Source organism: Nostoc sp. PA-18-2419 (genome assembly GCF_005869855.1).
GTDB lineage: Bacteria > Cyanobacteriota > Cyanobacteriia > Cyanobacteriales > Nostocaceae > Nostoc.
The window spans coordinates 1-57,671 of record NZ_SZNH01000036.1 but is presented as its reverse complement, the minus strand read 5'-3'; the positions used below and the strand labels follow the sequence as shown (position 1 = coordinate 57,671).

The following is a 57,671-nucleotide window of genomic DNA, read 5'->3' as shown; positions in this document are numbered from 1 at the left end:
TTAGCCGCCGTCCCCTTAATTGGGGATTTGCCCTTTTAGGTTTGTTGCTGCTTATTACTACTGGGTTTGCCCAGAACAAAACAGAAGCCCTCCTCGGCTTATTTAATTTTTTACCATTCTTTATAGTTTTCGCCGCCTTTAGCACCTTGATTAAAACAACTGCCCAATTGCGACAAATGGCTTGGGTTTGGGTAATAGGTTCGATGCCGGCGGTGACTCTCGGTTTGGGACAATTGTTTTTGGGTTGGAATTTTAACTTAAAAATTTTGTGGGTTGTTTTGGAATGGACGATCGCACCAGGAGGAAATCCACCAGGGCGCATAGCTTCATTCTTCTTGCACGCTAACACCTTCGCTGCTTATCTAGTAATAGTTTTCATCTTTAGTCTAGGGTTGTGGTTGGAACAATGGCGATTGGGGATTGGCTATAGGGCATGGGGCATGAGAAGAAGTAGGGGAGCAGGGAGCAGCAAGCACAGGGAAGGATCTTCTCCCCTGCCCCCTGCCTCATCTCCCCCACTCCCTACTCCCCAGTCCCTACTCCCCTTTATCTTCCTAACCGTGGCGACGATCGCGAATTTCATCACCTTGATTTTCACCAACTCGCGTAATGGATGGGCGATCGCTATTTTTGCCTGTTTAGCTTATGCACTCTACCAAGGTTGGCGTATTCTTGTGGGTGGCGTCGTCGGTATCATCGCTAGCGTCCTTTTGGCGGCTTTTGCTCCCTCACCAATTGCTCAATTTTTTCGCCGCTACGTTCCTGCTTTCTTTTGGGCAAGGTTAAATGATGATATGTATCCAAATAGACCAGTGGCTTTGATGCGAAAAACTCAGTGGGAGTTTGCTTGGTCTTTAGCTTGGCAACATCCTTGGACAGGTTGGGGTTTACGTAGTTTTACTGCACTCTACAAAGCACACATGCAAATTATGTTGGGTCATCCCCACAATTTGTTTTTAATGTTATCTGCTGAAACTGGTTTTCTTACTACTTTTTTATTTTGTGGCTTACTCGGTTGGATTTTAATTACAGCAGTCCAATTACTGCGAAAGTCAAAATATATGTATAGAGAAGATAGATTGCTGTTTTTTAGTTATCTTCTCGCCTTTGTAGCGTGGGTTCTATTGAATATGGTAGATGTAACCCTATTCGATTTTCGTTTGAATACGCTTTCATGGTTAGTTTTGGCTGCTATTTGTGGAGTAGTACATCGCTATAATCAACAAGACTTTGCCAGTTAAGGCTGGTTTTTTCAGGCAACAAAATAAAAATTCTATGGAATAGTCATGAATTGTTTTTCAGTGTATGCACTGGAGACGTTTAAAGTTTGAAGTTAATAAGATTACTATATTCACGTCTGTGACTGTGAGTGTGACTAATACCTAATTAGTCACTGTTGCTGATTGTTGGGAAGGTGTAGGGACAACCCTTTGGGGTTTTCCTGCATGACGGGCATCTCTTGTAGATGCCCTTTTGTATGTTTATTATTCTCTTCAGTTAAACACAATTTAAACAAATCTTGAATTTGACGGAATATCTAAAAAATATTATCTTTTATAAAGGAATATAAACATGGTTACTGAAATTAAACTAGGTCTTTGTAACCCACCATTACCTATTTATTTGTATGTGAAAAACGGAGAATTCAACGGTGAATCTTATCTGTGGTATCATTACGATATCAATAATGATAAAACTATTCCCGTCCACCAAACAGCATTAACTGGGTATATATCTGAACTGAAATTAAAAATAACAAAATTTAAGGCAAAGGAAAACATTAAGTTAGACATCGTTGTTAGAGCGGATGAGATTTATGTTGTTAGAAGTGGAATAGATACAAACTTTGCTAAAACTTTTCTTTTAGCTGTATCACAAGTTCAAGACTTTTCCAAGCCCCTGATTATCGCTGCGATTGCCGGAAAAGAAAATGTGGTTTTTAGTAGACTCTACGATGTGGCTACTAAAACCAAGATTCAATATGAATGGAACAAAGATGCTGATTGGCAAGCAATCATTAATAGCGTTCAAACTAAGTTGCAGACATCTAAAAATTCCTACATCGTATCTGGGGAGCCAATACTGTTTTGAAAGATTAGTGAGGTTGGGGAAGCGAGGTAGAGGGAAAATAATAAATTACCAATGACAACTTATACAGATAACTTTCTCTAAGCTAACTGTATTGCGGTAACTCTTATTGTGTAAGCTCTCGGTAAAATGGGGGTGTTTAGTAACAAAAAAAGACGCCTCAGTAACCAACCTTATGCTCACAACAGCTGATTTTCTTCAATACACCCAATGGTCTAGTATAGCCACCTTGGTATTCGCAGCCTTAGCAGTCTTGGGTTTTGTTCTCAAATGGGGCATTCGCTTTCGGCTGGTGGGTACGACTGGCTTTATGATAGTGCTAACAGCTGGTTTATTTGCACTCTCCATAGTCCCTTTGAGTCGTACTGTGATTCCGGGAGCAGTACACTATAGTCTAATTTATGACAATGGCTCAACACAAGCAGCGATCGCCGTATCACCCAAAATTTCTCCTACAGAATTAGAAGCAACTTTACGTCAAGCAGCTAGCAATCTTTATTCTTATGGTCGTTCTGGTACACTTCAAAACGACAAGTTAACAGTTCGCGCCCGTACCATTATTCACCCAGAGTCAGGGATTTCTGTACCAGTTTACTTGGGTGAGGTCAAGCGATCGCTCGTTTCTCGTGCCAACTCCCCAATAACAGTAGAAATTTATCAAGACAAATTCGCCCAATTGCCGAAATCTAAGGCTTAAGGCGACTGGGGAGTGTGGAAGATGGGGAGATGGAGAGATGGGATGAAATTCTCTCCCCATACTTCCTGTTTGCCCAATCCCCCAGGCTCCCTATCAGAATGACATAATTAATTTTGTATTTACCGATACTTTTAAGATTATTTTTAGATTAAGATATTCATACTTTAGTGGTTCCATTGTGGAAATAATTAATCAGTGCGCGGGTAGTGGGTACTGACAGTTATGATTTGTCAGTTATTTACCGATTTTGCCATTTTCAAAAATATTTGCAGCAAATGGATTAGCTGTAGGAACGTACAAATGTATGCCCGTAGCTATATATTCTCTAGCTGGGATTGCTTGAAATGGTGCAACTTCAATTCTTAATCGCTTTTTTTGAGAATCTGAGAGTGCTAATGTTATTTAGTTATACGGTTATTCAAAACTTTGATAGTTCAGAATTTTAGAGCGATGGGCATGATAGATTCAACCAACGTCGTCAAATTACTTAAGGAATCGGCAACAGACTTTGTCTATTTCATGGCTTGGCTAAAATCCAGTTGAACGAGTGTCAGCTTATAGCCATGCTCTAAATCAGCTTGGCAACAAGTATCCCTGAGTGTAAGTCAATTGATTAAGAAATATCAAAGTTTTGGCAAACTAGTTATATGGCTAATAAATTTTCTACTCATCCTTCTTTGTCTACTCAAACCTCTAGTTCGTTATTCACGCTCACAGTTGCCCCAGCAAAAGTAATCCGTGGTTCTGGCGTGTTGCAAGCAGCAGCCGCAGAAATCGCCTGTTTGGGAAATCGTCCCTTAATTGTGGCGGGAGAACGCACTCTCGCTATCAGCCAAGAAAATCTGCAACCGATTTTAGAACAGCAACAGTTACATCCTGCCCAAGCTTCTTATGGTGCAGATTGCTGTGAAGCTAGTCTGAAATCTTTACACAAGGCAGCCAAAGAACATAAAGCTGATTTAATTATCGGTGTCGGTGGCGGCAAAGCCCTGGATATAGTGAAATTAGTCGCGCACCAGTTACATCTGCCAGTGGTGACGATTCCGACTTCAGCGGCTACCTGTGCAGCTTGGAGTGCTTTGTCGAATGTTTATTCAGAAGACGGGGCATTTCTATATGATGTGGGTCTGTCTGGTTGTCCCGATTTATTGATACTCGATTATGACTTGATAAAAACAGCACCACAAAGTACCTTAATAGCTGGCATTGGTGATGCGATCGCTAAGTGGTATGAAGCCTCGGTTAGTAGCGGGCATTTGCAAGATACTTTGATTATCGCCGCAGTCCAACAAGCACGAATTTTGCGAGATATCCTCTTGCAAAAGTCAGCCGCCGCCCTCAAGCAACCAGGTAGTGAAGTTTGGCGAGAAGTTGTAGACGCAACTGTGTTACTTGCTGGCGTAGTTGGCGGATTAGGAGGAGCCCAGTGTCGTACTGTTGCCGCCCATGCTGTGCATAATGGTTTAACGCACATTTCGGGACACGGCAGCATTCACGGCGAAAAAGTTGCTTTGGGAATTCTGGTACAACTGCGTTTAGAAGAAATGCTCCAAAACAACCAACTAGCAGCATCGGCACGGCAGCAGTTGTTAAAGTTCTACGCAGAAATTGGACTACCCCAGAAATTAAGCGATTTGGGATTGGGCAATATTACATTAGGTGAGTTGCAAACAGCCGCCGAAATTGCCTTAGCTCCTAATTCTGACATCCATCGACTACCTTTTAAAGTCGCGCTGGAACAGTTGATGGCGGCAATGGTTTCTACCACTGCACCTATAGATAGTAGAGATACGATAAATCGAGTTTCGCCCAAGGGAATGAGTGACGAGGTTGAAGCATGAGTTTAAATTGGATAGTGCCAGCAGAACGCATACAAAAACTGCCACCTTACGTATTTGCCCGTTTAGATGAACTAAAAGCTAAAGCACGGGAACAAGGGTTAGATTTAATTGATTTGGGGATGGGAAACCCGGATGGTGCAACACCACAACCAGTGGTAGAGGCGGCGGTTGCAGCTTTGCAAAATCCTGCCAATCACGGTTATCCTCCCTTTGAAGGCACTGCGAGTTTCCGTCGAACGATTACTAATTGGTATCGTCGGCGTTATGATGTGATTCTTGACCCTGATAGTGAAGCCCTGCCGCTACTCGGTTCTAAAGAAGGACTAACTCATTTAGCGATCGCCTACATCAACCCTGGGGATGTAGTTCTAGTTCCTTCTCCGGCTTATCCCGCCCATTTTCGCGGTCCTGTAATTGCTGGTGGCAAAGTTCATAGTTTGATTCTCAAACCAGAAAATGATTGGCTAATCGATTTAGCTGCCATTCCCGATGAGGTTGCCCGACAAGCCAAAATCCTCTATTTCAACTATCCCAGCAATCCCACCGCCGCCACCGCCCCCCGCGAATTCTTCGAAGAAATCGTCGCCTTCGCCCGCAAATATGAAATTTTGCTGGTACACGATCTGTGTTACGCAGAGTTAGCGTTTGATGGTTATCAACCCACTAGTTTGCTAGAAATTCCTGGTGCCAAGGAAATTGGTGTGGAATTTCACACCTTATCCAAAACCTACAATATGGCTGGCTGGCGCGTCGGCTTTGTGGTGGGGAATCGCCATGTAATTCAAGGTCTACGGACGCTGAAAACGAACTTGGATTATGGCATTTTTGCTGCTTTGCAAACAGCAGCCGAAACTGCTTTACAACTCCCAGATGTGTATTTGCATGAAGTACAACAACGCTACCGCACCCGTCGTGATTTCCTGATTCAAGGATTAGGACAGTTGGGTTGGGATATTCCCAAAACCAAGGCGACGATGTATCTGTGGGTAAAATGTCCTGTGGGGATGGGTTCTACAGATTTTGCCTTGAATGTGTTGCAGCAAACTGGCGTTGTGGTTACTCCAGGTAATGCCTTTGGGGTGGCCGGTGAAGGGTATGTCAGGATTAGCTTGATTGCCGAGTGCGATCGCTTAGGTGAAGCTTTACATCGCATCAAGCAAGCTGGTATCCGCTATCAACCGGAAGCCGTAGTATCTGCTTGACAATAGTTAGGCTACTACCAAATATCCACAATAAAAGCCTCAAGTAACTAATTACTGAGGCAGTTGAAATATATCCAAATCAATTGTATCCATGAATTTATTTATGAACAGTGCCCTCATCTGGTTAGCAATGTACCCTTAGGCATTCCTGGCTTGTATAGCCAAATTGAGAAATCCTCGACTTCTTACGAGAGTCAAGGATTTTGTTGAGGAATAATTTACTTACTAAAATTATACTCACAGCCCAGGTAACACGGAGTATTTCATCTGTGCGTTATTCTGAAGTAAAGCCAAACAAACCAGACCTAGCTTGAGTTGCTCGTTTGTATTATTCCTAAATATTGAAGTCTTTTAAGGGTTCTTAGACTGATACAATATCAAAAATGAGTGCGAAAGATGGATTCACAGAACCCTTTAATAGAAATAAATTCTTGATCCAAGACCCAAACTGTTATCAGTTAACCCAATACTTGTACTAGACCTAGCATGAAGTTAACCCGTTGCTCAAATTCTAGCCCTTTAATGAGTGCTGTAAATTCATCAGTTTCACTTGGTAGTTGATAGTCAGATGGTACTGGAATGATACTTCCGTCTTCGATTCCTTGTGCCAACAACAGCCAAACATCCAATCTAGCGTTAGGACTCAGAGCATTATAGGCTTTACCGATATCACTAGCTGAACCCTTAATCAGGTCGCGTTGTGCTTGCAGTTGTTCTTGGTGAGACAAACTTTTAATTTGGTCAAACACTGCTTTTGCAGGGCTTTCTACACTTTGAGGAGGTGCTGGTGTTAGCTTCTCTTTAATATCTAAGTAACCAAACCAAAGTATCCCGAGTTGAGTATCTACATCAAAGCGGCGAAAACTTTCTAAAGCTGGTCTTGTGCTTTCGTCAACTGTGTAAGTCATAAAAACTCCAAAGAAGTTTGAATTATTCTCGATTGACTAAGTTATTAAGAAAACTTAGTCTTAATACTTCACTAAAGTTAACGAATCTATAGATATGAAGAACTCTACTTGTGGTATGAATAGCATTCAATACATAAGACAGATTGTAGATAACTCAAGTTGCTACTTACGAAAATGCTCGTTTCGATGTATAAGCTAGTAAAAAATTAAAGTAAAACTGGAAATCAGAAAATCAGCTTGGCGATCGCCCGAATTAATTTAGCTGGTTCCACTGGTTTAGTAATATGCTGTTTAAATCCAGCGGCAAGTGCCTGTTGATAGTCAATTTCAGCTGCATATGCGGTTAAAGCGATCGCTGGAATTTTTCCTCCGAGTTCAGGTGGCATGTCTCTGATTTGACGCATCAACATATAGCCATCTACTTCAGGCATTCCAATGTCACTTAAGAGTAGATTGGGTTGGAAGTTAGGCAGAACTTGTAGTGCTTCCACAGCCGAGGCTACCTGGGTTACTACTGCTCCAGACTGCTCTAAAATAAAAGCAATCAACTCTCGCGTATCACGCTCATCATCCACTAGCAGAACCTTCAGCCCATTTAAATTAGGTAAATCATCTGATTGTCTATCAATCTCATGGTTATTAAGATTATTTTTCATCAAGGGGAGCATGACTGTAAAGGTAGCTCCCTGTTCTTCACCCAAACTTTCTGCCTTAACTGTGCCGCCATGTAGCTCGACGATGTGACGAACAATCGCTAATCCTAACCCCAACCCCCCGAATTTTCTGGTGGTTGCGCCGTCAGCTTGGCGGAAGTAGTCGAAGACATAGGGTAAAAAGTCGGGGGTAATTCCCTTACCTGTATCACATACTTGCAGTTGAGCCTGAGAATCAACAGACGCTAAACTGATTTTTACTTGTCCACCTTGGAGTGTAAACTTAATGGCGTTGGAAAGCAGATTCCAAATCACTTGTTGTAAGCGGACTGAATCACCCGCTACTAAGAATTTTGGGTCACAGCTTTGGTGGGCTAATACCTCGACTTCAATTTGGGATTTGAGATTGTCAAGTTGTTGATTAAAGTCAATGGATGCGAAATTTCTGTTAGTATCTTCTAATCCCGAATCTAAAATTTCAAATTGTAAATTGATAGATTTGGCTTGGGCGGCTAAACGCACGGTTTCTAAAGCTGCGGCGATCGCAGTTAGCAAATTTACAGGAGCAATATTCAGACTGAGTTTGCCTTGCAAAATTCGAGAGACATCGAGCAAATCTTCAATTAGTTGAGTTTGCAGCTTGGCATTACGCTCAATAGTTTGTAGGGCCCGAGTGGTGGTTGGTTGGTCATACTTTTTACTTTGCAGCATCTTTGACCATCCCAAAATCGGGTTTAGCGGCGTGCGAAGTTCGTGGGAGAGAACTGCTAAAAATTCATCTTTGATCCGGTTAGCTTGAATTAATTGCTCTTTTCGTCGCTGTAACGAAGCCATTAACTCAAAACGTTCCAGAGCAACCGCCACCTGATCGGAGGTTGCTTGCAGTAAAGCGGTTTCCTCTGGGGTGAAGTGAGTACGGGTGCGACTGGCAAAGGCGAGTACACCCAACAGCTTTCCCTGAGCAATTAATGGTTGACCAGCATAGGCTGTGATTCCCAAACCACCAAGGATGTCTGCATTTGGATGGGTTGAGTGCGGCACATCATTGACAACAATTTGACGCCGTTCTTGGGCTATTAATCCGCCCATGCCTTGATTAAATTCCAGATATTCAATTGCTTGAAATACTTCTTCAGTGATGCCGTTCCAACCTACTAAGCGAAGTTTTTGCTTATTTTCGTGTGTCTCAATCAGATATTGGAAGTAAAAATCCAAATCCATCTGTGCCGAGAGTTTGCTGAACAAGGTGTTCATTAGATCCAAAGGGCGCTCGGTTGAGAGCAAATCACTGGCTGTTTCCGAAAGTAATTTGAGTCGCTCGCTGCGTTCTTGCAAAGCTTTTTCTGCTTGCTGACGTTCCCGCAGGGCGCGTTCGCGTTCGGTGATGTCAACTGCAACTCCTCCTACCAAGCGTCGTCCAGATGTATCTGCAATGGGAAACCTATACATTAAAAATTCACCAAGAATACCATCTGTGCGAGGAGCAGACTCTATAGCTTCTACGACCTGATTTGTATTTGCAACCGTTTTAATCCTATCGAGGAAAGACTGAGCAATTTCACCCGGGTATAGCTGGGAGATGTTTTTGCCGATGGGGTTGTTTGTTGCTAAATCGAATATGGCAAGATAAGTTGGACTGAGGTAAAGTACACGCCCGTCTGCATCTGTAATCCATGCTGCGGCGGGACTGTTGTCCATAAAAGCTTGGAAGCGTTCTTCGCTCTGATGCAAGGCTTTTTCTWTTTGCTGGCGTTCGCTAATATCAAGAATAAATGCCACCGACTTGTGTCGAGATTTTCCTAATAGAGAGTAGCTAATTACAATTGGTATGCGAGAACCATCTTTGCGAATGTATTCTTTCTCATAAGGAGTACAAGCACCTTTGGACTTGGCTTCGGCAATCGCCAGTTCATCTAAATAAAGATACTCTGGTGGCGTGATATCAGTCCAACTTAGTTTACCTGTCTGGAGATCCTCTTGGGTATAGCCGACAATTCGCAGAAACTCGTCGTTGGCTTCACTAATCCCACCTTTTACATCCCCAAGGACAATGCCAACTACATTCGCTTCTACAAAACTTCTCAGTTGCTCCTCACTAGCTCGAACTGCGGCTTCCGCCTGCTTACGTTCGCTGATATCTGTAGTGCTGCCAACTACGCGCACCGGGTTATCATCAGTATCCCGCTTGACGACTATTCCTTGGTCTAACACATAGACGTACTGATGAGCTTGGTTGCGAATTCGATACTCAACAGCATAGCGATCGCCATTTGCCCACGCAACCCTCGTCTCCTCCTCCATACGTTGCAAATCCTCTGGATGGACAAGCTGACGCCACCAATTACGAGTTGTTTGAGCCATATCGAAGGAATAGCCTAAAATTCGGGTTAGCCCTTCGGTTGTTTCAATCCGATCCTGTTGTATATCCCAGTCATATATCAAACAATTGACGGCAGTAGCGGCTAACTCGAAACGTTCATTGGCTAACCTTAGGCGTTCCTCTTTCTCACGCAAGGTTTGTTCTACTTGTTTGCGTTGGCTAATGTCACGAAAGAAAATGTCAAGACCATCTTCACAAGGGTAGGCATGGATTTCCATCCACAGGTCATATTTCGGTGGTAAATAATAATGATGCTCGAAGTGGACGGGAATTTGTTCTGCCATCGCCTGTCGGTATTGGCACTCTAGATTTGTACCTACCGATGCCGGCCACTCTTCCCAATACGATTTACCAATGACTTCTGAGGGGAGTTTGCCGTTAATTCGCTGTGCTGCCGCATTTTGGTGGACGATCCGCCACTCCCGGTCTAGAGTTATAAATGCATCACTCATGCTTTCTAGGGTACGCGTCACCCGTTGATTGGCTTGCTGTAATGCTGCTTGTGCTTGTTTGCGTTCGCTCAAATCAACAACAAAGCCAATAACTGTTTCTTGACCATTTTCTACGAGAACAGAACCAGCTAGAACCGGAACGCGAGAACCATCTTTGCAGATATATTCTTTTTCAAAAGGTTTACAAACTCCGGTAGTTCTCAGTTCCTCTGCTGAACGCTCACTTAATATTAGACACTCAAGTGCAGTCATCTGGCGCAAGTCCATTTGTTTGGCGGACAAATCTTCTTGCGTGTAGCCGACCATCTCAAGAAAGGTATCATTGGCTTCGATGATGCAACCGTTGAGGTCGCTAAGAACGACTCCAATAATATTAGATTGTGCGAGTCGGCTAAAGCGCATCTCGCTATTTTGCAACAACTTCAAGCTGGACTCTGCTTTCCGTTTAGCAGTTTGCAATTCTGAAAAGAGTGCAGTAATTAATAAGGATACTAGGGAGAAGGTGGTTAATCGGATTAAAACCTTGAGACTAACAATCTGCAACGAATAGACTGGTTCAATCAGAAAGTAGAGGGCAAATATAGCAGATAAAGCGATCGCTAGCATTCCCACTTCCATGCCACCATACCATGCACTAACTGCTACGGCAGCATAAAAAAAGGTGAATACACTCGGATCGAATACTGGTAGTAGCAGTCGCGCCATTATTGAAGCTGCTACGACTACTAAAATCATCACGCCATAAGTTAGTAAGCTAGAGCGCATCATCAAGAATTTTTCGAGTAATTTCACGCTCATTTCAAGAGTCCTCCCTTTTTTGTGCTTTTGAGAGATACTCGCTTAGTATCTTTTCCCTGGTTCGCCCATCTTCCTCTAACATTTCTTCAATTAGCTTCAATGCCATTTGCAAAGAAAGCACAAATGCGTTTTTCCAGCGATTGACTCTTCGCAGGCAAACTCCCAACTTAGCTACAAACTTTTTCCAAGACAGAACAATTTGCTGCCTAAGTTCACGTATTGGGTCTGCAATTTTCAGTAGCTTTCCTAGTTCCATAGTCAGCAGAGTAAGACAAATGTCATGCTATTTGTCTCCAGCTTAAGGAAGAAGTTCAACAATCATTAGTTATTCTGCATTCACAGATGATTCCATCTTTTGGTTAAAGCCGAATACTTCTTATTAGTCTTTATTATGTACTGTATAAGGTATGAATGCAGCGATTCTGTTACCAGACAGATTATTATAATTACTCAAAATAAACATGACAAAAAAGTTGCAAATACATTTAATAAATCAAATTTTAGTTTTTTAGGTATGTGATGAATAATATACTTGGTAACTATTGAATAATTATAGAATTATATTATATAACGCTAAAAGTGCCTGGATAGTACTTAAAAGTGTTCTAGTTCATTCTTGATTGAATACTTTTTCAATCAAATCGCAAGTTATCAGGCTGAGATACACGACTTATTCAAGAAACCAAAAATCTAGATTTTGTAGTTAATTTTACTTCTAGGGTAAGATGCCAATGACGAATTTGTAAAGCTAGAATATATGGCTAAGTAAATTAGTGGCTAAATTGTATTACTATTTTGATTAATCAACACTCAGAAAATCTTCTTAATACTCAATTAGAAAAAGTACCAGCCCAAGGCTATAGATTTAGCTGGTTTGATTGGTTTTGTCTTTGGTATCCTCCAGGCTGGCTGATTTTATTCAACCGCCACTGGCAACACTATCATCAAGATCCAGATGGTTGGAATTGGCTAGAATATGGATTATTTTTAATTCCTGGCGGATTTTATCTAGCAATGCTGAGTCGTTGGTTGCGTTTGGGTTGTCGTTCACCCCGTCAAGAAGTTGGTGAATTCGATCCGAATTATCAACAAGCTTTTCGCCAAGAAATTCTCAGCCCCATTGTGAAATATTATTTTCAGGGAGAATTGCAACAAATCCAAAACTTGCCGCCAACAGGGCCATTAATAGTGGCGATGAATCACGCAGGAATGTGTTTTCCTTGGGACTTTTTGACTTTAGGTTATTTATTAGGTGAAGCCAGAGGGTGGAAAGTACAACCCATAGCAAGTCCAGTATTATTCGAGCATCCTTGGATCATTTGGTGGTTACCATCTAAATGGTCACAAGTTTTAGGTGGTGTACGAGCACAATTAAATGACTTTGAGACTGCGATCGCTGAAGGTAAAATTCTCTTATATGCACCCGAAGGAATACGGGGACCTGCGAAAGGTTGGAGAAAACGCTATCAACTGCAAAAGTTTGATGTCAGTTTTATACAACTGAGCGATCGCTATCATATTCCCGTTCTTCCAGTAGTTTGCATTGGTAGTGAATTTCTCCATCCTTGGACTGTTAATTTGACTAAATTGCAACGACTAGTTAAATTACCATTTTTGCCTTTATCACCATTAATGTTTGCCTTACTTGTGTTCCCTTCAATGGGAATTTGGGCAATGAAAACTCGTTTGCGTTATTTTATTGCACCTTTAGAATCAGCAGAATTAGACGCGCACTCACACAAAAGACGTACAGCAATTTATCAACAAGCACAAAAATTGCAACAAAAACTACAACTTAAAATTAATCAGTTTTTAGGTAATTTTTAATACTGTAAATAACTTTGTATTAATAGCTGCTTAAAATCAGCCTATCTCACTATTTTTAAAATCAGACATATTTTGGCATTTTGGCACAAGATTCGAGATGATTTCAAGTATTATGTTAAATATAGTTAAATTTAATACTTTTCACAAAATTTGGTCATCGGACAATTTAGCTGTAAATGCTAGCTTCATATCTATTGCTTCTCATTTACACAAATTCTCAAGTATTGATAAATTTCTCAGCAAAAATCAAATATACACAACCGAAAAACAATCTGACTGGCTAATATTATAAAATCAGTTTAAAATTTATTTACTCCATTCTTTGTCAAACAATTATTATGACCTGAAAAGTCATTTTAATTAGTAAATAATAAAAAAAAATTAAAAATATAGTTTTCAACTCGATTATGGAACATATTTCTCAACTCACAGCCAAAATTAGAGACGAAACTGCATATCCAGATATTCTCGTTATATCCCGAATCTTCCTACCCAAAAAAGCTGTAATTGGAGAATACATGTACAATCGTTGTCTCCAAGATCCAGAACGAGTTATTGTCCTGGCGGCTGGGTGTTCAGGAGACAAAGTATTTGACGAACGTCAACAGTTTCCTATATATCGCTGGAGTTATCCTAAATACTTGTTTAGTGGCTATTTGGGAAGTGTTCTCAAACCTTTAGTGAATATTGTCTGTTCGTTTGTGCTAGCAATTAAGCTTTATTTTCGCTATCACTATCGTTACATTGAGTGGGGTCACGGGTATGACTTTCCTTCACTGTTGCTATTAAGCTATCTTTTACCGATTCGCTTTTTTATCTATGTGCATGGGAACGATCTATTGAGTCCATTACATAACCCGGTGTGGCGATCGCTATTTAAATTAACACTTCATAGAGCGGAAGGCATTGTTTGTAACAGTTCTTATACACAAAACTATCTCAGAACTGCTTTACGATTAGACACCCCAACCCATGTTATCAACCCAGTAATTAGACCAGAAAAATTTGCCAATGCAACGTCAAATAGCCTAGATGATTTACGTGTGCGCCTGCGTCAAAGCTATAACATTTCTGAAACAGCAATCGTTATTCTCTCAGTAGGAAGGCTAGTAAAACATAAGAGTTTTGACCGCGTGATTGATAACATTCCACTATTGCTAACTTTTGGGGTGGATGTCCACTACATACTTTGCGGTCAAGGGGTTTGTGAGTTGGAACTGAAATCTCTGGCGCATCGCTTGCGGGTAGATAGACGGGTACACTTTGCAGGACATGTACCAGAGAACGAATTACCAGGTTATTATGCAGCCTGTGATATATTTGCTATGCTGAGTTTGTTAGAAACTAAATCTCAGAATCTAGAAGGTTTTGGCATCGTTTATTTAGAAGCTAGTTACTTCGGGAAACCTGTAATCGCCCCTCGTTCAGGCAGTGTTTTAGATACAGTTAAACACGAGGAAAATGGTATACTCGTGAATCCAAATTCTGGTTATGAGGTTTTTCAAGCTTTTAATCGGTTGTCCAAAGATCAACAGCTACGGGAACAGCTTGGGCGTAAAGGTAAAGAATTAGCCAACCGGAGAACCCTTCATCGTTCGCTGTACAAATCAGAAGCATAAAAACACAATTTTTTCAGATGAACATTCAGTAGGGGCGTACAGTTAGTTGTACGCCCCTACAAACATTCAAATATTGGCAAAATTTTAGTTGACAGAGAAAAGTTGAAATAAAGTCTGAAGGCTAAAGTCTAATTTAATAGATTAGATGATAAGGAAACTATTGGCAACAACCCTTGATATCTATAAAACAGAAGATGCACCCACCCGCATTGAGATTACATGACGCAGCCTTAAGGATCTAGGCTTACTGGCTGAAATTAATTAACCACCACCAACAATGGTGACCACTTCTAAGCGATCGCCTGGTTGCACTGTTGTTTGTTCCCAAAACTGGCGATGTAAAATTTCGCCGTTGTACTCCACGGCTACTAAACGGGGATTGAAACCCAACTTTTGGAGTAAATCGGGTAAAGGAGTTTGAGATGAACAGCTACGGGTTTCACCATTTATCTGAAGCGTAATCTCATTAGACATAAATCTGGGGGCTAGGGATTAGGGACTGGGGACTGGGAGACAAGCAGAATGACAGATGACAAATGATTTTTTAAAGTTCTGGTTTAATGCGATTAAGTTGAGAAAGTAAATATTGTGTTACTAAGGTGGGTTGTTCAGCTTGCATGAGCGATCGCACTACTGCTACACGTTTAGCTCCTGCATCGATTACATCATTAATATTATTTGCATCTATTCCCCCAATGGCAAACCAGGGAATTGAGCAATTTTTGGCAGCATAACTGACATATTCTAAGCCTGCTGCTGCCTTACCTACTTTCGTAGGAGTTTCATAAACCGGTCCCACGCCGATGTAATCTACTCCTTCAGCAATTGCTCGTTGCATTTCTTCTTGGTTTGTGGTGGAAAGACCTACTAAACGCTGGGAACCGAGTAATTGCCGAGCAACGGTGATGGACATATCTTGTTGTCCTAGATGCACTCCATCTGCATCCACTGCTAAAGCTAAATCTACGCGATCATTAACAATAAACAAAGCGCCGTAAATATGGCATAATTGCCGCAGTTTTCTCGCTTGTTCTAGACGCAAAGAATCATCAGCGGTTTTCTCGCGGTACTGTACGAGGGTTAATCCGCCTTTGAGTGCAGCTTCCACAGTATTTAATATACTTTCACTAGGGGAAGTAACAAGATACAAACCCGATCGCCATAACAATTGATGACGCTGATGACCCATTAAATTACTTTCTAGGGTATACACCTGATAGCGCATCTGCTTACAAGCTTTAGCCATAGTTGGGTGATAAAGTTTGCCGTATTCTTCTAGCACTCGCAATGCTTCTTCTATCCGACAAAAATTAGCCTGCAATACTGATTTTATACTAGCTCGTTCTTCCTCCTGAGGATGGCTTAACTCAGTCCCCGGATCGCTTAGTGTATCTCGCGCCGCCCGTAATTCGGGGATATGCCACTTGGCTACCTCTTGTCGCAAGCGCTTACATTCAAGAGCCAACTGGGCATTATTCAGCCCAAATCGACACCATTCTTCAATAATTCGCAAGCCTTCACGAGCGCGGTCTAAATTGGCGTCTAAAATGCGGTAAACAACTTGCTGTATTTGCTCTTTTTGGCTGTATGGCTCGACCATTACAACAACCCCATTAGTGCTTTCATCGGAATGTGAATTATCATATGTCCTAATAACCATAAGTTAATTAATTTGCTTTTTTTGAGTAAATTTTGATTATATCTACGCAAAACAACGTAGAAATAAAGCTTATGTCAAATTATCCCACGTTCGTATAAGCAGCGATCGCTGATGAGGCCACAATTTAGCACTCTGGTTAGTCAAGTATTTTACGGTCAGCGATCGCAAAAAAGACTGATAAAAGCGGATACAACACAAAATCCGCAGTTGGCAAAAGCAATAGCATCAGCAAACAAAACAAAAGTTACACTATTTTTTATTTTGCAATAGTTTAGTAAATAAGCTTTTTGGCAATACATCTATGGGTTTTAAATTAGTCTGAGTTAGATGACATTTTAATTATTTAAATCGAATCAGGATTGCAATTCATTAGCCATAGCAAAAAATACATAAAAAAATTCCAATATTGCATAATTTTAGCTTGATTTACTAACTTTCAAAATTCCTCACTGCTTATCCCTATTCATTGGCTGGTTCTGCAACTCCAATTATCTTGGACTTTATAGTCATTTAATCCATCAAAAAAGCCAGAGAACAGACGAACACCAAAAGCAACAAAGTAGGAGGAAATCAAAAAATCAAACATGCTTAGTTCTCAGTTTTTTTTATTGATAGTTCTGTATTAAATATCGCCAATTGGTACAATATGTGAGTAATATTATCGGCATAATACTGTTTAAAAGTATAAAAATTTATTGATACGTCTGAGGAGTTGTGTTAAATATGATTCTAACTCGTGTGTTCTCTAAGTACCGTACAGTAGATGATATGCCCAAAAAATCAAGATTTATCAAATTAATAAAATTTTTAGTATTAAAAAATACAGTATTATCTTTTACTGTGTTTTTGGGGATCATAAGTATGGTGTTCTTAGCTACAAGCTTGGGTAGGGCGATCGCTCAGATGCCATCAACACTAAATTCTATATCTGTGAGTGAAAAAACGAATTCTCAGGTGAATGTGCTGTTTGTTAATCCGAATGTTGGAAATGACAGTGCAGGTAATGGGGGCGAATCTGCTCCTGTGAAAACGATTACCCAAGCGTTGCGATTAGCTAATGCCAATACTGTAATTATGCTTTCTCCAGGCACTTATAGCACCCAGACCGGAGAAGTATTCCCCTTAATACTCAAACCAGGTGTTTCCATTCAAGGTAACCCTAGCAATCAAGGCAAGGATATTATCATTCAGGGAGGCGATGATTATCTAAGTCGCAGTTTCGGCGGTCAAAATGTGACAATTGTTGGGGCAAACCAAGCAGTACTGACTGGGGTGACAGTGACAAACTCAAACCGCCGTGGTTATGGTTTGTGGATTGAATCTAGTAATCCGGTAGTTGGGGAAAATACTTTTATTGGTAATACCCAAGACGGAATTTCCGTCAGTGGAAACGCTGCACCCACCATTAGCAAAAATTACTTCTCCAGCAATGGCGCTAATGGGATTACAATTGCTGGTAACTCCCGTCCTCAAGTCAAGGAAAATGTCTTTCACGAAACAGGCTTTGGGATTAATATTGCCCAAAATGCCGCCCCTGTAATTATAAGCAATCAAATTCAGAACAATAGAGCCGGAATTGTCGTGCAAGCAAATGCTCACCCAATTTTACGGAATAATATTATTCAAGATAGTAAAGAAGATGGTTTAGTAGCGATCGCTCAAGCAATGCCAGATTTAGGTAACGCATCCGAGCCTGGGGGTAATCAATTTCAAAATAATGCTCGCTACGACATTAACGCCAAGGCTGCTAAGCAAGTGATTTCTGCTGTTGGTAATAACCTGGTGAGCGCTCGCATCGCTGGTAATGTAGATCTTAATGGCACAACAGCACTAACAGCCGAAAATTCTCAACCCGCCCCTGTCCCGAATAAAGTGTTACAGCAGATACCAGCATCAGGAGAAATTTCTTTCTCGGCTCCTGGAGTTCCAGAAACTAGCAACACCCAAACCAGCAACAATATCTCAGCAAATAATCTTGTTCCTGCACAATTAAATAGTCAACTGCTGCCATTGCTACCAGCGAGTGTACCGCTTTCGCCACCAATATCTAATCAACCAGCTACCTCTACCACCGGATTTCCTACTCCTAGCAGTTTGTCAGGCACACAAATATCAACTAATACTCAAGTAGCAACTTCCACCCCAGCACAGCCGCCTCAGACAGCGCAGTTAAATTACGTGCAAATCGATCCCAACACAATTGAGTTTACTGCGCCTCAAGATTCATCTACTTCTGTAGCAAAGCCAGCAGTTTCCAGTACGAATAATCAAATACAGCAGTCATCACCAATACTAGAATCTGCTGTCCCAGGTAATGAAGCACTATTGCCAGTTCCGGATCGCAGTATCCCGATTGAGGATACTCCCAATCTGCCAAAAGTAGCAGTGGAGAATTCTTCAACTATGTCCTACAGAGGAAATTCTAGGACACAGTATGGTATACGTTATCGCGTAGTAGTCACATTAGTAACAGATAAAGATCAAGATTTAGTGCGAACCCTTGCTCCTGGTGCGTTTGCCACAGTCTGGCAAGGTCAAAAAGTGATGCAAGCAGGAGTATTTAGCAGTGAGTATAACGCTAAAGAAATGCTCAAAACACTTTCTAATAAAGGCTTAAGAGTGATTATGGAGCCGTTGAACTAATTCGTAATTCGTAAGGGATTACCAAGAAATAAAATATCCACTCTGGGGTAGGGCGGACGAGACGCTCATCCAACAAGAAAATTTGTATATTTTTTATTTGTCAGTCCCTAATTCAATTACGAATTACGAATTAGTAATTACGAATTATTTTAACTTCCCAGTCCCTATCCGGATTTATGATCTAAACGAGTCGCTTGCTCTAGAGCGGCTTTTTCTTTAGCTCGGCGCGCATACGGTTGTAGTTGGGCGCGATCGCAACCTGTGAAAATACTCAGGTTTTCTAAGCTAATTCCCCTGATTAACATTTCGACTCGCCAAGTTTGTTGTGCTTGGGCGATGGCTGGCGGTTGTCCTTGGGGAGTTAATAATCCCTGACTCCATACTAGCCAACGTGTCTCAAGCTCTGATTCCGAAATTGGTTTGCCTGTTTCATTGAGAAACATGGCTGTTTGACTATCTTTACGGCTTTTGAGCCATTTAATTAGAGGATTATTAGTATAAGAACCGTAGCGTTTACCCAAAATCCACTGATTTACAGGTACTTGCCGCACAGATCCGGGAATTGTGATTTGCAGGAAGTGCCCTTGAGGATCGTAGATTTGGTGCGATCGCTCTAAGCTAATTATTTCTGTGGTGGATAATCCAGCACCAAATAATACATAAGCTAAGGCATAATCTCGGACTCCGGATTTCTTGGCTTGCTGCAAAATTGCATGAACTAAATTAGCAGGCAAATCAGCTATTTCTGCGACCATCGCGCTTCCTTGTAAGGAGTTGCTTGCTGATTCCGCTGAGGATGACATAGCTCCGTGTAAGAATAACTCTACTAAATTTTCGAGAAAATCATCCCGATCTTCCCAAAGTTCATGAAATTCACTCGTAAATTCGATTACGGCATATCCTAAAATCATTCCATTGAGCAAACTGGCTAATTTCTCTGCGGGTAGATAGGTATTTAAGTGTCCTTGTTGGATTATAGTAGCTAAATACTGAGCCACATAACGGTTGGCCTCTGTTACTCCCCTACCTAAGGCGCGGCGATTTTCCGCTGGGAATTGGTCGGCTTCCCCAACTACAGAACGAACAAATTCTGGCACTCGTTCTAAAGCATGTAAGCTATCACTTGCATAATCTTTGCTTGACTCTATCCTACGGGTTCGCCAGTTGCTAATGGGGGAAACCCCCAAGATCCTACTGGTTCACTCTAACGAACTGGTCTACAGATTGGGTAAATCCCTTGGGAGAAAAGGCAAATCGCTGGATTGTCCATCAACAGGAATTTTTATGACCACAAATTTTGGAGCGCTCGGCAAAGGCATCATCCCTGAGAAGGAAAATTCACCGCAACTCAGTTGGACTAATGTAGTTTTTTTTACTACGTTTCATGTCTTAGCACTTCTGGCTCCTTGGTTTTTTTCTTGGTCAGCATTAGGTTTGCTTGTGTTTCTCCACTGGCTATTCGGTAGTATTGGGATTTGCCTGGGATATCATCGACTACTGAGCCATCGAAGTTTCCAAGTTCCTAAGTGGTTAGAGTATGCGATCGCCTTAATCGGAGCGCTGGCTTTGCAGGGGGGACCAATTTTTTGGGTGGGTGGACACCGCCAGCATCACGCCCATACCGAAGATATCGATCTAGACCCCTACTCTGCTCAGCGAGGATTTTGGTGGAGTCATATGCTATGGATTTTCTACCCGCGTCCAAAGTTTTTTGACTACGAAACCTATCAAAAGTATGCCCCAGATTTAGCAAGACAACCGTTCTATCGCTGGTTAGATCGTTACTTCTTACTGTTGCAAATTCCCTTCGGGCTACTGCTGTATGCCTTAGGAGGATGGTCTTTTGTCATCTATGGAATGTTTGTCAGATGCGTCTTGCTTTGGCACTCAACTTGGTTTGTGAACTCTGCATCACACTTGTGGGGTTATCGCACCTTTGATGCCAATGATGGCGCTCGTAATTTATGGTGGGTATCCCTGGTCACCTATGGAGAGGGATGGCACAACAACCATCATACTTATCCCCATATGGCCAAATCTGGCTTATCTTGGTGGGAAATTGATATTACTTGGTGGAGTATCCAAGTTTTGCAGACTTTAGGTTTAGCTAAAAAAGTTGTCTCCCATCCTCCTCAAAGTGCAACTCGTGGCTAAATTGCGATCGCCGTTTGTCATTGGTCATGAGTCATTTGTATTTGCAAAGGACAAATGACTCATGACATATTTCACAATAAAATTGCAACGAGGCAAATCTCAGCATTAGATCAAGCGTGAAAACTGATAGCATTTTTTATCGCCTTTTTCAAGAATTTCCTAGCATCTTTTTTGAATTAATTGGCAACTCGCCCCAAACCGCAGAAGGTTATAAATTTTCTTCAATTGAAATCAAACAAACTGCATTTCGCATAGATGGTGTTTTTCTGCCAACACAAGATGAAGAAAATCCAATCTACTTTGTAGAAGTCCAATTTCAAACGGATACAGAAATTTATTCACGGCTAATTTCAGAAATTTGTTTATACTTACGTCAAAATCAACCTAAAAATTCTTGGCGAGGAGTAGTTATCTATCCCAATCGCAGTTTAGATACAGCAGACATCAAGAATTACAGTGAATTTTTCACTAGCCAGCGCATAAGCCGTATTTATCTTAATGAATTAGGTGAAATTGCATCATTGCCAGTTGGGATTGCTACCATGAAATTAGTTGTCGATGATGAGGATACAGCAATTATATCCGCCAGACAGTTAATAGACAGAACCCAGCAAGAAATCAATATTGAACAACAGCGGCGGCAGTTATTAGAATTAATAGAGACAATTTTGGTTTACAAATTTCCAATCATGAGTCGAGAGGAGATTGAAGGGATGTTTGGGTTAAGTGATTTGAAACAAACCCGAGTCTATCAAGAAGGCAAGCAAGAAGGTAAGCAAGAAGGCAAGCAAGAAGGAGCGCGTGAAGAAAAGTTGAGAATGATTCCTTTGTTATTGAGATTGGGATTGAGTTTTGAAGAAACAGCCAAAGAGTTAGGTTTGAGTTTAGAAGAGGTGCTGCAAGAAAAGCAAAAACAGCCTCCAAGCCAAGATGCCTAAGCAAAATTAATGAGTAAACAAGAAATTGAGAGTATGTAATTAACAGTTTAAGTAAATAGTGTGAAATATCCTGACAATCTTTGGTTCAGACAATTTTTAATTTTTAATTTATTATTATGATTTTCCTATCTCCTACTCTTCAAGCTAGACTTTCCCAACCTTTAAAAATTGGCTCCTTAGAGATAAAAAGCCGGGTTCTGCAATCGCCTTTGTCTGGGGTAACAGATTTGGTATTTCGCCGCTTGGTGCGTCGCTATGCACCCGATTCGATGATGTATACCGAAATGGTGAATGCTACTGGGTTGCATTATGTTAAACAGTTGCCCAAAATTATGGAGGTAGACCCCAACGAACGCCCAATTAGCATTCAACTATTTGATTGTCGTCCAGATTTCCTGGCAGAAGCAGCAGTTAAGGCAGTTGCAGAAGGTGCTGATACTGTTGATATTAATATGGGTTGTCCGGTAAATAAAATTACTAAAAATGGTGGCGGTTCATCTCTGTTGCGGCAACCGGAAGTCGCACAAGCAATTGTGCGAGAAGTGGTGAAAGCTGTTGATGTACCTGTGACAGTGAAAACCCGTATTGGTTGGAATGACAAAGAAATTACGATTCTCGACTTTGCTAAGCGGATGGAAGACGCTGGAGCAAAAATGATTACAGTACACGGGCGCACCCGCGCTCAAGGATACAATGGCAATGCGCGTTGGGAATGGATTGCGCGTGTTAAGGAAATACTTTCTATTCCAGTAATTGCCAATGGAGATATTTTTTCGATTGAGGCAGCAGTGAAATGTTTAGAAGAAACTGGTGCTGATGGTGTGATGTGTTCCCGTGGGACTTTGGGTTATCCGTTTTTAGTCGGAGAAATTGATCGCTTCTTAAAAACTGGGGAAATATTACCGCCACCAACTCCAATTGAGCGCTTGGAATGTGCAAGAGATCATTTACAAGCCTTGTGGGAATATAAAGGCGATCGCGGTGTTCGTCAAGCCCGTAAGCACATGACTTGGTATGCTAAAGGTTTTGTCGGTGCTGCCGATTTGCGAGGACACTTAAGTGTAATTGAAACTGTAGATCGGGGTTTGGCAATGATTGACCAGGCAATTGCCAAATTGGCTAATGGTTATGAATTAGAAGAAGCCGAAGATAATTTGGTCATGATTTAACTTAATTCTTGATAGGAAGGTTTCAATCCCTTATAGGGAGTTTTGTTAATTGCAATCACTGGCACTTGAAAGGCTTGCTGTATTTGGTTTTCGAGGTGCAGTTGCGGGGATGACAGAATCATAATACAGAAAATAATATTGACACCAGATGCAAATCCCGGAAACTCACTCCCCATAAGGTGCGCGGATGGTTTAAAAGTTCTATAGTCCTCAAAACTTTGTACACATTGAGATGCAGCGATTTTTTACTTGTTTTGATTTTCTACAGCTACCCATCCGCGCATTTGGCAACAAATTAACCTAATTGCTGACAAATACCACCATTAAGATAAGCGATCACCTAGTACTTGCACACCTGAATACAAATTATTTATAGTAGATTACCCCGTATAACATTTAACTTACCAAATCAGAAAACACCTCTTGTACGGCAGGATGCACTAATTTATGATTGTATACATTCACTCCTTTTGCTAAGGCTGGGTTAACTTCTAAAGCCTTAATTCCTAAATTCGCTAACTGCACAACATAAGGTAATGTACTATTGTTGAGTGCTTGAGTTGCTGTCCAAGGTACTGCTCCTGGCATATTGGGAACGCCGTAATGTACCACGCCCTCTTCAATGTATACCGGATTTGTGTGCGATGTCGTATGTAAAGTTTCCACACAACCGCCTTGGTCAACAGCAACATCAACTATTACCGAGCCAGGGTGCATTAGTTTGACTAATTCGCGGGATACTAGTATTGGTGCCCTACGTCCCAGTACTAAAACTGCACCGATGAGCAAATCGGCTTGTTTGACCGCAGCTTCAATATGAGCGGAGTTGCTGTAAAGCAATTCAACTCTAGAGCCAAATAAGGTTTCTAAGTAAGATAACCGCTCGACACTCACATCTAAAATCTGGACGTTAGCACCTATCCCCACGGCAATTTTAGCTGCTTCGGTGCCGACAACGCCGCCACCGAGAATTACTACTTTACCTGGTTTGACTCCAGGTACACCACCCAAAAGCACACCTCTACCACCTTGCTGACGTTCTAGAAATCTCGCCCCAAATTGTACTGCAAGCCGACCGGCAATAACGCTCATGGGGGTGAGCAGAGGTAGTCTGTTAACGCCTGGTTGTTCTACAGTTTCGTAGGCGATCGCACAAGTGCCACAATCAATTAAATGCTCTGTTAATTTGCGATCGGCTGCTAAATGCAAATAAGTAAATAATATCTGTTCTTTCTGCAAAAAATTATACTCAGATACCAGCGGCTCTTTGACTTTTACAACCAATTGTTGATTCCAAGCTGCTTCTGCTGTATGGACAATCTCTGCTCCAGCGCTCTTGTAATCGTCATCTGTAAATCCAGCGCCATTACCTGCTTGCGTCTGGACAAAGATGCTGTGACCATTTTCCCGCAGCACCCGCACACTCGAAGGACTTAAACCTACGCGAAATTCTTGATCCTTATTTTCCTTGGGAACGCCGATTTCCATGTACCGCCTCTGATAATTTTTTGTTTAATAACTTTAGCCTGCCAATCTCAAGCTTGCTACTGAACCATTGGGATAGCTGTATTAAAAATAGCTATTCTCTGTCTTGAGCTTGTCAATTTAATCTGAGTAGCTGCAAACTCTTGCCCTTGACTATTGCCCCAGTATTTATACAATATATAAAGAATAATAACAATTTATTAAAAGAGTGGTTGCATAGCTCCCTTTTAGGAAGCTTTGGCTGAAGTTCAAGAAGTCATCTTGGCATTCAAGTACTGTAATCAGCTCTTTAGCTATCAAAAGAGGCTAATAGGTTAAGGAAAGAAACTAATCCCTTTAACTTTTGAGATCGAGTCTGGCTAATCGCTTATCATTAACATCTTTGGGCGTTTAAGCATCGCCCTTAATGGTAAGTCTTCAACTAAATCACGACATTACCCCTTGCCCAACCAATACCACAAAGTCTAATATCAAGTTCCGTCTGCCAAAAAGAGGTTTCTTAAAAATGACACAACCACAACCAACAGTCACACCTAAACTAGGCGAGCCTAAGTTTGGCTTTAACGAATATGCTGAACGGTTGAATGGTCGAGCTGCAATGATTGGCTTCGCTTTGATGCTGGTGATTGAGTACCTCACCAATCAAGGAGTGCTATCATGGCTGGGTCTGAAGTAGTGCCACGAACAAGCACATAAATTGTAAGCTAGTATTTAGAAGAGTTTCAACCAGCTGGAACAACCAGTTGGTTTTGACTTTAATAATTGATAGCCAAGTACCTTGCCCTCAAAACTTTAACTTAAATTTATTTGTAAATTGTTGCCGTAGAATGTAACCAACAGAGGAATAAAAATACCTATAAGCGCTCAAAATATCCGAAACTTGTAAATAGCAGATGTCAGAAGGTTAATAACTACACTTCCTCCCCTATTAAAGAAAGTCATAATTAAATTACTTTAGGCCTTAGATAAGAAAGGCAAAATATGGGTGAGGTATTCTTGGTCAATAATATCCACAAAAGGTGAACTGGAACCAATCAAGCTGTGATGAATGCTGTATTACCTCGTTTTTTGAAGTCAACCTACCGAAAAGAACCACTGATCGCTATATTGATTACGATGGGTCTGGTAGATGCCCTGATAGGCGGATTAGATGATAGCTGGTCGTTGTTCGCTTTTGGTTTGGGAACAGCAGGGATAGCGCTAGGCTTGAAGTTATGGCGTATCCAACAGCGTCGTCCCGTACTAGAGGAACCTATAGTACAACATTACTTACCCTCTCGTTCTTCTAGTCCGTCTTTACCAATGCTAAGCGTCTCCAAGAAAAAACCACCTGTTTAGGGAGTGCTGAGTTAAAGGTTAGGAGAGACGCGATTAACCCTTGTCCATACAAGATTTATGAGTGATAATTCATAACTCTGAAAAACTTGTTTGTATGTGTTTGTTTTTATAACTATTCAAAAGGTGAGGAAAAATAGTGAGGAGTGAGGGAAGAGGTGGGGGGAATTTTGGGCGTCCGTATATTATCCTGGCATTTATGGCAGCTGTTGCCCTTCCAGTAACTACTTGGGAAGGGTTTTATATTCATCAGGCTAATGCTGCAATTGAATTTACACCAAACTCAGATACCAATAACTTTAGGAATTTTCAACTACTTTACACCCTCATAGGACATACCGGAACGGTTAAATCTCTAGCCTTCACTCCAGATAGTAGAATTCTTGTCAGCGGAGGTGCGGAAAATGAGGGTGTAATTCGCCTTTGGAATGCAGCAAATGGCAAAAAGCTGGGAAATATTACCAAAGCACATCAAACCGCTATAGAATCTTTAGTAATTTCGCCAGATGGTCAAACCCTGGTTAGTTGTAGTGATGACGACACAATTAACCTCTGGAACTTGAAAAATTTTAAATTTAGCCGCTCTTTTGTAGGACATACCAGTAACGTACTATCTTTAGCGGTATCTCCTGATAGTAAAGTTTTAATTAGTGGAGCTTTAGATGGAATTCGCTTGTGGGATTTGCTACAGCAGCGCCCACTTGGTACTTTAGTACGCTTTAACAATCTGATTTATACGGTGGCTATTAGTCCTGATGGACAAACCTTAGCTAGTGGCGACAATAAAGGTGTGATTAAGCTGTGGAATTTAAGTACTGGTAAATTAATCAGTGAATCAGTAGCTCATACTAATACTGTTACTGCTGTCACTTTTACACCAGATGGACAAAAATTAGTTAGTGCTAGCCGCGATCGCACCATTAAAGTGTGGAATGTTAATAGTGGAGAATTATTCCGCACCCTTACAGGACATAATAACTGGGTAAATGCGATCGCCATTAACCCAGATGGACAAACTCTTGCTAGTGCTGGCAGAGATGGCATTAAATTGTGGAATATAACTACAGGTGAATTAATAACTACATTAACTGGACATACAGATTGGGTAAGTGCGATCGCTTTTAGTCCAAATGGGCGAATATTAGCTAGTGGTGGATTCGACCGACAAATCAAGATTTGGGGAATTCCAGTCAAACGTAAGTGATAATTATATAAGTTTTACTAAATCATCAATTAAAGCTGGAATTCCAGTGATCCCTTTACTTGGCAATAGTAAAATATTACCAAAAAAAACAATAAACTTGTTTAAAAAATCGACGGATTTCTGAAATGATTGAATATTATCAATAGCTTTTTTTAATTTGTTTTTCACAACGTCAATATTACTTTGAAATGCTGCCATTGATAAAACAATTCCGTCAAATATTTTAAGCGTTAAATCTTTAGCTTGTCTGCGAAGTGGTATTTCATATTGTTGGCCAATATTAAGATATTCATTTTTACTTATTACTCCATCTGCTAAGAGTTGGTTACGTCTTGCTAAAGACAAATTGACAATTTGATAAATTATTGTCCGACAACATTCAAAATCAGTAACATCAGGCTGAGATGTCATATTTTACTCCTTTGTAATAAATAGATAACAATCAGCAACTCAAAAAATCAATTGTTTAATTTATCTATTAGTTCACTTGTTAATAGTGATTGCAAATAGATGCAATATTATCAAGTATCTTGGAAGTATCTAGATATGTATCTTCAGTACTGATAAAATCATCAAAAAAATTCAATAATCTTCTAGATATTGCACTAAGTGTAGAAAAATCTTCACAATTGTCAATAACACTTTGAATTTTTTGAGTGACTATTCTAATTTCTTCTTGATAACTTGTTATTGAACTTAAAATCTCTTTATCAATTACAATCGCTATTTTGTCAGCAATTATGAATAGGGGTATTTCAATATCGTCAAACATTTGATTGAATTCTTCTTTGCTGACATTTGTTTTAAATAAAAGCTTTGCACTTGTTTGTTGTACAAAAAGAATAGTTTGTAAAACTAAGTTACGACTGATTATTAAGTTAGTACAATCTTGAATTGTCATTATTTCACTCCCTGAAAGAACTAGTATTTGGTATTTTGATGTTTGATTACTCAATTTTTTTAAGCAATGGTTTTATAACCTTCATATGTTTGGCGATAATTGCTTGAACTTTTTGCATTGTTTCTGGTTTAATTTCCTGATGTCCCTTGTCTACAGTTTTGGTTTGAGATGGCTGGAATAATTCTTGACAGTAGTTGTCAAATTTTTCACCTGTTAGGGGAATATCATCATCTTTAGCCAATTCTTGTTTGAGGGATGCGTGTAACGATGCTAAATTCCTCAAAATTGCACTATACATTTGAGCTTTTTGCTTGCGATCGCGTACTAAGTCCATCGCATTGTTGTACTTTTCCTCCAAGGCGATGAAATCTAAAGGATTTTTCTTCAAATCGTCTCCAAATAGAGCAATATATTCGCTAAAGTAAGTACGAATACTGATTTCTTCTTCAGCTAGCAGTCCATTAACGTAAACTTTGTTGGCGATCGCGATTAGTCCCCCTGGTTCGGGTTGTCCCGCAACTGCACCTTTACCCTTGATATAAGCTTGAATATCGCTATCTGTGCATAAAATCGCTTGCTTTAACTTGTTGCGGCGCATTTCCTTTGTAAATAAGTTAGTCAAAAATTTAGCGATCGCCACTCCAGCCTGTACCTCTTCTGGTTTAAACACAGCTTGTGGTGCTGCTGTCCGAGATGAGGAGAACTTAAGATTAGTCAGCGAATCACCAAGATTTTTGTAACTTTCATCAAAGGAAATAGGTTTTCCTTTCTCGCTTTCTCCTTTAGCAACAAGAACAAGAGCATTCATGTAATCAATCAAAATCTGATTTGCATCCCCCATTACCAAAGATATTTGCTGATAATTCTCATTACAGAATTTTTCTTCTGGTTGTCGCTCACTTAATATAGTAGGCGAACCTGGCGTTCCAAAGAATTTAGTTGCTCTAATGCATGAACCATACATATCTGTTGAGATATCTTTAGCCGCAACATCTAGGTTTTCAACTGCCTGATTAACATTCTCCAATGAAGGAATATCGCGTCCACAACTAGACATTAAAAGCCCAAGTGCTAACAATGTTAGAGTTTTATGAGATTTAGAATAATTCTGTTTCAATTAACAAGTTCCTTCGCCTGCGAATATAACTAACTTATCTGGATTAAGCTAAATAACTAAGTTAATCCAGATGCTTTGGTGTATTAAACGATTCTAATGAATCCGGCTACATCTACTATTTCTCTTGTAAAGTTGCCACTACGGTTTACCCTATTATCTTCAGATGTTTGAATAGTAGAACTTCCGAGAGTGTATCCTCTGACAATACCTATGTGATCGAGTTGTGAATTATTTCTTTGCCAATCAAAAACAGCTATATCTCCACGCTGAGGAACTATACTTCCTTTAAGATTCCAGTAAGCATTCTTTTTAGCCCAAAACATAACTCTACTTTTGCCATCAAATACTTTGAGATATACTCGTTTGACTTTGCACTCAATTAATCTGTTTAAATAATTACCACTTAATGCTGGAAGATTCCAAATCCAGACTCCATGAGGATATTCAGCCATATTTACCTTTTTTATGTAATTACGTTATAAATCTTGGATTATGCTTGATTTGCTAGCGATCGCCTGACTGCACTCGTTTAATTATTGTGCAGACTTCTTGCTAGAACTACTTATATAAATACTCTAGTGCCTAATATCAAGTTTGACGGTCGGAAAAGGTCGGAAAAAAGTCGGATATTGTTAGTGTATTTATAGACATTAAGCTTTTGTAGATGATAAAAACATATACAAATCTCTTTTCTTGAATCACTTAATGCCCGTTAATAACATCATTAGTCACTACAGTTGCGATTGACCCAAAAAATAAAACTGCGTAGGTTGGGAAGACCTTTTGTCCTTGCAGTGACTTCCCAACTTACATCAGTTTTAGTTTTTATTCTTAGGGATTTCCAGAGAATAAATTATCCCTCTTGTGGGGTGGGCAGGAAAGCCCGCCCTGAATATAGGACGGGTGAGGACACACATCCCACAAGAAAATTTGGGATATTTTTTATTTGTCAGTCCCTCAACTGAAGTGTATTGTTATCTGTGTGTAAATTTACAAGTTAAAAATAATATCATGTTCGGATAAATACTTGCGATTGCGCTAGCAATAACGTTTTATAAGTCCTCAACCGAACATAATATTATTCAACCAGCTAGTTATCTTAATCTACTTGCTAACACCACCGAAACCAGCCCGCTCAATTGCTTTTTGCCCCTCGCTAGTTAATAAAAGCTTGGCGTAAGCATCCCCAATTTGCTGTTCTTTACCTTTATTCTGCTTAATAATCACAAACAAGTCAGTTGTAATTGGATACCTACGATTTCTAATAGCCTCAGTATTTACTTGGTTGCGCTGATTTAGACAGTTCTCAGGTGAGACCGCAGATCCGCGGTAGGGGGAAATTAGCTCACCAGAATTGAGACGTAATGGCAAAGCCTTTACAGTACACTGAGGTACTACTGAACGGGCAGAAGCATAATAAACGCCACCAGGGGTTTTGCTGAGTTGGCGCACCGCTTCTGTAGTGGAGTAGACATACTGTACATCTGAGCTAAGCGCTTGCCCCTTTAAGTTATTACTGTTAGAGAATATTACTGTATCTGCGTTTTCTGCTCGTTGGGAGAAAGGTATGATGGGTAGGTTCGGCCCGCGTACTTGCTTCCAGTTAGTAATTTGCCCAGTATAAATCTGCTGCAATTGGTTAACAGTTAAACTCGGCACATTCAGTGATGGGTTAACCACCACTGCTATTCCATCAACACCTACCTGACGTTGCTCAAGGGTGAAGCCTCGTTCTTTTGCCATCGCTTGTTCTTCATTTGTGAACGGACGAGAAGATTGAGCAAAGTCGAGTTGTCCATCAAGCAACATCCGAATACCCGAGCTAGAACTAGGGCTATCCTTAATGCGGTCTACGTAGCGTAATTTTAATTCAGGGCGATCGCTCTGGATCTGAGAATCTACTAATTGTCGGATAGATGCCCATGCTGTACTACCACCGTAGTTAAATGAGCCGGTGGGCACATCTGGAATTGTTTCAAAAGTTGATGTTCCACTAAAAGGAGTCTTTAAACTTTGCTCAGTGTAAGAGTCAGCACCGTTGCCAGCTCTTAAGTTTGGCTTCAGTAACCACCAAAGCAATCCGCCAATAACTATAATTGTCAATACTTTACCAATAATCAAACCTTTAAGAAAGAGGCCAATTTCGCCGTTAATTAAAGCTCTTCTTTGATTTGTATTGTCCATATCTTTAACTTTTGTTTAGTAATAGTACTTATACTACAGTAATTTCTCGGTATTTCCTCTAGAAAAATCTCTTGATATTTGAGTTTTAAGTAAAGATTTTATCAATTAAGTGGAACGACGTGAAAAAATCAAACTATATCAAAGCAAACAAAATAGGTCAAAACCCTGTTCCATTCTGCCTTATGCCTTATTTTAAGAAGAAATATTCACACCAACCTACTTAGTTAACAACCAGTTTTCAAATTGCTAAGAAGAGGTTTGTAAAGTATACGGTTATAGCGGTATCCCCCCTGTCCCCCTACACTCACCAGGAAATGGGGCTTCAAAGCTTATCTCCGTTACTGTGAGACGTTTGGAGAGGGGTTTTTAGTATACTTAATGACTTTCTAAACAGCCTGTTAGAAGTTCCCCCTAATTTATCAGGGGGATCTAGGTTTCAGGCTTCAGTTAGTTACAAGTAATAACCTGCTCAAATTACTCCTTAATTTCCGGAGTAATTAGGAGGAGCTAAACTTTTTAAAACATCTTCTAATAGCTGATTAACTGTTTGTTATACGGGAAAATTTAATTTACTATTTGGTAATCTTCTCAATGGCGCAATTCTTTTATCAAATCGCTTTTCGCTACTAAAGCATTGACATTAGTTAGGCTTGACCGATGGAAAAATTTTTCTATAATATTTTTAAATTCAATAGGTTGATTTGGAAATGATATACTGGTATTGAGAAATGTATAAATTAAAATTAATACTATCAAACTAGTGCTAGCTCCAAGTCCGATACCTAGCAATAAAAGAAAGTTTCTATAAGTTCCTAAATAGTTATTAACAGTTTTTTGGTTTATGCCAACATTTGATGATTGTGACCACACTAAATCGGAACTAAGTGCTTGGAGAACTTCTGTTGCTGACTGATAACGCTGGCTATGGCGATCGCAAATCATTTTATCTAAGATATCTGCAAAACCATCACTAACCTGTGCTTGATGACGCCAGATAACTTCTCCAGTATTGGGATCTTCTTGTAGTTGGTCGGGTCTTAAGCCTGTGAGAGCTTGAATGCCAATCATACCCACTGCATAAATATCGCTGCAAAGTTTTGGCTTTCCCTTAGCCTGTTCGCTTGGCATATAACCAGGAGTTCCAACCACAACTGTTAAACCGGGCCCTAAGCCAGTAATTTTTTTAATACTGCCAAAGTCTATTAACACAATTTTGCCATCAGAGTGCCGCCGCATCAAATTTTGGGGCTTAATATCTCGGTGAATAATATTATTTTCATGCACGAAAACTAACACTTTCAAGATATTTGTTAATAAATTCAAGACTGCATTTTCACTCTGACATTGACCGAGAATAATTTCTTGAGTCAAGGGATGACCATCAATGTATTCTTGGACTAAATAGAAATCTCGATTTTCATGAAAATGGGCAAATAGTCTTGGAATTTGCTCGTGGTCGTTGCCTAGCTGATATAAGACTTCTGCTTCCCGGTCAAATAATTTTTTTGCAATCTTACTAACATTAGGATTAGTATCTTTTGGGTGAAAATGTTTGACAACACAATGCGGTCGCCCTGGTAAATCTAGGTCTCTGGCTAAGTAGGTATCCCCAGATCCTCCACTTCCCAACTGTTTGATTATCTCAAAGCGATTCCGAAGTATTTTTCTAATAATAGATTTTTGATATTTATTACCTATTGCACTTGCTAACAAGTAGTTTTTACCATCTGCTGAGCTTTCCAACACTTTAACGGTCTCAAAGCTACTTCTGAATGTTTTTTTGATCAGAGGGTTTTGGCTCATTTACCATATACTACGTGTAAAATTAATGCCCATTCAGAGCTTGGGTCAGAGGATGAATGCTTGCGGCTTGATTCGTTTATTTAACATTATTAGTCACTTCTTCAGTAATTTTAGCAAAAAATAGCCATAGGATATTTTTTTTATCACTTCTTAAGAAAGAATATAACAACACAGATTAAGTGTTTGACTCAGTAGTAAAAATAAAAAAGCCCCCATTAGGGGGTTTATCAAGTTGTTCGCGTGGAGTGAACAACTAAATAATTAATACTTACAGTAAATACAGCAATCCGAACAAAATAATCCAAATTACATCAACAAAGTGCCAGTAAATTTCAGCAGCTTCAATACCGAAGTGTTTTTCGCTACTATAGTGTCCTTTAACGCGCGATCGCCACAGTACAGCAACAATCGCTAAAACACCGATGGTTACGTGCAGTCCGTGGAAACCAGTCAAAACGTAAAATGCACTAGCAAATAAATTGGTAGTTAAACCAAATTCTAGATGAGTATATTCATATACTTGTCCTACTAAGAAAACAGCACCCATTGCAGCGGTAATTCCTAACCAAATCCGCGCACCTCGTGTATCGTTCTTTTTGATAGCAGTGTCAGCATTGTGCATAACAAAACTACTAGCAATCAGATTGACAGTGTTAACTCCAGGTAGCAATAGTTCTAACTCTGGGGTACCTGCTGGCGGCCAAACACTTAAGGTAGCACGGAAAGCCAGATAGGCTCCGAACAGCCCGATAAAAATCATCCCTTCAGCAATCAGGAAGACAATTAGCCCAAATAACCGATGATCTGGATGTTCTTCATGATGGCTGATGGCTGCTTCTGCTGCATGGTGATGATTTAGTTCAGTTTTAGCTGGGTCAATTGTTTGACTTTGCATGAATCTTGATAAATGTAGAGTGGGGAATTGGGATTTGGGATTGGGGATTGGGAATTGGGGATTGGAAAATAGCATTTTTAATCTGATTCCCCAGTCCCCAGTCCCTTTATTTCCGGTCTTCAGGATTAGCAGCAACCGCTGGATCGGGTTCTGCTCTTAATACCGAGTTGGGGCCAGCAGACAAGATTGGATTAGGGTCAGATAAAGGTACACCTTCTTTAGCCTTTTCCAAGCCGTAGTCGTAGGGGCCTGTAACCAATACTGGGGTTCCTTCAAAATTTTCGATCGCTGGCGGTGAGGTAGTCATCCACTCTAAGGTTAGTGCCCTCCAGGGATTATTACCAGCTTTCTCTCCGTACAACCAACTCCAAATTGCATTGATGATGAAGGGAAATGTCGAGACTGCCAGGATATAAGCACCATAGGTACAGATTTCATTGATAAATGCGAATTTGGGGTCATATTGGGCAACACGGCGGTTCATGCCCATCATTCCTAGCTTGTGCATGGGTAAGAAGGTCATGTTTAGACCGACGATTGTCAACACAAAGTGAACCTTACCCCAAAATTCATTTAGCATCCGTCCGGTCATTTTCGGAAACCAGTGGTAAATCGCTCCATAAATGCCGAGAACGCTACCACCAAATAGAACGTAGTGTAAGTGTGCGACTACAAAATAAGTATCGTGGACGTGAATATCAAAGGGAACTGCTGCCAACATCACGCCACTGATCCCACCAATCACAAAGGTGCCAACAAAGCCCATTGCGAATAGCATGGCGGAGTTGAGTTGAATTTTTCCGCCCCACATGGTTGCCAACCAGCTAAATATTTTAATTCCAGTAGGTACAGCAATGATCATGGTGGTGATCATGAAGAACATCCGCAGCCAACCGGGGATACCACTGGTAAACATGTGGTGTGCCCAAACGATTAGCCCTAAAAAGCTGATGGCTAAGGAGGAGTAAGCGATCGCTTTATAGCCAAAAATCGGCTTGCGGGAATGCACAGGGATAATTTCTGAAATTGCCCCAAAAAAGGGCAAAATCATAATGTAAACTGCTGGGTGCGAGTAAAACCAGAACATATGCTGGTACACAACCGGATCGCCGCCCCCAGTGGGATTAAAAAATGTTGTCCCGGCAATTAAGTCAAAAGCCAGTAGAATCAGACCTGCTGCTAACACTGGCGTAGATACCAAAGTCAGTGCTGAAGTAGCCAGCATCGCCCAACAGAACAAAGGCAATTGATTGAAACCCAAACCTGGGATACGCATCCTCAGCATTGTGACCAGGAAATTAATTGCCCCCAAAATCGATGATGTACCGAGTAGGAGGACACTCATGATCCAAATTCCCTCACCGACTTGACCTGTTACTAAGCTCAGGGGAGGGTAAGAAGTCCAACCGGCATCGGGTGCATCACCGACTAGTAAACTAGCTATCAGCAACAAACCAGAAGGCGGAATCATCCAAAAGGCAACAGCATTCAAGCGTGGGAATGCCATATCCTTTGCCCCAATCATCAAGGGGATTAAGAAGTTAGCAAAACCGGCACCGGCTGGCACAATCCACAAAAAAATCATGATTGTGGCGTGCAGCGTAAATAAGCTGTTGTATACTTCCGGAGTCACAAAATCTACTTCTGGCGTTCGCAGTTCTGTACGAACTAAGTCAGCCAACACGCCGCCTATACAGTAGAAAATGAATGTTGTGACTAGATATTGAATTGCAATTACCTTATGGTCGGTGTTGAACGTAAAGTAATCTTGCCATTTTCTCACTGGTGGTTCTTCACCATGAGCTGGGATATTCGCAGTTTCTTGCAGCTGGGCTTGTGTCATAGGAGTTAGTTATCAGTTATCAGTTATCAGTTATCAGCCTGTTCACTGATCACTGTTTGCTATTGACTGACTAATGGTGAACTTGATGGAGAATTTCTGGTTGAATTCCCATATCCTTGGTGTAAGGAGCGAGAAATTCATTTGGGGATAAATCCCCAGGGTTAACGGCAATCGCTTTATTTAGAGTTTCTTTACTGGCAACTAACTGCTCTTGTTGCCATTTTTCAAATCCTTCTTGGGATTCAACTACCACTGTTGTTCTCATTGCGCCGTGGTATGGGCCACAAAGTTCAGCACAGATTAGCGGATAATCACCTACTTTGTTGGGTGTGAAGCGAATCTCACTTTGCCTACCGGGGATTGCATCCTGTTTCAGGCGGAACTCTGGCACCCAGAAAGCGTGGATGACATCGTTGGCTGTCATATTGATTTGCACTTCTTTGCCGATGGGAACGTGCAACTCACCTGTGGTTATTCCAGTTTCCGGATAAGTGAAAATCCAGGCATACTGTAGACCAGTGACGTTGACTTGCAATCCTGGTGATTTACCTGCTTTATCAGGACTTCCCCCAATGGTGGGAGCAACGCTACCGACTCCTGGAGCATTCCGCAGTTGAGGAATTTGGTCAGCATTACGAACTTCTGCCGTAGCTGGATCTTGCATCGCCTCATCAGATTTTTCTTGATTGAGGTTGGGTTCGGTGCTAGGAGGAGTATCGCTCAAAGTCGCAGCTATGGCACTTCCATGCCCAGGCATTGTCATTGACTCTTGAGTAATCGGGGCTTCATGGATAGCATGGGGGTCGAAGCCACCAATTTCATTGTATACATCAAAACTGTAAACAGAAATACCGATAACGATAATTGCTGGGATCGCCGTCCAGAGTATTTCTAAAGGTACATTGCCCTCAACTGGTGGGCCGTCTTCATTGTCACCTGCACGCCGACGGTATTTAAATGCACAGTAAATCAAAACACCTTCGACTATCAGAAATATACCTGTAGAAACAATCATCATCGCATTGAACAAACCATCGACTAAGACGGCTTCATCAGTAGCTGCTGCTGGCAACAGACCATGATTTTCACCGTACCAAATACTGGCTAGAGTTAGCACGATGCCAATGAGTAATGTCCAGATTGAACTTGGAATTTTCACGGCTTACTTAATTGAATTTACTACGTTATCTCAAAGCTGCTCACTTACTAAGGTAGTCTAGGCTATAAGAGATAGTATCTAAATGTCTGAAATTTTTATTAATTTTGCTAACTATTTTACTAATTCTCAGTAAAAGGTGACTAACAGATATTGCCAAAAATAGATGGAAATTAGGAGAAAAATTTAAGGAAAAATTTAGGATAGTTAAATTAACTGCCACTAATGGATTTTTCACATCTTGAAAAATACCTAAAGCTTCAGACAAAACGTAGCGAGAGTGATTCAAAGTATAAGTGAGTGCCAATCTATAAATCCCTAGCCTGTACGCTAGGGTGGAGATGGGGAGGACACTTGCTGGCAAGCAGAAGTCTGAGCGGAGTTCTCCTTCGGTCGAAACTTCGGGGGATTCCCCCGCCCTTGCAAAGTGTCCGTTCAGTATTCAAAATTCAGAATCTATTTAGAGATCCACTAAGAGCGGGCAGAAGGTACTGTTCATGAACGAAATTGTCCTACAACAACAAAATCAAGCGGCACTTCAACAGCAAAAGCCCAAGGAAATGATTCGTCGCTTGGTATGGAGAATGTGCATAGCCACTTTGATTTTGATGGCAATAGGCTCTGCCACCCGCGTGATGAATGCTGGGCTTGCTTGCCCAGACTGGCCTTTGTGCTATGGCGAACTAGTGCCTGCTAAGCAAATGAATTTCCAGGTATTCTTAGAGTGGTTTCACAGATTAGATGCAGCTTTAATTGGTGTCAGCGCGATCGCACTTTTTGGTTTATCCTGGTGGCATCGTCACGCCTTACCCAAATGGCTGCCTTGGGCATCGACATTCGCCTTGTTTTTAATTGTCTTTCAAGGTGTCTTGGGAGGACTCACCGTCACCGAATTATTGCGGTTTGATATCGTTACCGCCCATTTGGGAACGGCACTATTGTTTTTCACCACCCTCCTAATCATTGGTACAACCCTCACACCCTATCAGGGAACTGGAACCGTTGGTAAGTTGCCTTGGGTCGGTTTAACTGCTGCTGTTTTGGTTTACCTGCAAAGCCTGTTGGGTGCTTTAGTAGGATCTCGTTGGGCGCTACACCAATGCTTTGGCGACTCTCAACTTTGTAGTGTAATGTACAGTCATATTGCTGGTTTGGTGCCGCCAACCTTGGCAACCTTGGTAATGGTATTCTTCAGTTGGCGTACACCAGCACTACATCCAGCCTTGCGGCGACTGGCAAATATGGCTGGCGCATTGTTGAGCTTACAAATCTTGTTGGGAGTCGCTACTTTCAAATTACATCTCCAAGTCGAGCCTCTCACCGTCTCTCACCAAGCTGTAGGAGCTGCTTTGCTCGGTACTTTAGTGGCTTTTACAGTTTTATCATTACGTGACTCAGTTAGTGCTGAGCAACGAGTCCTGACTACTGAGTAGGGAGTGGAGGAGATGATGAGATGGAGATAGGGAGGTGAACACAGAATAACTCTCAACTCCTAACTCCTTACCGGAGGCGGAGCGTTTCCGGCTTTGCTCAGCACTCAGCACTGATAATGTAAACCACGCAGGTGTGGAAAATTATTTTCGTTCGACCCAAAGGCCAGCTTGAGCGGGGGCTGCATACTAAGTTGTTGAAAAATAAGGAACCAGAGCCAACATGATTGAGACTAATGTCTCTCGCCACCACGAAACTTTTCTCCAAGTAATTCAAAGTTACTACCAGCTAACTAAGCCTCGGATTATTCCCTTGCTTTTGATTACCACAGCTGGCAGTATGTGGATTGCTGCTCAGGGACAAGTAGACCCATTGCTGTTACTAGTAACTCTGACTGGTGGCACTTTGGCTGCTGCAAGCGCCCAGACGATTAACTGTATCTACGACCGAGATATTGATTATGACATGGAGCGGACGCGCCATCGTCCCATGCCTTCCGGTAAGGTACAACCACGCGATGCTCTAATTTTTGCGATCGCTCTGGCAACAATTTCGTTTACACTCCTAGCAGTTTTTGCCAACCTGTTAGCCGCCCTGCTAGCTTTCTCTGGCATCGTTTTCTATATTTTGGTCTACACCCACTGGTTAAAACGCCACAGCACCCAAAATATTGTCATCGGTGGGGCAGCTGGGGCAATTCCGGCTTTAGTGGGTTGGGCTGCTGTCACGGGCAGTTTAAGCTGGTCAGCATGGTTAATTTTTGCCATCGTCTTTTTATGGACACCGCCCCATTTCTGGGCGCTAGCTCTAATGATTCGGGATGATTACGCAAAAGTCGGCATACCTATGCTACCAGTAGTTGAAGGGGATACGGCAACGGTACGGCAAATTTGGTATTATACGCTGATTACTGTAGTTGCAACCCTGTTGTTAGTATATCCTTTGGGTGCAAGTGGAATTCTTTATGCTGCGATCGCTATAATTTTGGGGGGATTATTTATCCACAAATCTTGGCGGTTGTTGCAAAATCCAGAGGATCGCACTGTAGCTAAAGAGTTATTTCTCTATTCCATTTCCTACATGATGCTGTTGTGTTTGGGGATGGTAATTGATAGTCTCCCCATTACTCATCATCTGATTAGTACAGTAATTAATCAGCTGCATTTTATTGGTTAAGGAGACAAATGTTAATGCGATCGCGTTTGGTAAAGAGGCGCGATCGCATTTTAATAAATCAAAAACTATACATAATAATTTAGAGGTTTACGAATTTGCAACCGCAGGTAAAATTTCATTCCTAACTGAATTTATTAAATATTTATTCCACTTATTTATCCATTGTTAATAGCTATAAAAAAAGCAACCCAAGTAATTCTTCACGAGTCAAACCGAGCAGCAACATCTCTCAGTATGGCGTTAAGTGCGGCAATTTTAATCGGATCATGGGCTGGGACTGTGATATGATGCTCACCATTATCTACATCTCTGGCTTCATAGGTTCTGCTAAATCCACCCTCACCCAAAAGTCGTATTACCCGGAAGCGATTTCTGAATAATACTGTGAGTGTTTGCCCACACTTAATGCAAAACTTATTATTATCAAGATTAAAGGGATTTGAACAAGTGGGATTTAAACAATAAAGCATGTTTGGGAATTTATTAGTAGATAGTGTTATCTTAAGTTTTTCCATTTTCTGCTGACTGAATTTCACGATTATCTGTTTTTGAGGGAATTTACTTCTAATAGTGCCCACAGTCTCAAGTCACTTTTGCTAGCGTAGTGATGTAGGGTTTATTACTCCCCAGCAGGGGGTTTATAATATGGCTCATTTAAATCAGCGTCGCGCCCAAAATGCTAACGGCGATTTTTATGTAGATACTACCTGTATTGATTGCGATACGTGTCGCTGGATGACTCCGGAAGTTTTTTATCGTGTTGATGAACAGTCAGCAGTTCATCATCAACCAACAAATGAAGCGGAAAGATTAGCAGCGCTGGAAGCACTTTTAGCTTGTCCTACTAGTTCTATTGGCACAGTTGAAAAACCAAAAGATATCAAAGTTGCTCAAGAAAATTTTCCTAAATTAATAGAGGAAAATGTTTATCATTGTGGCTATCATTCTGAGAAATCCTACGCGGCAGCTAGCTATTTTATTCAGCTTCCAGAGGGTAATATTTTAGTCGATTCTCCCCGATTTACGCCGCCTTTAGTCAAGCGTTTAGAAGAGATGGGGGGAATTAGTTATATGTACCTAACTCACATCGATGATGTTGCAGATCATCAAAAGTTTGCTGAGCATTTTCAGTGTCAGCGTATCCTTCATGCTGACGATGTTTCTGCGGGTACTCGCAATGTAGAAATACAGTTAACTGGTTTTGAACCATTTGCCTTGAATGAGGATTTATTAATTATCCCAGTTCCAGGTCACACCAAAGGACACACAGTTTTACTTTATAAAAACAAGTTTCTGTTTACTGGCGACCATCTCGCTTGGTCAGAAAACTTGCACCAATTGGCTGCATTCCACGGTTTTTGCTGGTATTCTTGGTCAGAACAAACTAAATCAATGCGTAACCTGGCTAATTACTCTTTTGAGTGGGTGCTACCAGGTCATGGAAGGAGGTTTGATGCTGATAGGGAGACTATGCGCCAGCAGATGCATAAGTGTATTGAGTTGATGGAATCTTTGAAGTAGATTTGCTGCTGCTGAGAGTTGTTGATTTCGGTGTGAGGTTAAAGTTAGCGATCGCCTGCACCCTTGCTTGTTCCCTAATGTCAACATTATTTATACAATTATCTGAAGATTATTACTCTTGAACATACTCAAACAGAATTTTGAGATATTTGTCTAAAGATTTGCATGGTGTTTCTTTCCTCCACATGGCAGCTGAGCGGGCATAGCAGATGGGATGGTGAATGGGTATAAACACAACTTGGGGATGAGGCAGTGCTTGTGCCTCGTTCGGCATGATGGCTACCCCTTGCCCTGCGGCAACCAGAGCAATCATTGAGGCATGGGTATCTGCAAACAGGTGCAGGTTTGGCGTGAATCCCGCTTGGTGGCAATTACCACAGATACGCTCGTTCCGCCCAGGAAATGTTTCTTCAGACATCCCAATAAATTTTTCAGATGCAAGTTCAGCTAGATTAATCGAGGATTGATGTGCAAGCGGATGTGTATCCGCTAATAGAGCAGCAATGGGCACTTTCTTAATACATTTGACTGTAAACTCTTGTTCTAATTCATCCGGTGGATTGCCCATAAAGCTAATATCTATTATGCGATTTCGCAATGCTCTAACTTGCTCGCTAGGTAACATCTCCTGCAAACGCACAACAACTTCAGGATAGGCATGTCCAAAGCGATGTAGGGTTTTACCAAGAAAAGTTTCGAGGATGGTTGGGATGTAGCCAATAACCAAAGGCTCATCTGTATTTGCGTAATGAGTCTTGAGGGTTTGCACTGCGATATGACTACGATTCAAAATATCTTTTGCTTGTTCAAGAAAAAATTTACCTGCTTGTGTGAGTATCAATCCATCAGATTGTCTAAGAAACAGCACAATATCCAGCTCATCTTCAAGGTTTTTGATTTGACGGCTTAAGGCAGGTTGTGAAATATACAGCCGAATGGCAGCACGGCTAAAATTCAGTTCTTCTGCAACGGTTACAAAATATTTTAGATGCCGCAATTCCATAAGTTTTATTGGGTATGCCTAAAAGTTATAGCTAGGATAATTATAAAGTATTGGACTTTACACGTATATTCTATTACGCTCAAATCTTATAGGCCTGGATTTTTAGTAATTAAATTACGTTAGCTATTTTTCTGTTTTTATCTTTTAATTAGGGGAATATTATACGAACAGTTCGGTCAATTTTTTGCCGATCGCCACTCATCCAGTTCTTTTGAAAATATTATTTCACCTTGACCTATTTTTAACTTTCTTAGTTGAGAGACAATGTGTTTACATTGAATATCCCAGGATTGACAATTTTTAACGCTAAAAGATAGATGCAATAGTCAAATGTAGAGTACAAAAGAAAATACTCAAATCCTCGATTTGATTTGAGAATATACTTTTACCAGTTAAACAACACTCAACAATGCTCTGTTAACTTATCAGTAAAAGTTTAATAAAGTTGGCGGATTCATCGTTATTAATCAGTTAGCGCAACCACTAATTTATTTTAACTGCCACATCTACATTACTATAAAAGCCGAAATATTTACCAAAAATACATATTTTATAGTGTAATAAAATTTTCACTTTTTTAGTAGATTGATTTAGTAAAAGAAGTCCTGAAGAGGTATGAAAATAAAGATATTTAGCAGCAAAAGGATAATAAATATAAGAAAAATATTTTAATATTAGATTACTATTATTAAAATGCAGCAATCTAATATAATTTTGGCAAATATAAATAGATATAGGCAAGCCAAAATGGGGAAATCGATAAAAAGAGCAACCAGGTTGAAATTAGCAATTGATTTAAGAAGTTCTATTCTTCGTACCATTTGGTGGCGTGTAATAGCTACTATGATATTTGCCTTGATAATTGCAATCGCCTATCACAAAGGATTTATTGTAAACCTACCTCCTGAAGCTAGTTTAATTCCTGGAGTTATCCTTGGGTTTTTACTAGTTTTCAGAACTAATACAGCTTATAAAAGATTTTGGGAAGCTTGTAAAATTTGGCATGACTTACTCAATGCTAGTCGCATTTTATGCCGAAATATTTGGACAATTATTCTGGTAAACGATCCAGAAGATTTGAGTATAAAAATATTTAGTCTGAAATTGGTAGGAATATTAATAATAGCAATTAAATTACATTTGAGAAATGAAAATCTAGATTATACAATTGAACAAGCACTTACTAAAGAGCAGTATTTAGAATTAAAGCAAGCTCATAACAGACCGATAAAAATTATTAATTGGTTTGCCGAGTATTTTGGACATCTTTATCACGTCCAAAAATTAATGCCCTATTTATTATTTGTAGAATTAAATCGTTCTTTAGACAAAATAACAATGTTACTTAGTGGCTGTGAACTAATTTTACAAATACCCCTACCTAGACTTTATTCAATTTATTTAAAATATTTATTATTGTTATATTGTTTTGCTTTACCTTTTGAAGTTGTACAACAGTTAGACTGGTTCACTATCCCAACTGTAGGAATTATTAGCTTTGCATTATTAGGAATAGAAGATATTGGGATGAAACTTGAAAATCCTTTTATTTACGAACTCAAGGAATTACCTTTAGATAATTTTTGCCAAAAGCTACAAGATGAAATTGAAATAGAGTGGATTAGTTGTGAGTAAAATCAATTTTATTCAAAAATAAACCTTAAAGAGGAATAGCGATCGCTCCAACCAATCTAGGTTATTTATAGCAGATTTAAAGTTGCTCGAGTAGCCAAGCTAAACTTAAAAACCAGGTACCAACCGTGTTTTACAAAAAATAGGGTGTGGAGTGTAGGTTTAAAATAAAAAACTTTACCTGATGTCCATTAAATCTTAATTTTGKCAAACAAAGATTCGTATTGTTTGGTTGCTGATGGAGATAAGGGAAGCAAAAATTCGCTTCTATTTAAAACTGAGGGATCGCTTTGTAATAAACTCAGTAATGGCTTTTGGATATCGGAAGCGGTAATATTTGTAGAAATTGGAGAATTACTTTTAGTTAATAGAGAAATTTGCTTAGCAGTGTTTGGTTCCCAACAAAAATCAATCCATCTATCTGATAAAGTATTTATACTAACCCCTGCCGGACGTACCCACAAATCTGCCCAAATTGCGGTTCCTGACTGGGGAATAACCGCTACCAGTTGCGGATAACGTCCCAGAATTGGTAATACATCGCTTGACCAACCGACTGCTAGCCAAGTATCTCCGATAATTAGAGGTTCTAAGTAGTCAATGGAACTATAGAACTTTACTTGTTGGTTTAATGTTTGTAATTCCTTTTCCAAGTTTGGCACTTGGTCAAGATTTTCAGTATTGTAAGATTTTCCTAGCTTCTTTAAAACCAAACCAATAACTTCTCGTGGTTGATTGAGTAAGGAAATCCGCTGCTGCAACCCATCTCGCCACAAATCACTCCAATCTGTGGGCGTCCATCCCAATTGTCGCAACTTGTCACGGTTATAAACAATCACCGTACTACCCCAGCGATAAGGCGCACCCCAAATTTTTGCTTGAGCATCCAGGTCACCTTGGTCGTTGCGCGTTACCAATTTTTTCCACTTTTCATCTAAAGCAGACCATTGCTTTAATTGGTTTGCTTGTAACTCTTGCAGTGGTTGAATCAATTTCTGCTCAATAGCTGCTTTTAGCCAATAATCTCCCAATGTTACTAGGTCAGGGGGAGGAGTTTTTTGATCTTGGCTAAAAGGTATAAAACGACGCCATCCTTGCTGCTCATTGGCTTTTGGTTTCTGCTGCCAATTTTGCAATTGCCCAAATAAATCCTCTATCTGCTTCACAGGAGCAAACTTCAACTCCACCTGCTGCTGCAAGCCTTTGTGGAATTGAGTAACCACCTGACCTGGTATCGAACCTTTTAATAACTGTACTTTTAATTGAGTCTGCTTGTTTCCACTACAGCCAAAAAGCAGTTGTGAAGTTGTTAGCGTACTTATACCTAGTAAAAAAGACCGTCGATCCATTGATTTTGGATTTGAGATTTCTAATTATACCTATATTAAGCAGATATTCACACAGAGTGACTGTCTCGAAAGTAGAGTTGTAAAATTTTCAGCATTTTTTATTGATAATAACGATAAATTTGAACATTCGACTCAAATTAGCGAGTTTTTATGTAAGTGACTACCTCTAGACTGATTTTTCTCAACAAATTTGCTTAGTCGTACTTATGTTAAATCTTGACTTAATATTTAGAAGTAATGATTTAAATGTCACATTGCCACAAAAAATATGAATACTTAAATAATCCATAAGTATAGTTAAGATTCTCAGTAAATTGAATAACATAGAAGACAATGTGCCAATGAGGGTATTGAATGGAGCCATTACAAAAGCAAATCCTGGTTTTGAGCCAAAAACTGGATGCCCTCTGCCAAGTAATTGAGCAGCTTGACATTAAAGTAGCTCAAACTTATTCAGAGTGTTCGTTAGCGAATACGCAAGCAAAGGAAAATTATCAAGAAAATAGCGCTATTGGAGGCAATCAGCTAAAAGGACGTATAAGTTCAAATTCAGAAATGGAACATAAGGATGTATTAACAGATGGCATTTATATAGACATGCATCGTCAAGGTGGAGATAATAACTTAACACCAGAAATTCAAATACAACGACTCACAGCGCAATTAACAGCAGCATATAATCGTATTGCTGCCTTGGAAGAACAACTACTTAGAGAAAGAATTCATTAATTTAGTCAATATTCATGAGTTCAAATATTAACCGGAGCTTTATAAGTTTCCGGTTTTGTTATTAGTAATTAACCAAGCTCAGCCGTTCAAGTTGGGCTTCAATCGCTGCTAAAAGTTGGTTTTGTTGCCAATCTTGGCTAAGATGCGCTGCTATGCAAGCTGCTCCAGCACCCATACCTTCTTTGACAAAGCCCTGCTCATAAGCTCTGAGTTGGGGATAACGAGAATCACTAAAATTGAGAGCAGTTGCTAAAAGGGGAGGAGTTGCTGCAATCTGTGTTGAACTGCCTTTATTAAAGGTTAGAGCTAAGTCAACAGTAGCACCAGTAGGATCTTCCGCCACCCACCGGGTTGTACCCACAACTACTTGTTCTGGTTGCCATGAAAAAGCGTAAGCTTGAGCGATCGCACTCATTAGGGCATAAACCGCTAGCATTTGCGTCCCTCCAGCTAGCAGGACACCACAACTCCGACTAGCAGCGATCGCCATTCCAGCCACTACCACTTGCATCGGATCGCCCACAGCAGCGACGAGTTTCAGAGGATCAGGTGGGGCAGATGGGCCCAGAGTTCCCCATCTTCCCATTGCCCCATCTCCCCTCATCCTCTCCAATCCAGCTTGTACTAATGCCCACTTTTGGGCGTGGTTACAAACAGGGTGGCTACTGTTAACTTTTCCGGCAGCTTCTATACCTAAACCAGTTAAAATTGCCAAAGCAGTTGTAGTGCCTCCAACGACGCACTCACCAATAATCAGATATCCCTGTTGAATATTGGCAGCAAGGCGTTCTCCCCAAAGTAGCCCTTGTTTGAGCAAGTGATGCACCGTTGTGATTTCCATAGCATTACCTCCACTTAAGCACTTAGCCCAAGTGCCACCCAAATCAATTAGTGGCACAGCAGGAGCCTGAGGTAAGCCAGCATTAAACAAATGCACTGGTATTTTTAGTGACTCAAATACAGCACGAGAAATCAACACAGGGGAAGCCCCAGCTGCCAATGGTGGTAATGGATATTGGGGCTTATGTTCTGCCCCATAATACAAAAACTCTGCATCAGCACAAGCAGTATATTTTCGATCCTCTGGAGTGCGACCGGCTGCTGAAATTCCTGGAATTAAACCAGTTTCAGTAAATCCTAAAACACAGGCAAATACGGGCAAACAACTACGATACCGTCGCAGCCATTCTTCAGCCTGTTTTTTTTGAGTATAAATACGAATTTGGGAGGGCATGGGGCGTGGGGAGATGCAAAGATGGGGAGCAGGGGAAGAGATAATACCAATTCAAAATTCAAAATTCAAAATTAAGAAAGCCAGACATAACAAAGGTTTGGGAGTATGCATCTGTCGCATTCTTTTTTCAAATTGGTATAACTAATGACCAACGACTAATGACTAATGACTATCCTTCATAATCCATGAGGACTTGCACCCAGTGTGGTGGGCGGGAAATGGGGTTACCCAGGCGGTCAAAAAGTAGCCATGCTGCTATGTGTACTACAAAAAGGTAGATAAAGTTATTGAGTACTATTAAAGCGATCGCCCCTATTTGAATTAAAAACACACTGGGACTCGCCAATAAACTCAGCTTCAGAAATACCCACTCGATAAAGTCACTCACTTGGGTAATCACATAAATCCAGAGGTCTTCACCCGACAATACAGACAATAACCACAACCGAAAAAATACTCCTAAAGTACCCAACAGCGTACCTAAAGTGATGGAAACAATCCAGGGAACACGACGACGATACCATGCTGCCCCCAAAAGTACGCCCATAAATCCGTAGGGCATGACAAACAGCAAACTGCGGGCTGGCCCCATCAGTACCGTCAGCAGTAATCCAGAAGTGAGTGCTGCCATCCATGCTGCTCGTTTGTCCCAACGCAGATAAACTAAAGCGATCGGCACTGGAAAAAATATCCGTAAAACTGGCCCCAAGGGAAAATAAAAGTTAATAAACCAAATTAGACTAGCAGTACTGGCTAAAAAGGCCGTCTCCACCAACCTCAAGGGTGTATCAGCCTTGAGTTGAGGACGGGTAAGCTGTTGTTTGTCCAACCAATGATTAGTGGAAGTTTCAGATTCCGGCGCTGGTTCGTCCTCTGGCTCATCTGGCAGAGAATTTAAAATGCTCATATTTTGACAAGTCGTTAAACTATCATCCTTTCCAAGGCTGACATATCAGGAATACAGATAATGTCTTGATCCCGTTTAATCAAGCCTTTTTTTTCTAGCCTTGTCAATACTCGTGTCACCGTTTCCCTTGCCAGTCCGCTCAAACTGCTCAATTCCCGATGAGGTAAATTCGGGATTTCGGTTCCTGTTTGCCCTTTTTTTCCCTGTCCTTCCGCTAAAAACAGTAATGTATCTGCTACCCGTGACTGACTATGAGATTCCCGCAAGCGTAATCGCCGATTCACTTGCTGTAAACGCTCTGCCATCAGTTTTGCTAATCGCAGTCCTGCCAAGGGTTCTATTTTAAGTAAATTACTAAAATCTGTAGCCGGCATACTACCAATTACTGTTGGGGTGAGGGTAATCACATCAGTGGTTCGGCGCTTTTCACTCAAAACTGCCATTTCACCAAACAATTCCTCTTTGCCAAGAATATTCAGTGTTACCTCTTTCCCTTCCAAATTATAAGTACGAATTTTTACCCATCCTTGTTTAAGAAAATACACAGCACCACCCCAGTCATTTTCTAATACAATTACTTGATTAGCTGGGTGAGTGCGGGTTACAAGATGGGTTAGGGCTGCTTCCACAACTGCTTCTGGCAAACCCTGAAAAAAGGAGGGCACATATCGGTCTTCCATTAGGACATTTTTTATCAAGCTGCTATATACACACGACAGACAAGAGCATTTTTTTGAGCCGAAGCGATCAAAGTACAGCCCTCTTTGAACAATAAAAATAACCTATGCTTCACAACAAAGCGATCAGAGGATTTTTCTCAACAATCTTTACCTATGGGTTTAAATAAAGTATAAGTTTTGCAAAAACTAGTTTATAGCCTGCCGAAATATCGTTTAGGGGGTAGCTGCACTGCAAACTTAATTACTCTAGATTACTTAAAAATATAGGCAAACAACATTCATCATACTCAAGCTAGTAAATTATTGCTCACATATATTCAACGGTTTTGACCAATCAAGCTAAGCTTGGTGAACAAACACTCACTGAAGATTGCCACTCTTGCCAGTAATCCATAACATAATGACAGTCACAAGTGCAAGTAGCGGCTTTTGCCACTCAAAACTTCTCCGATCAAAGACGCTGCGCGAACGGTGATTGTAAATTAATTGTCACACTAGTTGACATATAGTTCTAGTTAAGGTAAATAAAAGTGACTTCCAGTGCAGATGAAATTCAAAAACTGATCGCAGATATTGACAACTTATTTGCCAGTGGTGGCAAGCGCCTATCTAGATTTTTGTCTGGTCAGGGACAAGAACCTAAAGAGTTATTAGAACGAATTCGTGACTTTCTAATTAGGCTACAACAAAAAGCAGCATTAGAAGACGGTATTGAAAATCAGTCATTGAGAGAAACGCGTTCGCCTTTGTTAACAAAATTTGTCGATCAAAGTCATAACCAGCTTTTACTACCACCATCCGAATCTACTCAAGAATGCAGTACCGTTGAGGCAGGAGAATTAAAAACTGAATTTTCGAGACTGATACAGCCGTTACGTACAGAATTAGAAGGACTATTACAAGAACGAGCCACTCTTGTACAAGAAATCCGGCAGCTAGAGCAAAAGCGATTGCAAAACTACTCTCTAGCGCAGCAGTTGACAAACCAAGAGCAGATGATTACCGAGTTTTTACAGGTACTCATGAGTCGCCTTGTGCCAACTTTCACGCCATTAGTAACACCAACTCCAGCAAATTCCCCAAGTTCTTCTGGAGAAATTAATCGCAGCAACCCAGAATCAGTAACTTTTGCAACTCAACCTTTTTTAGAATCTCCAGATCGTGTAGAGCAATTAACCCAGCTGGCTCAGGATTTAGATCAACGCCTGTTATCACTAGATGGAACTGTGAATGTTGTCTTTGAGGCATTACAACGCAACATTAATACTTATTACGAGTCATTATCGCAAGCACTGGCAAGAATGCATAGCAAGGGAATACAGGGTGAACAGTTGATGGCTAGCTTTCTTAACAATTTGACCCAGTATTTGCAGCAACAATCCCCTACTGAATCATCTTTATTGAGGGTAGAAGCTGAAACATTACCTGAATTACTGGCTCAGCCAACTGATATCAATGCCGAAGCTCCCCTCCAACTCTTAGAACTGATCCAGCCAGAAAATTCAACAATTAATCTTGAGCAACAGAATACTATCCTCACAGAAGATTTAGATGCAGTACTATTACAACTTGGTTTAGACTCGTCTCAACCTTCTGAAAGTCCAGCTGAATTACCAGAAGATATTTTTACCTTAATTGCTGATGAAGTAGACCAACTTTATGCGAGTTTGTTTGGTAGTAGTAATGCACCAACTTCTGTTACAACTTCTCCATCAACCTTGAATATTCCTGAGGAAACGCCTGTTGTATCTGCAACTGAGGCTGAGGAGATTCTGACACTTGATACATCCCTTGCCAAGGAAGAGACAGATGTTGTTGATGTGAGCAATGGCCAGGCTGCCGTAGAAACAACAAATTCAAAAGAAGGACTATTTTTTGCAGAGGATACTAATTTAGCCCCAGCACCAGAAACGGCAACAAACAGTTTGCCTGTGCAAGACACTCAGCCAGAAGTTGCTGATACTATTAATATCTTGACTGATTTACTGCCTGATGTCGGTACCCAAGAAGAAGTTTTGGAAGTACCTTCGTCTGTGAATAATGCCACAAATACGGCAGCAGTCACTCCAGAAATACCAGAAATTGCGATCGCCACAAATCCCACACACGATCGCCAAGAATCTGCTTTAGATAACTATATTCCAGCTTCACCACAAGAAAACCTACTTAGTTTAGAGTCAAATAAGGTTCCAGTTATCCCCGATATTTCCTTAAATGAAGAACAGTTGCAGCAATTAGACCAGGATTTGACTAATTTCGCTCGACAGCTAAATTCTGAGTTGCAACCAGCTAGTAAGTTAGATATTTCCTTAGATGTTGGTAAAACTCAAGACACAATCCCTACAGTTTACCCTGAGCAACAATCAGAAAATCTCCAAATAGCAACAACCAGTTTAGCAGTTCCCCAGGTAGAAACTAACTTAGATTTAGACCGAAAAACTGAAGAAAAGCAACAGACAACTTCTGTTGCAGAAAGTTCTTTAACTGCAAATTCTAACTTCATAAACAATACAGAAGTTTCAGCCGACGTTCTCCGATCAGTCTGGTATTTAGGAATAGATTTGGGTACAACAGGAATTTCCGCCACATTATTAGATAGTTCTTCTTTAGTTGTACATCCTATCTACTGGTCAGCAGAAAACCCACCGGGAACAACTTCTTTTCAGCAATCATTTCGTTTACCAACAGAGGTTTACCTACCCACAGCTTCCGTACCTCACGGTGAAAATGAAAGTATCGAAGCACATGAGCAGACAGCGCCTGCGGCTGTTGCCCAAGATAAGAATCCTGCACCATCCACAACCGCAGCAGATTCGATAAACAATCTTTACTCGGCACAGTTGAAGCCTTATTTACAAGTAGCCATTCCTTACAAGAGCGAACGGCAAAAATGGGAGCCTGTTTTACAATTAAATGAATTTTCGGCAGGGCCATTAATTTGGGTTGTGCGATCGCTCTCGAAGCTACTGTTAACTCTCAAGTGCAATCGAGCTAGTACTACTCCTAGTTTAATTGCTGCTGCTATTGGAATTAGTGAACAAAATTTTTCTGAGATTATTAATAATATTGCTGGTGTAATTTGCACTTGTCCATCTAGTTGGTCAGAACAATATCGCTTCAACGTCAGAGAAGCTCTACTCACCAGCAAACTGATTCAACATCCCCAGCAAGTCTTTTTTGTCGAAGAAGCGATCGCTAGTTTACTCCCGGAACTTGATGCTGCTAGCGGTGAACCAATAAAATTAAAATTAAGCCAAGGTGAAGATTCTCATCCGGCAAAAACCAGCGAATATTCCCTTGTGGGCAATACTCTGGTGATTAATATTGGCGCAACTGCTACAGAAATGTTGTTAGTCGATGTACCAGAAACCCTGGTACAGTTGACATACAATGATTTTATGCTCCACAGTTTTGCTTATGCTGGCAAGGGAATTGAACAAGACATTATCTGTCAGCTGCTTTTACCACCCAAATCTCGGCAATCACGTTTAGAAACCCAAAGCGAAAGCAAAACTACCGCAACTAATCCCTGGCAATGGCAACCTTCAATTCCCGGTTTAGACCAAATGCATTGGCAGAGTTTAGAATTAGAAGAATTAGAACTACCCAGAGTCGGCGAACCAGATATTACTGCTCGGATTCGCCTCCAACAGCGTCTAGAAAGTTCTTTGCTAGGACAGGCGGTGTTAGATGCAGCACTAGCTCTGAAGCTGATTTTACAACACCAAGATTCTTTTACTATGGAATTGGCTGACCAGCGGTGGATTTTACGACGACGAGATTTAGAAAGCCAAGTATTTATTCCGTTTGTCCGCCGCTTGAACCGCGAACTCAACAAGTTATTGGTTGCTCGTGGTATTCCTACAGAAGCAATTAATCAAGCTATCCTGACTGGTGGTGTAGCTTGTGTAGGAACAGTAAACCGTTGGCTACGCCAAAAGCTCCCCAGCGCTAAAATTATTCAAGATTTATATCTCGGCGAAAACGGCGCTCCTAATTGCAGTCGAGTTGCCTATGGTTTAGCAATGCTACCTTTGCATCCCCAGGTGTTAGATATACCCAGACAACAATACACTGATTATTTTCTATTTACAGAATTACTGCACCTGCTACCAGACCGACCCTTATCTTTCAGCGAGGTTATGCAGTTATTTGAAGCTCGTGGGATCAATACCCGCACTTGTCAGCAACGCCTGTTGGCTTTTCTAGAAGGTGAATTGCCTTCCGGTTTGATACCTTCAGTCACAGACTCAACCTGGCTTACCCAMAGTTCTCAAGAAAATCCTGATTATCTAGCGATCGCCACTGCACCACTTTTTGAAAAACAAGGCAGTCTCACCTATCGTCCTAATTCTCAGCAACTTTTGTCTTTACGTCGCTATCTCGATGCGATCGAAGCTACTAATCAGCAATCACTAGAGGAACCATATACAGTAAATTTCACTCTAGAGATTCATAATTAAAGTTAGTGTTGTTACGCAAAATTCAAAAGCAGCTAGATTGTAAGTAAACAATAACTTTACTCGCAAAATTTTTGGCTGTGTATTATAGCAAAATTTTTGGTATTTTTTATAAAAATATACTAAAAATTTACAATTTGACCGATTAATTAAAAGATTCTGTAAAATTTGGGTTTTCGTTTTTTTCTAATTTTAATTTTGTGTATATTAACACTCAGTAGCTATGAGAAAAATATTAAAAATCGTCTAAAAATTATGTCTAGACTACCGATGCATAAATTATTGTTATATATAAATTAACTCTTGTGAATCATCTTTATTTTTATTCCCTTGATTGCTCGCAACAGCCCTCACATCCCTCAACTGTAAGCTTGGTAAAACGATTAATTGACATTGTTGGAGCCATTGTTGGGCTAATTATTACATTAATAGTACTAATTCCTGTAGCAATTGTTACCTGGATTCACGAACCAAGTCCAATATTTTATTCTCAAATTCGTTGCGGTTTGAATGGAAAACCTTTTCGGATAAGGAAATTCCGTTCTATGGTTATGAATGCTGAGAAACTCAAGCATTTAGTTGAAAACCAAGCCCAAGGTCACATCTTTAAATCTATTAACGATCCTCGAATTACTCCTGTAGGTAAATTTTTGCGGCGTACTAGTTTAGACGAACTTCCGCAATTCTGGAATGTTTTAGTAGGGGATATGAGTTTAGTTGGCACTCGTCCACCGACTCTTGATGAAGTCAAGCATTACGATCCACATCACTGGGATAGATTGCTAGTCAAACCAGGCATTACAGGAGAATGGCAGGCTAATGGTCGTTCAAGCATTACAGATTTTGAAACTATTGTCAAGATGGATATGGATTATCAACGTAAATGGTCTGTAACTTACGACTTGAGTCTAATTATGAAAACAATTTGGGTGGTTTTGAAAAAAACTGGTGCTTATTGAGTTAGTAATTAGTTATTCTCCTCATCTCCTCATCTCCCTCACCCCTTAACCCCACTACCAGTTTCCGTAGGTACAATATAACGTTGTAAAAACACAAATAATAATAATACTGGCGTGATCGCAATTACTGAGCCAGCTGCTACCAATCGCCAATCAAGGGAAAATGTACCTACTAGTTTTGCAACTCCCAGAGGAAGAGTATATAAATTTTCGTCTTGGATGACAATTAAAGGCCATAAAAAGTCACTCCAAGCACCAATAAATATAAAAATAGCTAAAGTTACTAATGCTGGGCGAATTGCTGGTAACATTACGTACCACCACAAACCTAACTCAGAACTGCCATCCATGCGAGCAGCTTCTTCTATTTCTTTGGGAACACTTATGAAAGCCTGGCGCAGCAGAAAAATGCCAAAAGCAGAAGCTAAGCTCGGAAAAATCATTCCTAGATAAGTATTTCTCAAACCCAACTGGACTGTCAAAATATAAAGAGGAATCATCACAATCTGGAAGGGAATCATAATCGTTGAGACAATCGCTAAAAAAATCCAGTCTCGCCCCACAAATGATAATCTTGCCAAGGGATAGGCAGCTAAAGCGCAAAACAGGAGATTAAAGCCAACAGTCAGCACTGCGACTAAGGTGCTGTTATATAAATATTGTCCAAAAGGTAAAGAGTGCCAAACACTAAAAAAGTTATCTAATGTAGGCGATGCAGGTAATAACTGTGGCGGCGACTGCAAAATATTTTCTGTAGGTGATTTTAAGGCTGTACTGATTAACCACAGCAAAGGAAAGAGCATCACCAGTGCGATCGCTCCTAATAGCGCATACATTAACAGAATTTGCGATCGTGATTTTTTGGAGTTCAACATTTGATTAATAACTATAAATAATATTTGATGATGTTTGTTTCTCATCCTCAACCCTTTAGTCTTTAGCAGTCAACCCACTTTCAGTCAAAACGGCTTCTAACGGTTTATCCCAAGGTTCGATAGGTAGCTGGGATAAATAGGCAAAATCAAATACAATTCCCATAGTGGGCTTTGTCAACCACTCTGGTGAACTGAGGAGGCGATCGTAATATCCTCCGCCATAACCGAGGCGATATCCTTGATAATCGCAAGCAACACTGGGAATGAGAATTAAATCTACTTCCGTAGGATCTAAAGTAGGAGCGTTGGGATGGGGTTCGCTAATCCCATAAGCGCTACTGGCAACAGAATCGTGAGGCTGCCAAACATGCCAAGATAGGGATTGATTAACGCAGCGAGGAAATCCCCAACGGTACTTGGTGTCTGTGAATAGTGGACTCAGATCTGGTTCTTGGCGAAAGCTAAAATAAGCAAGTATTGTTTTTGCTTGGGCAAACAAAGCAGAGTTTTGTAAGTGAAAGCAAATGCGATCGCTTTTTTCTCTCCACTCTCGGATGGCCATTGCTTGACGTGTTTTGAGTAAAGTACGACGTAGTTGTGTTTTATTTAGTTGACAATTAACTGTGTCCACATTCAAAATTTGCTCAATAAAAGCTAGGGTGGGCACTGCCCACCCTCAAATTATGTCGCGTGTTGACGATACCACTCAATGGTATTGTTTAAGCCTTGCTCAAAGCTAACTTGGGCAGTAAAATTAAAAGCAAGCAAGGCGCGTTGAGTATCCAAACAGCGCCTCGGTTGACCATTGGGCTGGTCAGTTTGCCAAACAATCTCACCCTTAAACTCCATCAAATCACAAATCAAACTCACTAAATCACGGATAGAAATTTCATCACCCGTCCCTAAATTCACAGCTTCAGATTCGTTGTAGAATTGCGTACCCATGACAATTCCTCGCGCCGCATCCACAGAATACAAAAACTCCCTCGTCGGACTACCATCACCCCAGACAAACAGTTGCTTTTGTTGTTGAATTTGAGCTTCGTGAACCTTGCGAATTAACGCCGGAATCACATGAGAACTTTCCGGATTAAAATTATCTTCCGGGCCGTATAGATTTACCGGCAACAGATAAATACCATTAAAACCATACTGCTGGCGGTAAGCCTGCAACTGTACCAAAAGCGCTTTTTTGGCAATTCCGTAAGGGGCGTTGGTTTCCTCTGGGTAGCCATTCCACAAATCATCTTCTTTGAACGGCACCGGAGTAAATTTCGGGTAAGCGCAGATAGTACCAATACAGACGAATTTTTCGACTCCAGCTTCTAAGGCAGCATGAATCAGCTGACTTCCCATGATTAAGTTATCGTAAAATAACTCTGCGGGTTTTTCCCGATTCAGACCAATACCGCCAACATGAGCTGCTAAATGGATAACGATGTCTTGCTGGTCAACTGCACCCTGACAATTTTGCCAAACTCGTAAATCGCAATCGCGCGAGCGCACGACAGTAATTTTCTCAACTGATGCCCCTGCTTGAGAAAGTTGGTTTACTACTTGACGACCGAGAAACCCTGACCCACCAGTCACCAGAATGCGTTTATTTTGTAGTTTTAAGGCGGTCATATTTTTATCCTCTGTGGTGGGAATCAGAAGTGCATTGCCCCAAGTTCTTGACGAAGGGTAGCAATTTCATGTGGAAATTGCGAACCGTTGCCATTGGGGGAAGTGTAACCCAAGGCTTGCAAGTCTGCTTCTACCATTAAGCCAACTAATTGTTCAAAGCTGACCGATGGCGTCCAGCCTAAGTTTTGGCGTGCTTTGCTCGAATCGCCAATCAGTAACTCTACTTCTGCTGGACGCAGATAACGTTGGTCAAACTCGACATAATCTTGCCAATTGAGATTGACATAACTAAATGCCAACTCTAAAAACTGCCGCACTGAGTGGGTTTGCCCTGTGGCAATCACGTAATCATCCGCTTGGTCTTGCTGCAACATCAACCACATTGCTTTGACGTAATCTTTGGCGTAGCCCCAATCTCGCTTGGCGTCGAGATTTCCCATGTAAATCTTTTTCTGCTTTTTGGCGACGATGTTGGCGACTGCCATTGTAATTTTACGCGTCACGAAGGTTTCACCCCGCCTGGGTGATTCGTGGTTGAAAAGTATGCCGTTACAAGCAAACAAATTGTAGGATTCACGATAGTTGACTGTTTGCCAATGAGCGTATACTTTGGCGCAGGCATAGGGACTACGCGGATAAAAGGGTGTTGTTTCAGTTTGTGGGATTGCTTGGACTAGTCCATACATTTCTGATGAACCTGCTTGGTAAAACCGCACTTCGATTCCGGTACGTCTTTGGTAGTCTCGAATTGCTTCTAATAGACGTAGGGTTCCCATTCCCACTGCATCTACTGTGTATTCTGGCGAGTCAAAGCTGACTCGGACATGGGATTGAGCGCCCAGGTTATAGATTTCTACTGGTTGGACTTCTTCTAAGATGCGTCGCAGTGTTGTTCCATCTGTCAAATCCCCGTAGTGCAGGAATAATTGCACGCCTTGTTGGTGCGGGTCTTGGTAGATGTGGTCGATGCGGTCTGTGTTGAAGGTGGAAGTGCGTCTGATTATTCCATGAACTTCATAACCAAGTTCTAGTAAATACTCGCTTAGATATGAACCATCTTGACCTGTTATACCTGTGATTAACGCTCGCTTTTTCTGCGTCATTACCTGTGATTAACGCTCGCTTTTTCTGCGTCAT

47 protein-coding genes and 1 pseudogene (1 of these 48 running past the window's edge) are annotated in these 57,671 nt (G+C 40.8%); 22 read left to right on the top strand and 26 right to left on the bottom strand.

Annotated features, from left to right (window positions below):
• From FCR06_RS26410 to FCR06_RS26390, 5 genes are all read left to right on the top strand, one after another.
• On the top strand, nucleotides 1-1,241 hold the 3' portion of the coding sequence (locus FCR06_RS26410) for an O-antigen ligase family protein (RefSeq protein WP_138505050.1). The gene continues 157 nt to the left of window position 1, outside the view; 1,241 of the gene's 1,398 nt are visible here — the last part of the coding sequence; its start codon lies beyond the left edge, outside the window; it ends in the stop codon at nucleotides 1,239-1,241.
• Nucleotides 1,242-1,572: 331 nt separating this feature from the next.
• A complete protein-coding gene (locus tag FCR06_RS26405) occupies nucleotides 1,573-2,091 on the top strand; it encodes a hypothetical protein (protein WP_223280303.1) in 519 nt (172 codons plus the stop codon).
• 172 nt (nucleotides 2,092-2,263) lie between these two features.
• Nucleotides 2,264-2,785, top strand: a complete 522-nt coding sequence (locus tag FCR06_RS26400) for a Ycf51 family protein (protein WP_138505049.1) — start codon at nucleotides 2,264-2,266, stop codon at nucleotides 2,783-2,785.
• A gap of 647 nt (nucleotides 2,786-3,432) precedes the next feature.
• The gene (locus FCR06_RS26395) at nucleotides 3,433-4,626 is read left to right on the top strand and encodes an iron-containing alcohol dehydrogenase family protein (RefSeq protein ID WP_138505047.1); all 1,194 of its coding nucleotides are present in this window, start codon (nucleotides 3,433-3,435) and stop codon (nucleotides 4,624-4,626) included.
• Nucleotides 4,623-5,828, top strand: a complete 1,206-nt coding sequence (locus FCR06_RS26390) for an aspartate aminotransferase (protein ID WP_138505045.1) — start codon at nucleotides 4,623-4,625, stop codon at nucleotides 5,826-5,828. Before FCR06_RS26395 ends, FCR06_RS26390 begins: the two co-directional genes overlap by 4 nt.
• A 458-nt stretch (nucleotides 5,829-6,286) precedes the next feature.
• Here FCR06_RS26390 and FCR06_RS26385 read toward each other — a convergent pair whose 3' ends face one another.
• Together FCR06_RS26385 and FCR06_RS26380 are read right to left on the bottom strand one after the other, a co-directional pair.
• Nucleotides 6,287-6,736 (bottom strand): orange carotenoid protein N-terminal domain-containing protein, encoded by a 450-nt coding sequence (locus FCR06_RS26385; protein ID WP_138505044.1) that lies wholly within the window; start codon nucleotides 6,734-6,736, stop codon nucleotides 6,287-6,289.
• Between the two features lie 224 nt (nucleotides 6,737-6,960).
• Complete coding sequence (locus FCR06_RS26380) at nucleotides 6,961-11,019, bottom strand: PAS domain S-box protein (RefSeq protein WP_138505042.1); 4,059 nt, start codon at nucleotides 11,017-11,019, stop codon at nucleotides 6,961-6,963.
• A 795-nt stretch (nucleotides 11,020-11,814) separates the two neighbouring features.
• Here FCR06_RS26380 and FCR06_RS26370 point away from each other — a divergent pair.
• Together FCR06_RS26370 and FCR06_RS26365 are read left to right on the top strand one after the other, a co-directional pair.
• Nucleotides 11,815-12,846: a 1-acyl-sn-glycerol-3-phosphate acyltransferase gene (locus FCR06_RS26370; protein ID WP_138505038.1), complete on the top strand. Its 1,032-nt coding sequence runs from the start codon at nucleotides 11,815-11,817 to the stop codon at nucleotides 12,844-12,846.
• 407 nt (nucleotides 12,847-13,253) lie between these two features.
• Nucleotides 13,254-14,465, top strand: coding sequence for a glycosyltransferase family 4 protein (locus FCR06_RS26365; RefSeq protein ID WP_138505036.1), 1,212 nt, complete (start codon nucleotides 13,254-13,256; stop codon nucleotides 14,463-14,465).
• Between the two features lie 261 nt (nucleotides 14,466-14,726).
• Here the strand turns inward: FCR06_RS26365 and thiS are convergent, their stop codons facing one another.
• On the bottom strand, nucleotides 14,727-14,939 hold the full coding sequence (gene thiS, locus FCR06_RS26360; RefSeq protein WP_138505034.1) for a sulfur carrier protein ThiS: 213 nt from the start codon (nucleotides 14,937-14,939) through the stop codon (nucleotides 14,727-14,729).
• Nucleotides 14,940-15,009: 70 nt separating this feature from the next.
• Nucleotides 15,010-16,125, bottom strand: coding sequence for a thiamine phosphate synthase (locus FCR06_RS26355; protein WP_138505032.1), 1,116 nt, complete (start codon nucleotides 16,123-16,125; stop codon nucleotides 15,010-15,012).
• Between the two features lie 111 nt (nucleotides 16,126-16,236).
• Here FCR06_RS26355 and FCR06_RS33030 point away from each other — a divergent pair, with 111 nt between their 5' ends.
• Together FCR06_RS33030 and FCR06_RS26350 are read left to right on the top strand one after the other, a co-directional pair.
• Entirely contained in the window at nucleotides 16,237-16,395 is a 159-nt protein-coding gene (locus FCR06_RS33030) for a hypothetical protein (RefSeq protein WP_189523588.1), read from the top strand.
• 453 nt (nucleotides 16,396-16,848) lie between these two features.
• The gene (locus tag FCR06_RS26350) at nucleotides 16,849-18,768 is read left to right on the top strand and encodes a DUF1565 domain-containing protein (protein ID WP_138505030.1); all 1,920 of its coding nucleotides are present in this window, start codon (nucleotides 16,849-16,851) and stop codon (nucleotides 18,766-18,768) included.
• 164 nt (nucleotides 18,769-18,932) lie between these two features.
• On the opposite strand, the gene FCR06_RS26345 is transcribed toward FCR06_RS26350, so the two are convergent.
• A complete protein-coding gene (locus FCR06_RS26345; RefSeq protein ID WP_223280301.1) occupies nucleotides 18,933-19,955 on the bottom strand; it encodes a TetR/AcrR family transcriptional regulator C-terminal domain-containing protein in 1,023 nt (340 codons plus the stop codon).
• Between the two features lie 97 nt (nucleotides 19,956-20,052).
• Between FCR06_RS26345 and FCR06_RS26340 the strand changes: the two genes are divergently transcribed.
• From FCR06_RS26340 to dusB, 3 genes are all read left to right on the top strand, one after another.
• A complete protein-coding gene (locus FCR06_RS26340; protein WP_138505028.1) occupies nucleotides 20,053-20,922 on the top strand; it encodes an acyl-CoA desaturase in 870 nt (289 codons plus the stop codon).
• Between the two features lie 116 nt (nucleotides 20,923-21,038).
• Nucleotides 21,039-21,860 carry an Rpn family recombination-promoting nuclease/putative transposase gene (locus FCR06_RS26335; protein WP_138505026.1) on the top strand — a complete coding sequence of 274 codons (822 nt, stop codon included), beginning with the start codon at nucleotides 21,039-21,041 and terminating at the stop codon, nucleotides 21,858-21,860.
• 116 nt (nucleotides 21,861-21,976) lie between these two features.
• On the top strand, nucleotides 21,977-23,029 hold the full coding sequence (gene dusB, locus FCR06_RS26330) for a tRNA dihydrouridine synthase DusB (protein ID WP_138505024.1): 1,053 nt from the start codon (nucleotides 21,977-21,979) through the stop codon (nucleotides 23,027-23,029).
• Here the strand turns inward: dusB and FCR06_RS26325 are convergent.
• Together FCR06_RS26325 and ald are read right to left on the bottom strand one after the other, a co-directional pair.
• On the bottom strand, nucleotides 23,026-23,205 hold the full coding sequence (locus FCR06_RS26325) for a hypothetical protein (protein ID WP_138505022.1): 180 nt from the start codon (nucleotides 23,203-23,205) through the stop codon (nucleotides 23,026-23,028). The genes dusB and FCR06_RS26325 overlap by 4 nt on opposite strands.
• 220 nt (nucleotides 23,206-23,425) lie before the next feature.
• Nucleotides 23,426-24,517: an alanine dehydrogenase gene (gene ald / locus FCR06_RS26320; protein ID WP_138505020.1), complete on the bottom strand. Its 1,092-nt coding sequence runs from the start codon at nucleotides 24,515-24,517 to the stop codon at nucleotides 23,426-23,428.
• Between the two features lie 502 nt (nucleotides 24,518-25,019).
• Here ald and FCR06_RS26315 point away from each other — a divergent pair.
• The 3 genes from FCR06_RS26315 (at nucleotide 25,020) to FCR06_RS26305 (ending at nucleotide 27,053) form a co-directional block, all read left to right on the top strand.
• Nucleotides 25,020-25,190, top strand: a complete 171-nt coding sequence (locus FCR06_RS26315) for a chlorophyll a/b-binding protein (RefSeq protein ID WP_138505018.1) — start codon at nucleotides 25,020-25,022, stop codon at nucleotides 25,188-25,190.
• A 368-nt stretch (nucleotides 25,191-25,558) separates the two neighbouring features.
• On the top strand, nucleotides 25,559-25,852 hold the full coding sequence (locus FCR06_RS26310; RefSeq protein ID WP_138505016.1) for a hypothetical protein: 294 nt from the start codon (nucleotides 25,559-25,561) through the stop codon (nucleotides 25,850-25,852).
• Nucleotides 25,853-25,988: 136 nt separating this feature from the next.
• Nucleotides 25,989-27,053 (top strand): WD40 repeat domain-containing protein, encoded by a 1,065-nt coding sequence (locus FCR06_RS26305; protein ID WP_223280300.1) that lies wholly within the window; start codon nucleotides 25,989-25,991, stop codon nucleotides 27,051-27,053.
• Between the two features lie 3 nt (nucleotides 27,054-27,056).
• Here the strand turns inward: FCR06_RS26305 and FCR06_RS26300 are convergent, their stop codons facing one another.
• The 9 genes from FCR06_RS26300 to FCR06_RS26260 form a co-directional block, all read right to left on the bottom strand.
• Nucleotides 27,057-27,464 (bottom strand): hypothetical protein, encoded by a 408-nt coding sequence (locus FCR06_RS26300; protein WP_138505014.1) that lies wholly within the window; start codon nucleotides 27,462-27,464, stop codon nucleotides 27,057-27,059.
• Nucleotides 27,465-27,543: 79 nt separating this feature from the next.
• Nucleotides 27,544-27,954 (bottom strand): hypothetical protein, encoded by a 411-nt coding sequence (locus FCR06_RS26295; RefSeq protein ID WP_138505012.1) that lies wholly within the window; start codon nucleotides 27,952-27,954, stop codon nucleotides 27,544-27,546.
• A gap of 46 nt (nucleotides 27,955-28,000) precedes the next feature.
• Complete coding sequence (locus tag FCR06_RS26290) at nucleotides 28,001-29,071, bottom strand: hypothetical protein (protein ID WP_138505010.1); 1,071 nt, start codon at nucleotides 29,069-29,071, stop codon at nucleotides 28,001-28,003.
• Between the two features lie 83 nt (nucleotides 29,072-29,154).
• Nucleotides 29,155-29,523, bottom strand: a complete 369-nt coding sequence (locus tag FCR06_RS26285) for a CHAP domain-containing protein (RefSeq protein ID WP_138505008.1) — start codon at nucleotides 29,521-29,523, stop codon at nucleotides 29,155-29,157.
• Nucleotides 29,524-30,175: 652 nt separating this feature from the next.
• Entirely contained in the window at nucleotides 30,176-31,255 is a 1,080-nt protein-coding gene (locus FCR06_RS26280; protein WP_138505006.1) for a PstS family phosphate ABC transporter substrate-binding protein, read from the bottom strand.
• Nucleotides 31,256-31,843: 588 nt separating this feature from the next.
• Nucleotides 31,844-33,001 (bottom strand): serine/threonine-protein kinase, encoded by a 1,158-nt coding sequence (locus FCR06_RS26275; RefSeq protein ID WP_223280299.1) that lies wholly within the window; start codon nucleotides 32,999-33,001, stop codon nucleotides 31,844-31,846.
• A 325-nt stretch (nucleotides 33,002-33,326) separates the two neighbouring features.
• Complete coding sequence (locus tag FCR06_RS26270) at nucleotides 33,327-33,953, bottom strand: heme-copper oxidase subunit III (RefSeq protein ID WP_138505002.1); 627 nt, start codon at nucleotides 33,951-33,953, stop codon at nucleotides 33,327-33,329.
• 106 nt (nucleotides 33,954-34,059) lie between these two features.
• Complete coding sequence (gene ctaD, locus FCR06_RS26265) at nucleotides 34,060-35,796, bottom strand: cytochrome c oxidase subunit I (protein WP_138505000.1); 1,737 nt, start codon at nucleotides 35,794-35,796, stop codon at nucleotides 34,060-34,062.
• 70 nt (nucleotides 35,797-35,866) lie between these two features.
• Nucleotides 35,867-36,955, bottom strand: a complete 1,089-nt coding sequence (locus FCR06_RS26260) for a cytochrome c oxidase subunit II (RefSeq protein ID WP_138504998.1) — start codon at nucleotides 36,953-36,955, stop codon at nucleotides 35,867-35,869.
• A gap of 494 nt (nucleotides 36,956-37,449) precedes the next feature.
• On the opposite strand from FCR06_RS26260, the gene FCR06_RS26255 reads away from it, so the two are divergent.
• Nucleotides 37,450-38,385, top strand: coding sequence for a COX15/CtaA family protein (locus FCR06_RS26255; protein WP_138504996.1), 936 nt, complete (start codon nucleotides 37,450-37,452; stop codon nucleotides 38,383-38,385).
• Between the two features lie 220 nt (nucleotides 38,386-38,605).
• Nucleotides 38,606-39,559, top strand: coding sequence for a heme o synthase (locus FCR06_RS26250; RefSeq protein WP_138504994.1), 954 nt, complete (start codon nucleotides 38,606-38,608; stop codon nucleotides 39,557-39,559).
• A 299-nt stretch (nucleotides 39,560-39,858) separates the two neighbouring features.
• Here the strand turns inward: FCR06_RS26250 and FCR06_RS34900 are convergent.
• A pseudogene (locus FCR06_RS34900) lies at nucleotides 39,859-40,029 on the bottom strand (4-Cys prefix domain-containing protein); the annotation flags it as partial.
• 175 nt (nucleotides 40,030-40,204) lie between these two features.
• On the opposite strand from FCR06_RS34900, the gene FCR06_RS26240 reads away from it, so the two are divergent.
• Nucleotides 40,205-41,080 (top strand): MBL fold metallo-hydrolase, encoded by an 876-nt coding sequence (locus tag FCR06_RS26240; RefSeq protein ID WP_138504992.1) that lies wholly within the window; start codon nucleotides 40,205-40,207, stop codon nucleotides 41,078-41,080.
• Nucleotides 41,081-41,192: 112 nt separating this feature from the next.
• Here FCR06_RS26240 and FCR06_RS26235 read toward each other — a convergent pair whose 3' ends face one another.
• The gene (locus tag FCR06_RS26235) at nucleotides 41,193-42,083 is read right to left on the bottom strand and encodes a LysR family transcriptional regulator (protein WP_138504990.1); all 891 of its coding nucleotides are present in this window, start codon (nucleotides 42,081-42,083) and stop codon (nucleotides 41,193-41,195) included.
• Between the two features lie 693 nt (nucleotides 42,084-42,776).
• Here FCR06_RS26235 and FCR06_RS26230 point away from each other — a divergent pair.
• Nucleotides 42,777-43,718 (top strand): bestrophin family ion channel, encoded by a 942-nt coding sequence (locus FCR06_RS26230; RefSeq protein ID WP_138504988.1) that lies wholly within the window; start codon nucleotides 42,777-42,779, stop codon nucleotides 43,716-43,718.
• A 188-nt stretch (nucleotides 43,719-43,906) separates the two neighbouring features.
• Here FCR06_RS26230 and FCR06_RS26225 read toward each other — a convergent pair whose 3' ends face one another.
• Nucleotides 43,907-45,064 carry an extracellular solute-binding protein gene (locus FCR06_RS26225; RefSeq protein WP_189523587.1) on the bottom strand — a complete coding sequence of 386 codons (1,158 nt, stop codon included), beginning with the start codon at nucleotides 45,062-45,064 and terminating at the stop codon, nucleotides 43,907-43,909.
• Between the two features lie 354 nt (nucleotides 45,065-45,418).
• Here FCR06_RS26225 and FCR06_RS26220 point away from each other — a divergent pair, with 354 nt between their 5' ends.
• Nucleotides 45,419-45,793, top strand: a complete 375-nt coding sequence (locus FCR06_RS26220; RefSeq protein WP_138504984.1) for a hypothetical protein — start codon at nucleotides 45,419-45,421, stop codon at nucleotides 45,791-45,793.
• A gap of 61 nt (nucleotides 45,794-45,854) precedes the next feature.
• On the opposite strand, the gene cobT is transcribed toward FCR06_RS26220, so the two are convergent.
• From cobT to FCR06_RS26205, 3 genes are all read right to left on the bottom strand, one after another.
• A complete protein-coding gene (cobT, locus tag FCR06_RS26215; RefSeq protein WP_138504982.1) occupies nucleotides 45,855-47,027 on the bottom strand; it encodes a nicotinate mononucleotide-dependent phosphoribosyltransferase CobT in 1,173 nt (390 codons plus the stop codon).
• Nucleotides 47,028-47,196: 169 nt separating this feature from the next.
• Entirely contained in the window at nucleotides 47,197-47,934 is a 738-nt protein-coding gene (locus FCR06_RS26210; RefSeq protein WP_138504980.1) for a DUF2232 domain-containing protein, read from the bottom strand.
• 14 nt (nucleotides 47,935-47,948) lie between these two features.
• Nucleotides 47,949-48,614 carry a Crp/Fnr family transcriptional regulator gene (locus tag FCR06_RS26205; protein WP_138504978.1) on the bottom strand — a complete coding sequence of 222 codons (666 nt, stop codon included), beginning with the start codon at nucleotides 48,612-48,614 and terminating at the stop codon, nucleotides 47,949-47,951.
• 530 nt (nucleotides 48,615-49,144) lie between these two features.
• On the opposite strand from FCR06_RS26205, the gene FCR06_RS26200 reads away from it, so the two are divergent.
• Together FCR06_RS26200 and FCR06_RS26195 are read left to right on the top strand one after the other, a co-directional pair.
• Complete coding sequence (locus tag FCR06_RS26200; RefSeq protein ID WP_138504976.1) at nucleotides 49,145-53,077, top strand: hypothetical protein; 3,933 nt, start codon at nucleotides 49,145-49,147, stop codon at nucleotides 53,075-53,077.
• A gap of 302 nt (nucleotides 53,078-53,379) precedes the next feature.
• Nucleotides 53,380-54,033 carry a sugar transferase gene (locus FCR06_RS26195; RefSeq protein WP_189523586.1) on the top strand — a complete coding sequence of 218 codons (654 nt, stop codon included), beginning with the start codon at nucleotides 53,380-53,382 and terminating at the stop codon, nucleotides 54,031-54,033.
• A 38-nt stretch (nucleotides 54,034-54,071) separates the two neighbouring features.
• Here FCR06_RS26195 and FCR06_RS26190 read toward each other — a convergent pair whose 3' ends face one another.
• The 4 genes from FCR06_RS26190 to gmd are packed head-to-tail and all read right to left on the bottom strand — an operon-like array spanning nucleotide 54,072 to nucleotide 57,637.
• On the bottom strand, nucleotides 54,072-54,908 hold the full coding sequence (locus FCR06_RS26190) for a carbohydrate ABC transporter permease (RefSeq protein WP_138504972.1): 837 nt from the start codon (nucleotides 54,906-54,908) through the stop codon (nucleotides 54,072-54,074).
• A gap of 55 nt (nucleotides 54,909-54,963) precedes the next feature.
• Nucleotides 54,964-55,539 carry a 5-formyltetrahydrofolate cyclo-ligase gene (locus FCR06_RS26185; RefSeq protein ID WP_138505068.1) on the bottom strand — a complete coding sequence of 192 codons (576 nt, stop codon included), beginning with the start codon at nucleotides 55,537-55,539 and terminating at the stop codon, nucleotides 54,964-54,966.
• Between the two features lie 50 nt (nucleotides 55,540-55,589).
• Nucleotides 55,590-56,534 carry a GDP-L-fucose synthase family protein gene (locus FCR06_RS26180; protein WP_138504970.1) on the bottom strand — a complete coding sequence of 315 codons (945 nt, stop codon included), beginning with the start codon at nucleotides 56,532-56,534 and terminating at the stop codon, nucleotides 55,590-55,592.
• A 23-nt stretch (nucleotides 56,535-56,557) separates the two neighbouring features.
• Entirely contained in the window at nucleotides 56,558-57,637 is a 1,080-nt protein-coding gene (gmd, locus tag FCR06_RS26175; RefSeq protein ID WP_138504968.1) for a GDP-mannose 4,6-dehydratase, read from the bottom strand.
• Nucleotides 57,638-57,671: the final 34 nt, after the last annotated feature.

What these genes read in the sequence shown, in the direction of transcription:
- FCR06_RS26220 (WP_138504984.1), top strand. Translation starts at nt 45,419, where the DNA reads ATGGAGCCATTACAAAAGCAAATCCTGGTTTTGAGCCAAAAACTGGAT.
- FCR06_RS26365 (WP_138505036.1), top strand. Translation starts at nt 13,254, where the DNA reads ATGGAACATATTTCTCAACTCACAGCCAAAATTAGAGACGAAACTGCA.
- FCR06_RS26355 (WP_138505032.1), bottom strand. Translation starts at nt 16,125, where the DNA reads ATGGTTATTAGGACATATGATAATTCACATTCCGATGAAAGCACTAAT.
- FCR06_RS26395 (WP_138505047.1), top strand. Translation starts at nt 3,433, where the DNA reads ATGGCTAATAAATTTTCTACTCATCCTTCTTTGTCTACTCAAACCTCT.
- FCR06_RS26300 (WP_138505014.1), bottom strand. Translation starts at nt 27,464, where the DNA reads ATGACATCTCAGCCTGATGTTACTGATTTTGAATGTTGTCGGACAATA.
- FCR06_RS26350 (WP_138505030.1), top strand. Translation starts at nt 16,849, where the DNA reads ATGATTCTAACTCGTGTGTTCTCTAAGTACCGTACAGTAGATGATATG.
- FCR06_RS33030 (WP_189523588.1), top strand. Translation starts at nt 16,237, where the DNA reads ATGAGGCCACAATTTAGCACTCTGGTTAGTCAAGTATTTTACGGTCAG.
- FCR06_RS26250 (WP_138504994.1), top strand. Translation starts at nt 38,606, where the DNA reads ATGATTGAGACTAATGTCTCTCGCCACCACGAAACTTTTCTCCAAGTA.
- gmd (WP_138504968.1), bottom strand. Translation starts at nt 57,637, where the DNA reads ATGACGCAGAAAAAGCGAGCGTTAATCACAGGTATAACAGGTCAAGAT.
- dusB (WP_138505024.1), top strand. Translation starts at nt 21,977, where the DNA reads ATGATTTTCCTATCTCCTACTCTTCAAGCTAGACTTTCCCAACCTTTA.
- FCR06_RS26325 (WP_138505022.1), bottom strand. Translation starts at nt 23,205, where the DNA reads ATGGGGAGTGAGTTTCCGGGATTTGCATCTGGTGTCAATATTATTTTC.
- FCR06_RS26280 (WP_138505006.1), bottom strand. Translation starts at nt 31,255, where the DNA reads ATGGACAATACAAATCAAAGAAGAGCTTTAATTAACGGCGAAATTGGC.
- FCR06_RS26235 (WP_138504990.1), bottom strand. Translation starts at nt 42,083, where the DNA reads ATGGAATTGCGGCATCTAAAATATTTTGTAACCGTTGCAGAAGAACTG.
- FCR06_RS26400 (WP_138505049.1), top strand. Translation starts at nt 2,264, where the DNA reads ATGCTCACAACAGCTGATTTTCTTCAATACACCCAATGGTCTAGTATA.
- FCR06_RS26295 (WP_138505012.1), bottom strand. Translation starts at nt 27,954, where the DNA reads ATGACAATTCAAGATTGTACTAACTTAATAATCAGTCGTAACTTAGTT.
- FCR06_RS26405 (WP_223280303.1), top strand. Translation starts at nt 1,573, where the DNA reads ATGGTTACTGAAATTAAACTAGGTCTTTGTAACCCACCATTACCTATT.
- FCR06_RS26210 (WP_138504980.1), bottom strand. Translation starts at nt 47,934, where the DNA reads ATGAGCATTTTAAATTCTCTGCCAGATGAGCCAGAGGACGAACCAGCG.
- FCR06_RS26255 (WP_138504996.1), top strand. Translation starts at nt 37,450, where the DNA reads ATGAACGAAATTGTCCTACAACAACAAAATCAAGCGGCACTTCAACAG.
- FCR06_RS26205 (WP_138504978.1), bottom strand. Translation starts at nt 48,614, where the DNA reads ATGGAAGACCGATATGTGCCCTCCTTTTTTCAGGGTTTGCCAGAAGCA.
- FCR06_RS26315 (WP_138505018.1), top strand. Translation starts at nt 25,020, where the DNA reads ATGACACAACCACAACCAACAGTCACACCTAAACTAGGCGAGCCTAAG.
- FCR06_RS26285 (WP_138505008.1), bottom strand. Translation starts at nt 29,523, where the DNA reads ATGGCTGAATATCCTCATGGAGTCTGGATTTGGAATCTTCCAGCATTA.
- FCR06_RS26390 (WP_138505045.1), top strand. Translation starts at nt 4,623, where the DNA reads ATGAGTTTAAATTGGATAGTGCCAGCAGAACGCATACAAAAACTGCCA.
- FCR06_RS26180 (WP_138504970.1), bottom strand. Translation starts at nt 56,534, where the DNA reads ATGACCGCCTTAAAACTACAAAATAAACGCATTCTGGTGACTGGTGGG.
- thiS (WP_138505034.1), bottom strand. Translation starts at nt 14,939, where the DNA reads ATGTCTAATGAGATTACGCTTCAGATAAATGGTGAAACCCGTAGCTGT.
- FCR06_RS26340 (WP_138505028.1), top strand. Translation starts at nt 20,053, where the DNA reads ATGACCACAAATTTTGGAGCGCTCGGCAAAGGCATCATCCCTGAGAAG.
- FCR06_RS26190 (WP_138504972.1), bottom strand. Translation starts at nt 54,908, where the DNA reads ATGTTGAACTCCAAAAAATCACGATCGCAAATTCTGTTAATGTATGCG.
- ald (WP_138505020.1), bottom strand. Translation starts at nt 24,517, where the DNA reads ATGGAAATCGGCGTTCCCAAGGAAAATAAGGATCAAGAATTTCGCGTA.
- FCR06_RS26230 (WP_138504988.1), top strand. Translation starts at nt 42,777, where the DNA reads ATGCAGCAATCTAATATAATTTTGGCAAATATAAATAGATATAGGCAA.
- FCR06_RS26385 (WP_138505044.1), bottom strand. Translation starts at nt 6,736, where the DNA reads ATGACTTACACAGTTGACGAAAGCACAAGACCAGCTTTAGAAAGTTTT.
- ctaD (WP_138505000.1), bottom strand. Translation starts at nt 35,796, where the DNA reads ATGACACAAGCCCAGCTGCAAGAAACTGCGAATATCCCAGCTCATGGT.
- cobT (WP_138504982.1), bottom strand. Translation starts at nt 47,027, where the DNA reads ATGCCCTCCCAAATTCGTATTTATACTCAAAAAAAACAGGCTGAAGAA.
- FCR06_RS26310 (WP_138505016.1), top strand. Translation starts at nt 25,559, where the DNA reads ATGAATGCTGTATTACCTCGTTTTTTGAAGTCAACCTACCGAAAAGAA.
- FCR06_RS26240 (WP_138504992.1), top strand. Translation starts at nt 40,205, where the DNA reads ATGGCTCATTTAAATCAGCGTCGCGCCCAAAATGCTAACGGCGATTTT.
- FCR06_RS26270 (WP_138505002.1), bottom strand. Translation starts at nt 33,953, where the DNA reads ATGCAAAGTCAAACAATTGACCCAGCTAAAACTGAACTAAATCATCAC.